Annotated in this window: 56 protein-coding genes (1 of these 56 running past the window's edge); 29 read left to right on the plus strand and 27 right to left on the minus strand. The window is 64.6% G+C overall.

The features are described 5' to 3' along the window. The first annotated feature begins 159 nt into the window (after positions 1–159). Entirely contained in the window at positions 160–465 is a 306-nt protein-coding gene (locus tag CLM60_RS08220) for a hypothetical protein (protein WP_095587995.1), read from the plus strand. A 49-nt stretch (positions 466–514) separates the two neighbouring features. Here the strand turns inward: CLM60_RS08220 and CLM60_RS08225 are convergent, their stop codons facing one another. From CLM60_RS08225 to CLM60_RS08235, 3 genes are all read right to left on the minus strand, one after another. Then, a complete protein-coding gene (locus CLM60_RS08225; protein WP_095588698.1) occupies positions 515–2,908 on the minus strand; it encodes a hypothetical protein in 2,394 nt (797 codons plus the stop codon). Positions 2,909–3,002: 94 nt separating this feature from the next. After that, the gene (locus CLM60_RS08230) at positions 3,003–3,707 is read right to left on the minus strand and encodes a winged helix-turn-helix domain-containing protein (protein ID WP_095588699.1); all 705 of its coding nucleotides are present in this window, start codon (positions 3,705–3,707) and stop codon (positions 3,003–3,005) included. Next, complete coding sequence (locus tag CLM60_RS08235; RefSeq protein WP_095588754.1) at positions 3,679–3,975, minus strand: hypothetical protein; 297 nt, start codon at positions 3,973–3,975, stop codon at positions 3,679–3,681. Before CLM60_RS08235 ends, CLM60_RS08230 begins: the two co-directional genes overlap by 29 nt. A 167-nt stretch (positions 3,976–4,142) precedes the next feature. Here CLM60_RS08235 and CLM60_RS08240 point away from each other — a divergent pair, with 167 nt between their 5' ends. From CLM60_RS08240 to CLM60_RS08250, 3 genes are all read left to right on the plus strand, one after another. Next, complete coding sequence (locus CLM60_RS08240) at positions 4,143–4,670, plus strand: hypothetical protein (protein ID WP_095588700.1); 528 nt, start codon at positions 4,143–4,145, stop codon at positions 4,668–4,670. Between the two features lie 117 nt (positions 4,671–4,787). After that, the gene (locus tag CLM60_RS08245) at positions 4,788–5,423 is read left to right on the plus strand and encodes a ribonuclease HII (RefSeq protein WP_095588701.1); all 636 of its coding nucleotides are present in this window, start codon (positions 4,788–4,790) and stop codon (positions 5,421–5,423) included. A 91-nt stretch (positions 5,424–5,514) separates the two neighbouring features. After that, complete coding sequence (locus CLM60_RS08250) at positions 5,515–6,615, plus strand: site-specific DNA-methyltransferase (protein ID WP_095588702.1); 1,101 nt, start codon at positions 5,515–5,517, stop codon at positions 6,613–6,615. Between the two features lie 93 nt (positions 6,616–6,708). On the opposite strand, the gene CLM60_RS08255 is transcribed toward CLM60_RS08250, so the two are convergent. The 3 genes from CLM60_RS08255 to mutY all read right to left on the minus strand — a co-directional run bounded on the left by CLM60_RS08255 (position 6,709) and on the right by mutY (position 9,187). Further along, the gene (locus CLM60_RS08255; RefSeq protein ID WP_095588703.1) at positions 6,709–6,897 is read right to left on the minus strand and encodes a hypothetical protein; all 189 of its coding nucleotides are present in this window, start codon (positions 6,895–6,897) and stop codon (positions 6,709–6,711) included. 68 nt (positions 6,898–6,965) lie between these two features. Next, on the minus strand, positions 6,966–8,096 hold the full coding sequence (locus tag CLM60_RS08260; protein WP_095588704.1) for an alkane 1-monooxygenase: 1,131 nt from the start codon (positions 8,094–8,096) through the stop codon (positions 6,966–6,968). Between the two features lie 32 nt (positions 8,097–8,128). Next, a complete protein-coding gene (gene mutY / locus CLM60_RS08265) occupies positions 8,129–9,187 on the minus strand; it encodes an A/G-specific adenine glycosylase (RefSeq protein ID WP_095588705.1) in 1,059 nt (352 codons plus the stop codon). A 96-nt stretch (positions 9,188–9,283) separates the two neighbouring features. Between mutY and CLM60_RS08270 the strand changes: the two genes are divergently transcribed. After that, on the plus strand, positions 9,284–9,817 hold the full coding sequence (locus CLM60_RS08270; RefSeq protein ID WP_095588706.1) for a DUF721 domain-containing protein: 534 nt from the start codon (positions 9,284–9,286) through the stop codon (positions 9,815–9,817). After that, positions 9,817–10,470: a DsbA family protein gene (locus CLM60_RS08275; protein WP_425427218.1), complete on the plus strand. Its 654-nt coding sequence runs from the start codon at positions 9,817–9,819 to the stop codon at positions 10,468–10,470. The genes CLM60_RS08270 and CLM60_RS08275 overlap by 1 nt, the downstream gene beginning before the upstream one ends. On the opposite strand, the gene lpxK is transcribed toward CLM60_RS08275, so the two are convergent. The 6 genes from lpxK to CLM60_RS08305 all read right to left on the minus strand — a co-directional run bounded on the left by lpxK (position 10,471) and on the right by CLM60_RS08305 (position 16,728). Continuing rightward, a complete protein-coding gene (gene lpxK / locus CLM60_RS08280) occupies positions 10,471–11,469 on the minus strand; it encodes a tetraacyldisaccharide 4'-kinase (protein WP_095588708.1) in 999 nt (332 codons plus the stop codon). It abuts the gene before it with no gap. After that, the gene (locus CLM60_RS08285) at positions 11,469–12,701 is read right to left on the minus strand and encodes a 3-deoxy-D-manno-octulosonic acid transferase (RefSeq protein ID WP_095588709.1); all 1,233 of its coding nucleotides are present in this window, start codon (positions 12,699–12,701) and stop codon (positions 11,469–11,471) included. Before CLM60_RS08285 ends, lpxK begins: the two co-directional genes overlap by 1 nt. 9 nt (positions 12,702–12,710) lie before the next feature. After that, complete coding sequence (locus tag CLM60_RS08290; RefSeq protein WP_095588710.1) at positions 12,711–12,956, minus strand: DUF4170 domain-containing protein; 246 nt, start codon at positions 12,954–12,956, stop codon at positions 12,711–12,713. 78 nt (positions 12,957–13,034) lie between these two features. Further along, positions 13,035–13,808: an inositol monophosphatase family protein gene (locus CLM60_RS08295; RefSeq protein ID WP_095588711.1), complete on the minus strand. Its 774-nt coding sequence runs from the start codon at positions 13,806–13,808 to the stop codon at positions 13,035–13,037. After that, positions 13,795–15,141 (minus strand): TldD/PmbA family protein, encoded by a 1,347-nt coding sequence (locus tag CLM60_RS08300; protein WP_095588712.1) that lies wholly within the window; start codon positions 15,139–15,141, stop codon positions 13,795–13,797. The genes CLM60_RS08295 and CLM60_RS08300 overlap by 14 nt, the downstream gene beginning before the upstream one ends. An 87-nt stretch (positions 15,142–15,228) precedes the next feature. Further along, positions 15,229–16,728, minus strand: coding sequence for a DUF2125 domain-containing protein (locus tag CLM60_RS08305; protein ID WP_095588713.1), 1,500 nt, complete (start codon positions 16,726–16,728; stop codon positions 15,229–15,231). Between the two features lie 133 nt (positions 16,729–16,861). Here CLM60_RS08305 and CLM60_RS08310 point away from each other — a divergent pair, with 133 nt between their 5' ends. Continuing rightward, a complete protein-coding gene (locus CLM60_RS08310) occupies positions 16,862–17,614 on the plus strand; it encodes an SDR family oxidoreductase (RefSeq protein WP_095588714.1) in 753 nt (250 codons plus the stop codon). Beyond that, the gene (locus tag CLM60_RS08315) at positions 17,611–18,231 is read left to right on the plus strand and encodes an enoyl-CoA hydratase/isomerase family protein (protein ID WP_095588715.1); all 621 of its coding nucleotides are present in this window, start codon (positions 17,611–17,613) and stop codon (positions 18,229–18,231) included. The genes CLM60_RS08310 and CLM60_RS08315 overlap by 4 nt, the downstream gene beginning before the upstream one ends. On the opposite strand, the gene CLM60_RS08320 is transcribed toward CLM60_RS08315, so the two are convergent. Continuing rightward, entirely contained in the window at positions 18,226–18,534 is a 309-nt protein-coding gene (locus CLM60_RS08320; protein ID WP_095588716.1) for an HNH endonuclease, read from the minus strand. The genes CLM60_RS08315 and CLM60_RS08320 overlap by 6 nt on opposite strands. A gap of 75 nt (positions 18,535–18,609) precedes the next feature. Between CLM60_RS08320 and CLM60_RS08325 the strand changes: the two genes are divergently transcribed. The 3 genes from CLM60_RS08325 to CLM60_RS08335 all read left to right on the plus strand — a co-directional run bounded on the left by CLM60_RS08325 (position 18,610) and on the right by CLM60_RS08335 (position 21,923). Then, entirely contained in the window at positions 18,610–19,932 is a 1,323-nt protein-coding gene (locus CLM60_RS08325; RefSeq protein ID WP_095588717.1) for a mechanosensitive ion channel family protein, read from the plus strand. Further along, entirely contained in the window at positions 19,929–21,116 is a 1,188-nt protein-coding gene (locus CLM60_RS08330; RefSeq protein WP_095588718.1) for a TIGR03862 family flavoprotein, read from the plus strand. The genes CLM60_RS08325 and CLM60_RS08330 overlap by 4 nt, the downstream gene beginning before the upstream one ends. Before the next feature lie 111 nt (positions 21,117–21,227). Next, a complete protein-coding gene (locus CLM60_RS08335; RefSeq protein ID WP_095588719.1) occupies positions 21,228–21,923 on the plus strand; it encodes a DUF3800 domain-containing protein in 696 nt (231 codons plus the stop codon). A 177-nt stretch (positions 21,924–22,100) separates the two neighbouring features. On the opposite strand, the gene holA is transcribed toward CLM60_RS08335, so the two are convergent. The 4 genes from holA to CLM60_RS08355 form a co-directional block, all read right to left on the minus strand. Beyond that, a complete protein-coding gene (holA, locus tag CLM60_RS08340; RefSeq protein WP_095588720.1) occupies positions 22,101–23,123 on the minus strand; it encodes a DNA polymerase III subunit delta in 1,023 nt (340 codons plus the stop codon). After that, entirely contained in the window at positions 23,120–23,614 is a 495-nt protein-coding gene (gene lptE, locus CLM60_RS08345) for an LPS assembly lipoprotein LptE (protein ID WP_095588721.1), read from the minus strand. Before lptE ends, holA begins: the two co-directional genes overlap by 4 nt. After that, complete coding sequence (leuS, locus tag CLM60_RS08350) at positions 23,601–26,129, minus strand: leucine--tRNA ligase (protein WP_095588722.1); 2,529 nt, start codon at positions 26,127–26,129, stop codon at positions 23,601–23,603. Before leuS ends, lptE begins: the two co-directional genes overlap by 14 nt. Positions 26,130–26,215: 86 nt before the next feature. Continuing rightward, positions 26,216–26,752: a DUF3576 domain-containing protein gene (locus CLM60_RS08355; protein ID WP_095588723.1), complete on the minus strand. Its 537-nt coding sequence runs from the start codon at positions 26,750–26,752 to the stop codon at positions 26,216–26,218. 246 nt (positions 26,753–26,998) lie between these two features. On the opposite strand from CLM60_RS08355, the gene CLM60_RS08360 reads away from it, so the two are divergent. From CLM60_RS08360 to CLM60_RS08370, 3 genes are all read left to right on the plus strand, one after another. Next, on the plus strand, positions 26,999–27,994 hold the full coding sequence (locus tag CLM60_RS08360; RefSeq protein ID WP_095588724.1) for a porin: 996 nt from the start codon (positions 26,999–27,001) through the stop codon (positions 27,992–27,994). Positions 27,995–28,129: 135 nt separating this feature from the next. Then, entirely contained in the window at positions 28,130–30,289 is a 2,160-nt protein-coding gene (locus tag CLM60_RS08365) for a tetratricopeptide repeat-containing sulfotransferase family protein (protein ID WP_176473828.1), read from the plus strand. Next, positions 30,289–30,948 carry a YggS family pyridoxal phosphate-dependent enzyme gene (locus tag CLM60_RS08370; protein WP_095588726.1) on the plus strand — a complete coding sequence of 220 codons (660 nt, stop codon included), beginning with the start codon at positions 30,289–30,291 and terminating at the stop codon, positions 30,946–30,948. The genes CLM60_RS08365 and CLM60_RS08370 overlap by 1 nt, the downstream gene beginning before the upstream one ends. A gap of 182 nt (positions 30,949–31,130) precedes the next feature. Here CLM60_RS08370 and CLM60_RS08375 read toward each other — a convergent pair whose 3' ends face one another. Both CLM60_RS08375 and ribA read right to left on the minus strand, forming a co-directional pair. After that, positions 31,131–31,625 (minus strand): L,D-transpeptidase family protein, encoded by a 495-nt coding sequence (locus tag CLM60_RS08375; RefSeq protein WP_176473829.1) that lies wholly within the window; start codon positions 31,623–31,625, stop codon positions 31,131–31,133. Next, on the minus strand, positions 31,622–32,713 hold the full coding sequence (ribA, locus tag CLM60_RS08380; protein ID WP_095588727.1) for a GTP cyclohydrolase II: 1,092 nt from the start codon (positions 32,711–32,713) through the stop codon (positions 31,622–31,624). Before ribA ends, CLM60_RS08375 begins: the two co-directional genes overlap by 4 nt. Positions 32,714–32,874: 161 nt before the next feature. Here ribA and CLM60_RS08385 point away from each other — a divergent pair, with 161 nt between their 5' ends. From CLM60_RS08385 to CLM60_RS08395, 3 genes are all read left to right on the plus strand, one after another. After that, positions 32,875–33,561 carry a response regulator transcription factor gene (locus CLM60_RS08385; protein ID WP_095588728.1) on the plus strand — a complete coding sequence of 229 codons (687 nt, stop codon included), beginning with the start codon at positions 32,875–32,877 and terminating at the stop codon, positions 33,559–33,561. A 124-nt stretch (positions 33,562–33,685) separates the two neighbouring features. Continuing rightward, positions 33,686–34,633, plus strand: coding sequence for a hypothetical protein (locus CLM60_RS08390; RefSeq protein WP_095588729.1), 948 nt, complete (start codon positions 33,686–33,688; stop codon positions 34,631–34,633). 72 nt (positions 34,634–34,705) lie between these two features. Continuing rightward, positions 34,706–35,494, plus strand: a complete 789-nt coding sequence (locus CLM60_RS08395) for an exodeoxyribonuclease III (RefSeq protein WP_095588730.1) — start codon at positions 34,706–34,708, stop codon at positions 35,492–35,494. A gap of 113 nt (positions 35,495–35,607) precedes the next feature. Here CLM60_RS08395 and CLM60_RS08400 read toward each other — a convergent pair whose 3' ends face one another. Further along, a complete protein-coding gene (locus CLM60_RS08400) occupies positions 35,608–36,141 on the minus strand; it encodes a DUF6653 family protein (RefSeq protein ID WP_095588731.1) in 534 nt (177 codons plus the stop codon). 89 nt (positions 36,142–36,230) lie between these two features. On the opposite strand from CLM60_RS08400, the gene trxA reads away from it, so the two are divergent. Genes trxA through CLM60_RS08415 form a run of 3 tightly spaced genes read left to right on the plus strand, consistent with a single transcriptional unit; the run spans position 36,231 to position 37,990 of the window. After that, positions 36,231–37,139, plus strand: coding sequence for a thioredoxin (gene trxA / locus CLM60_RS08405; protein WP_095588756.1), 909 nt, complete (start codon positions 36,231–36,233; stop codon positions 37,137–37,139). A gap of 27 nt (positions 37,140–37,166) precedes the next feature. Continuing rightward, entirely contained in the window at positions 37,167–37,811 is a 645-nt protein-coding gene (locus tag CLM60_RS08410) for an LON peptidase substrate-binding domain-containing protein (RefSeq protein ID WP_095588732.1), read from the plus strand. Then, the gene (locus CLM60_RS08415; RefSeq protein WP_095588733.1) at positions 37,808–37,990 is read left to right on the plus strand and encodes a Trm112 family protein; all 183 of its coding nucleotides are present in this window, start codon (positions 37,808–37,810) and stop codon (positions 37,988–37,990) included. Before CLM60_RS08410 ends, CLM60_RS08415 begins: the two co-directional genes overlap by 4 nt. On the opposite strand, the gene CLM60_RS08420 is transcribed toward CLM60_RS08415, so the two are convergent. Further along, on the minus strand, positions 37,987–39,213 hold the full coding sequence (locus tag CLM60_RS08420; protein ID WP_095588734.1) for an FAD-dependent monooxygenase: 1,227 nt from the start codon (positions 39,211–39,213) through the stop codon (positions 37,987–37,989). The two genes, CLM60_RS08415 and CLM60_RS08420, sit on opposite strands and share 4 nt — an antisense overlap. 85 nt (positions 39,214–39,298) lie before the next feature. On the opposite strand from CLM60_RS08420, the gene CLM60_RS08425 reads away from it, so the two are divergent. The 4 genes from CLM60_RS08425 to CLM60_RS08440 all read left to right on the plus strand — a co-directional run bounded on the left by CLM60_RS08425 (position 39,299) and on the right by CLM60_RS08440 (position 45,578). Further along, complete coding sequence (locus CLM60_RS08425) at positions 39,299–40,630, plus strand: amidase (RefSeq protein WP_095588735.1); 1,332 nt, start codon at positions 39,299–39,301, stop codon at positions 40,628–40,630. Between the two features lie 130 nt (positions 40,631–40,760). Then, positions 40,761–41,942, plus strand: coding sequence for an aminotransferase class I/II-fold pyridoxal phosphate-dependent enzyme (locus CLM60_RS08430; RefSeq protein ID WP_095588736.1), 1,182 nt, complete (start codon positions 40,761–40,763; stop codon positions 41,940–41,942). Positions 41,943–41,955: 13 nt separating this feature from the next. Then, positions 41,956–44,859, plus strand: a complete 2,904-nt coding sequence (locus CLM60_RS08435) for a DNA translocase FtsK (protein ID WP_095588737.1) — start codon at positions 41,956–41,958, stop codon at positions 44,857–44,859. A 110-nt stretch (positions 44,860–44,969) separates the two neighbouring features. Further along, the gene (locus CLM60_RS08440; protein WP_095588738.1) at positions 44,970–45,578 is read left to right on the plus strand and encodes a LolA family protein; all 609 of its coding nucleotides are present in this window, start codon (positions 44,970–44,972) and stop codon (positions 45,576–45,578) included. Between the two features lie 6 nt (positions 45,579–45,584). Here CLM60_RS08440 and CLM60_RS08445 read toward each other — a convergent pair whose 3' ends face one another. After that, positions 45,585–46,166 (minus strand): transglycosylase SLT domain-containing protein, encoded by a 582-nt coding sequence (locus tag CLM60_RS08445; protein WP_095588739.1) that lies wholly within the window; start codon positions 46,164–46,166, stop codon positions 45,585–45,587. 277 nt (positions 46,167–46,443) lie between these two features. Here CLM60_RS08445 and hspQ point away from each other — a divergent pair, with 277 nt between their 5' ends. Then, complete coding sequence (gene hspQ, locus CLM60_RS08450; RefSeq protein ID WP_036555938.1) at positions 46,444–46,770, plus strand: heat shock protein HspQ; 327 nt, start codon at positions 46,444–46,446, stop codon at positions 46,768–46,770. Between the two features lie 3 nt (positions 46,771–46,773). Here hspQ and CLM60_RS08455 read toward each other — a convergent pair whose 3' ends face one another. From CLM60_RS08455 to CLM60_RS08465, 3 genes are all read right to left on the minus strand, one after another. Next, positions 46,774–48,354 (minus strand): gamma-glutamyltransferase family protein, encoded by a 1,581-nt coding sequence (locus tag CLM60_RS08455; protein WP_095588740.1) that lies wholly within the window; start codon positions 48,352–48,354, stop codon positions 46,774–46,776. A gap of 207 nt (positions 48,355–48,561) precedes the next feature. Continuing rightward, positions 48,562–49,029 (minus strand): ATP-binding protein, encoded by a 468-nt coding sequence (locus CLM60_RS08460; protein WP_176473830.1) that lies wholly within the window; start codon positions 49,027–49,029, stop codon positions 48,562–48,564. 21 nt (positions 49,030–49,050) lie between these two features. Then, positions 49,051–49,395 carry an STAS domain-containing protein gene (locus CLM60_RS08465; protein WP_095588742.1) on the minus strand — a complete coding sequence of 115 codons (345 nt, stop codon included), beginning with the start codon at positions 49,393–49,395 and terminating at the stop codon, positions 49,051–49,053. A 71-nt stretch (positions 49,396–49,466) separates the two neighbouring features. Here CLM60_RS08465 and CLM60_RS08470 point away from each other — a divergent pair, with 71 nt between their 5' ends. Genes CLM60_RS08470 through CLM60_RS08480 form a run of 3 tightly spaced genes read left to right on the plus strand, consistent with a single transcriptional unit; the run spans position 49,467 to position 50,983 of the window. Beyond that, positions 49,467–49,925, plus strand: a complete 459-nt coding sequence (locus tag CLM60_RS08470) for a GAF domain-containing protein (RefSeq protein ID WP_245848307.1) — start codon at positions 49,467–49,469, stop codon at positions 49,923–49,925. A gap of 1 nt (position 49,926) precedes the next feature. Next, on the plus strand, positions 49,927–50,298 hold the full coding sequence (locus CLM60_RS08475; protein ID WP_095588743.1) for a GFA family protein: 372 nt from the start codon (positions 49,927–49,929) through the stop codon (positions 50,296–50,298). A gap of 37 nt (positions 50,299–50,335) precedes the next feature. Continuing rightward, positions 50,336–50,983, plus strand: coding sequence for a pseudouridine synthase (locus CLM60_RS08480; RefSeq protein WP_095588744.1), 648 nt, complete (start codon positions 50,336–50,338; stop codon positions 50,981–50,983). A gap of 73 nt (positions 50,984–51,056) precedes the next feature. On the opposite strand, the gene CLM60_RS08485 is transcribed toward CLM60_RS08480, so the two are convergent. Beyond that, positions 51,057–52,502: an aldehyde dehydrogenase family protein gene (locus CLM60_RS08485; protein ID WP_095588758.1), complete on the minus strand. Its 1,446-nt coding sequence runs from the start codon at positions 52,500–52,502 to the stop codon at positions 51,057–51,059. A 133-nt stretch (positions 52,503–52,635) separates the two neighbouring features. Here CLM60_RS08485 and CLM60_RS08490 point away from each other — a divergent pair, with 133 nt between their 5' ends. Next, complete coding sequence (locus CLM60_RS08490; protein ID WP_095588745.1) at positions 52,636–53,289, plus strand: peroxiredoxin; 654 nt, start codon at positions 52,636–52,638, stop codon at positions 53,287–53,289. Positions 53,290–53,363: 74 nt separating this feature from the next. Here the strand turns inward: CLM60_RS08490 and pnp are convergent, their stop codons facing one another. Further along, positions 53,364–54,857 carry the 3' portion of a polyribonucleotide nucleotidyltransferase gene (pnp, locus tag CLM60_RS08495; protein ID WP_095588746.1) on the minus strand. 636 nt of this gene lie beyond the right edge of the window, so only the last 1,494 of its 2,130 coding nucleotides appear in the window; its start codon lies beyond the right edge, outside the window; its stop codon occupies positions 53,364–53,366.

Genomic DNA, 54,857 nt, shown 5'->3' on the forward strand with positions numbered 1-54,857 from the left:
AAGCCCGCACATCGACCCCCGCACATATGCACAGACATTTCAAACATCTCACGCTTCTGTGCATTGTAGTGAGCGATTTGCGCCCCCAGATCGGTGTCATCGGCAGCAGGCCCGCTGCCAACAAACTGAAAAGACACCGACCCTGAAAGGAACTTGAAAATGAAAACCCTCGCACTGACCACCGCCCTGATCGCTGGCCTGACCGCTCCGGCCTTTGCCAACAACTTCAGCATCGTCGACGCCGACCGCGACGGTCAGGACCGTCTGGTCTATGACCTGCCGGAAAACAATGTTGCGCTGTCGACGGCGAACTCGCTGAACCCCGTTGCCAGTGCCATCGCCGCTGACATCGTGGCCAATGGCGACGAGTTCGAACGCTCGACCGGCCGCGGCGTGACGCCGACCGTTTACGTGACGGATGGCGAGTACAACCCCGAAGACTTCCGCTCGGGCTCGAACTCGTAAGCTCTGACAAGACCTGAAACGAAACGGGGGCCCTGATCGGCCCCCGTTTTCAATTAGAAGCTTCGGGATCCGCAGCCCCGACATTCAGCGAAACCGGTTGTTTCGCCGCGATCAGGCTGGTGCCGCCCGGCACCGATTTCTGCAAGGTTGGCAGGACCAGCGTAAACGCCAGCGCCGCCGCCGCCGCCTTGAGGCTCAGCCCGCTGCGGAAATGATACAGCACCAGCAGCGCACCGATCGGCAGGTTCTGCAAAAGCACCAGCACCGTCAGCGCATAGGTGATCATCTTTTGCTTTGGCGCGGGTTTGGCTTTTGCTTCGGCCTGTGACTTGGCCGCTCCTTTGCCCTTCAGCACGCCGCCAAGCTTTTCTTCCAGCTTGCCCCATCCCGGGGTCAGCGCATCGGCATCCGGTAAGGGGGCCTCGGTCTTCTGGCTGACCCGCTGAAACAGCGCATCCAGATCGGCCTTGGTCTCTGCGCGGCTGGCCTGTGGTGTGCCATCGGCGCTGGGCGGCTTCACGTTCATGGCGGCCTCGCCCATCGTGGCGGGGAAGGGCGAGCGCGTGGCCCGCGTGCCGTCGATCACCATGTCGGGCACCGCAGTGCCCCCTTCGACCCGGCTCAGGCGGATAGCGCCGAACGGGTGTTTCTCGGACGGGGGCAGCAGCGCGACACGGGCGCAATCACCGGCGTCATGGCCCACAAGGTCGCCGTCTTCGGGCAGCGTGTTTTCGCGATAGCAATGCGCCACCAGATCGGTGGCCAGTTTCAGGTTCTTCTTGGCCCCGGCGGCGTTGGGCGCCATCAGCACCTCGCGCCCCAGGAAATGCGCGGCGCCGTCCAGCTGGAACCCGGCCAAGAGCTTGCCGTTGGCGTCCTTGCCCGTGCCCTGGAACCGGGGCTTCAGATACAGGTCCAGCGGCAGATCGACATAGCCATACATCAGGCCGAAACTGCCTTCCATCAGCTTGTCGGACTGGCCCCAGTGGAACACGTCGATGACACTGTTCTTGGCCAGGAACTCCATCGCGCCCCGCGCCAGCAGCAGCCGGGTTTCGAAATCGTCGACGGATTCGCTGTTCATGCCGATGCGCGTCAGGAAATCGTTGGTCTGCGCGGTTTCGTCCATGGGCACCGCGCCCTTTACCACGCTCACCAGGAAATGGCCGTAATGCTGTTCGACCGCCTGGCGCAGGTCGCTGCCCGAAAGCTTTCGGTGCGACATGTCGCGGGCGTTTTCGAACCGGGCCTTGTCCAGCGGGCGGTTGGCCATCTGGATGGTGATGTGCAGATCGGCACCGCCCGGCGGGGTGATCAGCACGAAGCCCTCATCGATATTGGCCGGGTGAAACACGATGCCCCGCGCCGCGCCCAGGATGTTCATCACCTGGGTGAAGGCATCGATCTGGAACGGGGCCTGTTTGCCGAAGCTTTCCGCGCTGTAAAGCGCGGCGATCTCCAGCGCCTTGGGGCGGCCTTCGGCGGTGCAAAGCCCGCTTTGGTCGGGCGTGCTTGCGGCGGGATGCGCCGCTGACGGGTCGGCCTTGCGCACCGTGGCCAGCGGATCGTCGGGCACGGGCGGTGCGGAAATCGGCGTGATGGTGGCGGCGATCTGACCGTTGGGAAAACCGTTGCCCCCGGGCAGATGGCGCAGCTGAACCTGATAGGCCCCCGCCACCGGGATCGTGGCCCCGTCGCGCAGGCTGTTTTCACCGCGCAGGAACTGATCCAGCAGGCAATCGATGACCGCCGCCGCCTTGTTGAAGGGTTCGGTCGTTTCCTGCACCACGATGGGCTTGCCCAGAAACAGCTCTGTCCCATTCACGACCGAGCCCAGAAAGCGGTTGCCCTGCGCGTCGGTGCCGCTGGAAAACAGCCCGTGATGGGTGACCAGGGGGGTCGGGAAATCGGCATGCGCGGTATTGTCGATCAGCTCGGGCAGGAACAGGTTGTTGGACTGGCACCAATGCACCAGCGTCGGCCGGGCCAGCTGAAAGACCTCGATCATGGCGCGGTGCAGCACCTTGATCTTGGTGACCAGATCGGCGGGCTTGACCTCCTCGGTGGCGCCCAGCTTCTCCTCGAAGGCGCGCATCTCGGGCGTCTTGTGGATCGGGCCGTCGCCGACGGTGATAAAGATGTTCGAGGTATGCCGCCCGACCAGCCCCGCATAATCGACATTCTGCGCCTGGACAAAGGGCGAGGCCAGCGCATCGGCAAAACCCGCAGGCGCCAGCCGGTCGGTGTTCAGCGAAATCAGGATATGCATGTCCGGATGGGTGAACATCGCGAAGCGTTCGCCGGCGGCCTTGGTCGGGTTGAAAACCATGCCCAGCTCGGCCACGCGGGCGTTGATCCGGGCCAGCAGCTTGGCAAAGACGATCGGCGGATAACGGTTTTCGTAAAGAAGGGCAGCTTCGACGTTCAGCGGGCGATCATACATCTCTGATTCCGGAAACAATGGCGACGCTGAGCAAGATTATGCCGATATGTGGCAAAAATTGGAGCGCTCTGGTCCCATTCTGTGGAACGCTGCGTCAAATCATCTTTATGACGTCCTTGTCGATTGCCAGAAGATAGCCCTGACGCGCGACATTCTTCACCAGAAGCTCGCTGACCATCTGGTTGCCCAGGCTGTCGCGCAGCCGCTTGATTCGCGTGGCGCCTGCGGCCTCGTCGCAATCGGCCGCGTCCCGGCCCGAGATCACCGCCTCGATCTGGGCGCCGCTCAGCATCTCGTCATCCATCCGCGCCTCGGCCAGGACCGACAGGGTCTCAATCGCGGCGGGCGTCAGCTTGAATTCCATGTTGTTCAACAAAACCGTATTCTCGCCCCGGCTGATCAGAAGCGAGCCCACCTGAATGCCCGTGCGCTCGATCTCGCCCATGCGGCGGTTCAGGCCGATGATCGTGACCAAAAACACCAGCGCCGCCACCAGCAGCGCGGTGGAAAACACCAGCAGCACGAAGATCACCCCGCGATAGGAACTGAGCACGCCGGAAAACGCGGTGCCGGATTCGGCCAGGATCTCCAGCAGCTTGATCTCGGCATTCGCGGTCAGGTCGTCGTTTTCGACAAAGATCCGCTCGACCCGCGCGTTGAACGCGTTCGCGTCCGGCAGGTTCACGAACAGCAAGATCGCCGCCACCAGCAGGATCAGCACAATCGCGGCAATGCCCAGCGGTACGATGCGGGTCGCAAGCCGCGCGGGATCAGTAACGAAGGTAGAACGCTCCGGCACTCTCTTTCCTTTCCGCCAAACCGTCATTGCCGAAGGTCGACATGACATTCAACAGCTTCCAGCCATCGCCGCGAATGCGCTTGGTGATCTCGGCGGCGGCTGTCTTGCGGCTGTCGCAGGCGGCCGCCGGAAGCTCGATCACACCATAATGCAAACGCAGGGGCTTATCCTTCTTCGCCTTGTAATCGGCGAAACAGGCGGCCGCTGCGGGGCCGGCGGTTCCAAGCCCGATGATCAGGCCAAGGGAAAGTAAAAGGGTCCGTTTCATGGCGCCGACAATGGCCCCGCTGACGCCGATATTCAATAACAAGCCGACATTTCCGCCGGTTATCGGATAACCGGGGGGCGTTATTGCCTGTCGTTTCCGGCCCCGGCCAGTCTGTCGATACAAACCCGTCGCGGCCTGCCCGTGATGCCACACGAAGGAAACGACAGATGACCAAGACATTCACGGCCCTGTGCCTGTCCGCCGCGATCACCTTGGGCGGTTTTACCGCGAAACCGGCCTATGCCGCCGACGGGCAGGGGGTGGCGACCGCCGTTCTGGGCGCGCTGGCGCTTTATGCCATCGCGCGCGAGCTGGACGATGACGACGACAAGAACAAAAAGAAGAAAAAGACCGCGTCGAATTCGCATTACCACCACGGTTATACCCACAGTCACACCCACAGCCATAATGGCGCGCATGGTCACAGCCACAAGAAGCCGCAGCCGCACAAATACTATCCGCCCCGGCAACGGTATCGCGACGGCCTGGCGCTGCCGGCGCAATGCGTGCGCGACAACCCCTATCGCAACGGGCCCAGCCGCTTTGTCACGCGGCGGTGCCTGAACGCCAAGGACTATACCCGTCAGCTGCCCAACCAGTGCGCCTTTACCTATCAGGGCCGCAACCAGAAGCTGCGCGCCTATGGCACGCGCTGCCTGCAGCAAAAAGGGTACCGGCTCGAGGCCCGGCGCTGAGGCGCCGGTGAGCAGGGGCGTCCGGTAACGGGGACGCCCTTGGGGGCGGAGGGTTGCGAGGTCCCTCCGCCCCTTTTTGCTTGCCAATCGCGGCGCGTGCGGGTTTCAGTTCGCGCCATGACGACAGCACCCGATTACAGCCTGGAAACCGCCGCACAGGCGCGTGGCCATCACCGCATCATCGGCGTGGACGAGGTCGGGCGCGGCCCCTGGGCTGGCCCCGTGACCGCCGCCGCCGTCTGGCTGGACCCGAACCAGATCCCCGCAGGGCTGAACGATTCCAAGAAGTTGAGCGCGGCGCGGCGCGATGCCCTGGCCGATCTGTTGCAGGGCTGCGCCGTGGTGTCGGTCGCCCATGCCACGGTGGCCGAGATCGACGCGCTGAACATCCTGCGCGCCAGCCACCTGGCCATGTGCCGCGCGGTGGCCGGGCTGCCGTTCACCCCCGATCTGGCGCTGGTCGATGGCAACCGTTTGCCCGCCGATCTGCCCTGTGCGGGCGAATGCGTGGTCAAGGGCGATGCGCGGTCGCTGTCCATCGCGGCGGCCTCGATCGTGGCCAAGGTGGCGCGCGATCGCATCATGGTGGATTTGGCGCAACAGCACCCCGGCTATGGCTGGGAAGCCAACGCCGGCTATGGGACAAAACTGCATCAGTCCGGTTTGCGAGATTTTGGCGTGACCCCACACCATAGGCGTTCGTTCAAGCCCATCCACAAGATATTGTATCAAGGGAAAACTGTAAGCGACTGATTCAAAAAAGAAATTGACGGCGAATCGCCTTTGACTCATCTTTGATCCAACAACCACGACGCCAAAAAATCGGCGCGGGACAGAGGCAGAGATGAAAACCAAGACGAAAGCGCGTGAAGCCGCAGAGCTTCCGTTGAATCAGATTGTGGCCGGCGATTGCGTGGAGGTGATGAACAGCCTTCCCGAAGGGTCCGTTGACCTGATCTTCGCCGATCCGCCCTATAACCTGCAGCTCAAGGGCGAATTGCACCGCCCCGATAACAGCCGCGTGGATGCCGTGGACGATGACTGGGACCAGTTTTCCAGCTTCGCCGCCTATGACAAGTTCACCCGCGCCTGGCTGAAGGCCGCGCACCGGATCCTGAAGCCTAATGGCGCGATCTGGGTCATCGGATCCTATCACAATGTGTTCCGCATGGGGGCCGAGCTTCAGAACCAGGGCTACTGGATCCTGAACGACGTGGTCTGGCGCAAATCGAACCCGATGCCGAATTTCCGCGGCAAGCGGCTGACCAACGCGCATGAAACCCTGATCTGGGCGTCCAAGCAGGAAGCCAGCAAATACACATTTAACTACGAGGCGCTGAAGGCGCTGAACGAAGGCGTGCAGATGCGCAGCGACTGGGTGCTGCCGATCTGTACCGGGCATGAGCGGCTGAAGGATGAAAAGGGCGACAAGGCCCATCCGACGCAAAAGCCCGAGGCGCTGCTGCACCGCGTGCTGGTCGCCACGACCAACCCCGGCGATGTGGTGCTGGACCCGTTCTTTGGCACCGGCACCACCGGTGCGGTGGCCAAGATGCTGGGCCGCGAATTCATCGGGATCGAGCGCGAGGAAAACTATCGCAAGGTCGCCCGCAAGCGCATCGCCAATGTCCGCAAATACGACCGCGAGGCGCTGATGGTCAGCACCTCGAAACGGGCCGAACCGCGCGTGCCCTTCGGCCAGCTGGTCGAACGCGGGCTGCTGCGCCCGGGCGAAGAACTGACCAGCCCGCGCGGCAAGGTCGCCAAGGTGCGTGCCGATGGCACGCTGGTGGCTTCCGACGCGCGCGGCTCGATCCACCAGGTGGGTGCCGCTTTGGAAGGCGCGCCCAGCTGCAATGGCTGGACCTATTGGCACTTCAAGCGCGATGGCAAGACCGTGCCCATCGACCTGCTGCGTCAACAGATCCGGTCGGAAATGACCTGAGTTTCTACGGTGTACCGCCGGTGCCTGTGGCCAGATGCCACGGCATCACCTTGCCCCGCCCCCTCCAGGCGGGGCTTTTTTTATCTGCCGGACTCAGCCGTCCTTGCGGCGTTCGATGTCCAGGAACCGCTTCATCCGGGTTTGCGTCTCGGCGTGATGCGGGCGCTGTTGCAGCGTCTTGGTCTGGGGATGCGGCAGATCCTCGGCCTCGATCCGCACATATTGCTCGACCTTGGTCGACGCTTTGCGATCCCGGGTTCTGTCGATGATGTGTTTGGTCATGATGGCCTCCCTTCGGGTTGGAGGACCTTCATAACACATTTTTCGCCGTTCCGCCTTGATCTGCGTCGTCATGCCCCGCGCGGCGGCGGATTGGTGCCCTGTTTATAGGGCGTCCAGTCGGTGATCTGCGGATAGAATTCGCGCCGCCATTCCCGCACGCGCGGGTTCATCCGGCGACGCCACAGCGGCGGCACCATCGCCAGCATCGTCATCAGCGGATAGCCATGCGGCAGTTGTGGCGCCTCGTCCGGGGCATAGGTCTGTAGCAGCGGAAACCGCCGGTCGGGTTTATAGTGGTGATCGGAATGGCGTTGCAGATTGATCAGCAGCCAGTTCGACGCCCGATGCGCCGCGTTCCAGGAATGGCGCGGCTTGACGTGTTCGTATTTGCCGTCGCCCAGGTGTTCCCGCGTCAGGCCGTAATGTTCGATGTAATTGACCAGCTCCAGCTGCCAGACCGCGACGAAAGCCTGCCACAGGAACAGCGCCAGCCCCAGCCAGCCGCCCAGCAGCGTGGCCAGCGCCAGCATCGCCACTTGCAACAGCGCATAGCGCCAGAACGGGTTGGCGCGGTCCCACCACGGCCGCCCCTTGCGCGCCAGCAACGCCCTTTCCGCCTGGAACGCGGACACCGGGCATTCCCGCAGCACGCGCGGAAAGAAGCGGTGAAACCCCTCGTTATAGCGCGCGGTGACCGGGTCGCGCGGGGTGCCGACATGCAGGTGATGCACCCGCAGGTGTTCGGACCGGAAATGGCTGTAGAGCACCGTCGCCAGCAGCAGATCGCCCAGCCACCGTTCCAGCCGGTTCTTCTGGTGCATCAGCTCGTGGCTGTAATTGATGCCGATCGTACCCGACATCACCCCCACGCCGAAGAACAGCGCCACCTTTTCCCAGCCCGACAGGTGATCGGTGACGCTGACCCAGCGGATCAGCCCGAAGATCACGCAGAACTGGATCGGGAACCAGACCAGGGTGATCAGCCGGTACCAGAACAGCTCGGCCTCGGGCGTCGCGGGATCGGCGTTTTGCAGGTTCAGCCCGGTCAGCGCGTCCAGCAGCGAAAACAGCCCCCAGGTATAGACCGGCAGCGCCAGCAGCCACCAACCGCCTTGCGCCGCCGCCGCGATGGCCAGCGGCACCGTGCCCAGCGACAGCCAGAAGGGCAGGGCGTGCAGGGGTTGGATGATGCGGCTCATGCTGTGGGTCCCGTGGTCATGCGCAATCTGTCCTAGGGGTCGGGCAGCGCCTGGGACGATTGTACCAATTGGTACGCCTTGCGCATCACCGTGGGAAGGTCCGCGGCGCGAAACTGACGCAACGGCGCCCAGAACAGGCCATCGGGGGCCGGGGTGTCGGCCACCTGTGCGACATGCACCGACAGGCGCAGGTGAAAATGGGTGAAGGTGTGGCGCACCTCTTCGGGCAGGGGGGTCCAGTTGGCGCCCAATGGCGGCTGCGCGGGCGGCGCGTCGGTCCGCCAGTCGGTGCCGGGCCAGCCCAGCATCCCACCCAGCAGCCCCTTTTCGGGCCGACGCTCCAGCAGCCAGGCGCCATCGCCCCGCTGCGCCAGATAGATCGCGCCGAAGCGGATGGGTTTCGGCGCCTTTGGCTCTTTGCGGGGCAGGTCGGCGGCGATGCCCTGCGCCCGAGCGGCGCAATCCGTTATCAGCGGGCAGATGCCACAGGCCGGATTACGCGGCGTACAGATCGTGGCGCCCAGATCCATCACCGCCTGGGCATAGTCGCCGGGCCGTTCCGCCGGCGTCAGCGCGGCCGCCAGTTCGGTCAGGATCGGCTTGGCACGTGGCAGCGGCGTTTCCTCGGCATGGAAGCGCGCCATCACCCGCTCCACATTGCCGTCGACCACCGTGGCGGGCCGATCAAACGCAATGGCGGAAATCGCGGCGGCGGTATAGGGGCCGATCCCCGGCAGGGCCAGCAGCGCGTCGTGATCGGTGGGAAAGACCCCGCCGTGATCCTGTGCCACCACGCGGGCGCATTTCAGCAGGTTGCGCGCCCGGGCGTAATATCCCAGCCCCGCCCAGGCGGCCATCACGTCGGGATCATGCGCAGCGGCCAGCGCATCGACACTGGGCCAAAGCGTGGTGAACTTGGTGAAATAGTCCATGACCGCGGCCACGGTCGTCTGTTGCAGCATGATTTCCGACAGCCACACCCGGTAAGGGTCGGGCGCGACACCCGCGCGCCGATCCGCCGGTCCCACCCGCCAGGGCAGGTCGCGGGCATGGGCATCGTACCAGGTCAAAAGAAGGTCGCTTGGCGTCATCTCACACAATCTTTATGGCCCGATCTGCGTTTGGGGACTGGTTGCATCGCCCCCAAGCCCCTAAAATAGAGAGAAGGCGAAGAATTGACAGGCAGAATGGGCCAAACTCAGAAACCAGCGGTGCCGGGGCGTCGCAAGCGTGGGTTCGAAAGAACCGCGAGCCTGCTGTCGTCGCAGATCCGCAGCGCCGGTGAAAGCCGGGGTTTTGCCGTCAGCCGCCTGTTGACCCACTGGGACGAGGTCGTGGGCGCGGAGATCGCCGGTTCGGTGCGCCCGGTCAAGGTGGGCTATGGCCACAAGGGGTTCGGCGCCACGCTGACCGTTCTGGTTCCCGGTGCGCTGGCCCCGATGATCGAGATGCAGAAAAAGACGATCCTGGACAAGGTGAACGCCTGTTACGGCTATGCCGCGATCTCGCGCATCCACCTGACCCAGACCGCGCCCACCGGCTTTGCCGAACCGCAGGCCGCATTCGAACCAGCCCCTGCGGATCGCCCCAAATCGCCCCAGATCCAGAAGGCCGTGGCCGACATGTCGCGCGGTGTGACCGATGAGGGGCTGCGCGCCGCGCTGGAAAAGCTGGGCCAGAACGTACTGACAAAAACAGAATCTCAAGGAAGGCAGAGATGATCCGCAGAGAATTCCTGGCGCTGGGCGCCACCGCAACCATGGCGCTGGGCGCCTATGTCCTGTTGCCGCGCCGGATGACGGCGCCGCTCAGCGATGCGATCCTGCCCCCGGCCCATGCCGAAGGCGATATCGAGATCCCGGAAATGGTGCTGGGCGATGCCGATGCGCCGGTGACGATCGTGGAATATGCCTCGTTCACCTGCCCGCATTGCGCGACCTTCCACACCAACACGTTCAAGAAGCTGCGCAGTGACTATATCGACACCGGCAAGGTGAAGTTCATCTTCCGCGAGGTCTATTTCGACCGTTTCGGCCTGTGGGCCGGGATGGTGGCCCGCTGCGGTGGCGAACAGCGCTATTTCGGCATGACCGACCTGATCTTCAGCAAGCAGGACGAATGGGCCAAGGGACAGCCGGGCGATATCGTCGCGGGTCTGAAGAAGATCGGGTTGAGCGGCGGCCTGACCGGCGAACAGATCGACGCCTGCCTGCAGGACGCCGAGATGGCCCAGGCCCTGGTCGCCTGGTACGAAAAGAACGCCGAGGCCGACAATGTCCGCGCCACCCCGTCCTTCATCATCGATGGCGAACCCTATTCCAACATGGGCTACGAAGAATTCGCCAAGATCCTGGACGAGAAGCTGGCCGGGTAATCACCCCGCCGTCAGAATACGGTCCAGCGCCCGGTTCAGGGCGCTGGCATCCCCCAGCACCAGCCGCACCGGCAATGTCAGCACCTTGGCCCGGAATTCATCGGGCAGGCGCACGGCGTCCTTTTCGGTGGTGACAAGCTGGGCGTTCAGCGCGCGCGCCTCGGTCTCCAGCCGTTTCATCAATGCGGCGGTCAGCGGCTGGTGGTCGCTCAGCGCCTCGGCCCGTTTCAGATCGGCGCCCAGGTCGGTCAGCGTGGCAAAGAACTTCTCGGGGTGGCCGATCCCGGCAAAGGCCAGCGCGGGCAGCCCGGCCCAGGGCATCCCGGTGGCCAGCGGCTGCAATCGGCCACGGATCTGCGGCACCGTGACCTGATCGGCCCATGTCCGGTCGAACTGTGCCTGCGCCTTGTCGGGGCCAATGCGGATCAGCAGATCGGCGCGGGCCATGCCCGCCGCGACGGGTTCGCGCAAGGGCCCGGCGGGCAGGCAGCGGCCATTGCCGAAACCGCGCACCGCATCGACCACCACCAGCGACAGGTCCTTGGCGACGGCTGGGTTCTGAAACCCGTCATCCAGCACGATCACATCGGCGCCAGCGGCTTCGGCCTGTTGCGCGCCCGCCGCCCGGTCGCGCGCGACCCATGTGGGGGCAAAGGCCGCCAGCAGCAGCGGTTCATCCCCCACATCCGCCGCGCCATGGCGTTTCGGGTCGACCTGCACCGGGCCGGTCAGCGCGCCGCCGAAACCGCGCGTGACCACATGCGCCGACAGGCCACGGTCGCGCAACATCTCCAGCAGCAGGATGGCGGTGGGCGTCTTGCCCGTACCGCCCGCGTTCAGGTTGCCGACGCAAATGACCGGGCAGCCGGGGCGATAGGGCGCGCCGCGTGCCAGCCGCCGCCGCGTGCCACGGGCGTAAAGCGCCCCCAGTGGCGCCAGCAGCCGGGGGCGCAGGCCGGGCCGGTCGGCGGGCGCGTACCAGAAATCCGGCGCCCGCATCAGCCCGCCCCCCGGTCTTCGGCGGCGCGGTACAGGCGCTCGGCCACGATCTCGGTCGCGTCGACCCCGGCGGTCGAGGCCTCCCACGCGTTGCGGGCATAGATTGCGGCGGTATCCGGTGAGAGCATTTCCGACAGCGCCACGGCCAGATCCGCGGGGCGCCGAACCGCGCGGGCCGCCCGGGCATCGTCCAGAAACTGAAACCGGCTTTCATGCGGGCGGGTGTTCGGGCCGTGCAGGATCGCCGATCCCAGTGCCGCCGGGGCCAGCGGGTCCTGCGGATCGCCCGCACCGAACGTGTGGCCAATCAGACAGACCGGGGCCAGCCGGTACCACAGGCCCAGCTCGTCCGGTCGGTCCGCGACATAGATCTGCATGTCCGGGTCGGGGATGTCGCCCGCCGACCGCAACCCGGTGGAAAATTCGTGCTGCGCCAGCCGCGCCGCCAGGTCCGGTCCGCGCGCCGGATCGTCCGGGGCCAGGAACATCAGCACCCGATGCGAATGCCGGGCCGCCGCGCGATGGGCGTCCAGCGCGATATCCTCTTCATCCGGCCCCAGCCCGGCCGCCAGCCAGGCCGGTCGCCCCGCCAGCGCGCGGGCAAACCGCTCGCGCTCGGCCTCGTTGCAGGGCAGCACGACGGTGCCTTGCGACAATTGCCCGGTCAGGGTCAGACGATCTTCGGTCAGGCCCTGCCGACGATAGAGATCGGCCCATTTCGCGGATTGCGCAAAGACATGGCTGACCCGCCGCAGCAACGCCCGCGCCGCCAGCCCGCGCAGGGCCGGCCCCTGCAGGCCGTTTTCGATGTTCCCATCCCCGATCAGGAACACGGGGATCTTGCGGGCGTGGGCCTCTTCGATGTGGTTGGGCAGCACGCCGCTGGCAAAGAACAGGCAGGCATCGGGTTTCCAGTGCTCGGCAAAGCCGCGCAGCGCTGCCGTGCTTTCGGCCGGGGTGGGCGCGGTCAGGATCAGCGCCCCCGGCTCGCCCGGCAGGATCAGCGCCCCCGGGCTGGTCTTGGTCACCAGAAACACCTGGTCCAGATCGTATTCGATCAGGTGGCGCAGGATCTCCAGCACGACCGGCTCGGCCTCGGGCGTGGGACAATGCAGCCAGATCAGCTTGCCCGGCGGCCGGGGCATGTCGGTGGCGCCCTGCCCCTGCCCGGTGGGCAGATTGCTGAGCCGGGCGCTGACATTATGCAGCCACAGGGACGGAGACCGCGCCATGGGTGTGGATCAGCCGTCCAGCTCTTCGGTCGGGCCGACCTCGGATTCCTCGTCCCGCAGGCGGTGCAGATGGGCGATGAAATAGCGCATATGGGCGTTGTCGACGGTGCGCTGGGCCTGTTCCTTCCACGCGTCATAGGCGCTGGCATAGTTCGGGAAAATGCCGACGACATGGATGTCATCGACATTCTTGAACACGGTCTTGGTCGGATCGACAAGCTCGCCGCCAAAGACGAGATGCAGCCGCTGGGTCATGGTTCACTCCGCTGGGATCGGTCGTTGCGGTCGCAGACTAGTCGATGCCGCAGACGCGATAAAGGGGCGACCGGCGGCTCAGGCCAGCCGCGCCGCAAACTCTTTGTGCAGGGTCGGGTTGGCCGCGATCACCCCCTGGGCCTGTGGCCGCAGCGCGTTGAACGACAGCGCGTCGTCCAGCCGGTCGGTGACGGTGCCCCCGGCCTCCTGGATGATCAGCGTACCGGCGGCCAGGTCCCATTCCCAGCTGTTGCGGATGGTGACCAGCGCATCGAACCGCCCCTCGGCGATCAGGCACAGCCGATAGGCCAGCGACGGGCGCAGGTGGCGATCCACCTTGGGCGGGGTGCCGATCCAGTTGCGGCTGTCCATCACTGGCGCCGCCGCCAGCAACGAGGCGCCCTCGCACACCGGCTGCTGCGACACCTGAAGCGCCGCACCGTTCAGCGCCGCGCCGCCGCCGCGCGTGGCGGTGTAAAGCTTGTCGGGTATCGGCAGAAGCACCGCAGCCGCCGTCACCACGCCATTTTCGGCAACCGCCAGCGAATGCGCAAAACTGCGGTCGTTGTTCAAAAACGCCCGCGTGCCGTCCAGCGGATCGACGATGAACACCCTGTCGGCATTCAGCCGGGCCGGGTCGTCCTCGCTTTCCTCGGACAGCCAGCCATAGCCGGGCCGCGCCGCCATCAGGTGGCTGCGCAGAGCGGCGTCGATTTCCAGATCGGCCTCGGACACCGGGCCCTGATGGCCGGGCTTGTTCCAGGATCGCGGTTTCTGCTGCCAGTGGCGCTTGGCGATCTCGCCCGCTTCGCGCGCGGCCTCGACCAGCAGGGTCAGGTCATTCTCCGGCAATGGTCAGACCTTCGATCAGGACAGAGGGCACGATCCGCGACAGATGCATCCGCGCGTCATTTGCGGGCTGAAGCGTTTTCAGCATCTGGTGCAGATTGCCCGCAAGCGTGCATTCGTTCACCGCATGGGTGATCTGGCCGTTTTCCACCCAGAACCCGGACGCCCCGCGCGAGTAATCGCCGGTGGTCGGGTTGATCGAGCTGCCGATCAGCGACGTGACCAGCAACCCGGTGCCCATATCGGCGATCAGCTCGTCACGGCTGCGGCTGCCCTGGGTCAGGGCCATGTTGCCCGAGCGCGGGCTGGGCGGGGCGCTGGGGCTGCGGGCGGCGTTGGCGTTGCTGGTGGTGCCCAGCTGCCGGGCCGTCGCCAGGTCCAGCACCCAGCTTTGCAGCACCCCGTCGGTGATCAGGTCAAAGGCGCGGGTCGGCAGCCCTTCGGCATCGAAGGGGCGCGAGCCGGAAATGCGCGGGCGCAGCGGATCACAGGTCAGCGACAGCCCCTTGGGCAGGATCTGTTCGCCCATGCTGTCGCGCAGCCACGACGATCCGCGCGCGACGGATGTGCCGTTGATCGCCACCAGGATATGCCCGATCAGGGAGGACGAGATCCGCTCGTCGAACAGCACCGGGAATTGTCCGGTGCGCGGCTTGCGCGGGTTCATCCGTTCCAGCGTGCGTTCGGCGGCCCGCTGGCCGATTTCCGCGGCACTGGGCAGGTCGGCCTGAAACACGCGCGACTGGCTGTCATAGTCGCGCTCCATCCCGGTGCCTTCGCCGGCGATGGCGACACAGGAAATCGCCCGGTCGGTGCGGGCATAGCCGCCGCTGAACCCGTTGCTGGCGGCCAGGTGAATCTGTTGCTGCCCGTACCCGGCGCTGGCGGCCTGTACCTGGGTGATGCCGGGGGTGTTCAGCGCCGCGGCCTCGGTGGCGCGGGCGTCTTCCTGCAACGCCTCGGCGCTGGGTTCGGGTGCGGGATCGGCCAGTTCCAGCGCCGCCAGATCCCAGTCGCAGGCCAGCATGTCGGGATCGGCCAGCCCGATAAAGGGGTCCTCGGGCGCCTCGCGCGCCATTGCGATGGCCCGCATGGCCATGTCGCGCATCGTATCCTCGCGCGTGTCCGAGGCCGACACACAGGCCTGTTTCTGTCCCAGCAGGACGCGCAAACCGATCTCGACCCCTTCGGACCGCTCGGCGGCTTCCAGCGCGCCCTTGCGCACGTCGATCGACACCGATGTGCCCTGCGCCGCGATGGCATCGGCCGCGTCGGCCCCTGCCTCCAGCGCAATCTCGATCAGGGTTTCGGTAAGCTCTTTTGGTGTTCTTGCCATTCTGCCTGTCCGCTGCCGCGATCATTTCGACCTAATCGCTGCGCAAGCCGGGTGCAAGCGCCGCCTGCACCCGGACCTGTTCCGCAATCAGAACGGCAGCGGCAGCCCGTTGGCAGAGACCGTGCCATCCTTGGTCACCGAGATTTCGGAAACCAGCGTATCGGGCGCGTCGCCGGGGCGCGCGACCATGCCCAGCATCATCTGTGCGCCCATGGCCTGTTCGGGCTGCAACAGACCCAGTTGGGTCAGCTTGCCCATCAGCGTCTGCGCGCCGACCAGTTTCAGGTTCATCGTGCCTTCGGGCTTGGGCATGGCATCCGTGGTGCCGCTGTTGTCGAAGGTGAAATCGCCCGACCCGGTCAGTTCGGCCCCCATCAGGCTGAGCAGCAGATCGTTCACCGTCAGCGCGTGAAGCTCGCCCGGCTTGGCCTCGCCCATGCGGGCGGCGGCTTCGGGATCGAACACGTCGACCAGCCACTTGGCCTTGCCGCTCAGGTCGATGGTCAGGTTCGCCGGATCACGCGGCAGCGCGCCCGCCGGGTCGAACATCGACCAGATCTGCTCGCTGGCGCTCAGCCCCTGCACCGTTGTCACCAGGCCGAAATCCTCGGGCTCTTCGCTTTTGCCGATCGGCATCAGCAGCTCGAACCCCATCTGGTCGGCGGCGGTCGTGACCTCGGGGAACGGGATGTTCGAGCCGCTGACCGCCATGGTCATCCCGGTCTGCGACCCGGTATAGCGCAGGCTTTCGCCCATCTCGACATCCAGCAGCCCGCTTTCCGAGCCGCCCTTGAACTGCATGGTCGAGCCGCCTTCGATCACCGTCATCTCATATTGCGCCGGGCCGACCTCGTAGCGCGTCAGCGCCTTCAGCCCCGACGACATCATCGCGCTCAGATCGGTGGCGTCCAGCGTCTTGGGCAGGTCGTAATCAAAGGTCAGCTTCACGTCATGGGCCATGGTCGACCAGTCGGTGCCGTTGCCCGAACTGCCCTCGGCCATCTTCATGGTCGATGCGGCCGAGGCCGCCGTCATGTCACCCGTCAGCTTGCCGATCTCGCCCGCGACCATCTGATACTGACCGACCACATCGGCCAGGCTCACGTCGATCTGCATGTCGATGTCGGTATCCTCGGCCTGGAAATCGGCAATCGACATCCCGATCATGTCGGCGGCAAAGTCGTAATTGGTGTCCTCGGGCGTGCCGCTGGCGATGATCTGCGCGCCGGTTTGCCGCGCCATCATCGTCATGCTGACGGCCTCGCCTGCCTTGGGCGTCATTTCGACGGTCACCGGATAGCTTTCCGGCAGGCCGATCGCGACCGTGCCGTCACCGCGTTCGGTAAAGGTCAGCTGGTCCAGCGTGCCGGTCACCGTGCTGTCGTCAAGCGTCATCGTCATCCGCACATCGCTGACCGTCAGCACGTCGCCATCCATGCTTTCGGTGCCGGTCACCTGCTGGCCAAAGGATTCGCCGAATGTCTTCCAGTCCTGCCAGATCTGCCGGGCGGTCAAATCCGCAAGCGCCGGGCTGGCGACCAGCAACGCGCCAAGCGCAACGCCGGAAAGTTTCTGAAAACGGGTCATGAGAAATCGTCCTTCCACTATTCGTTCGGCGGCACCTTCGTGCGTGCGCCGGGTGGGGTCAAGTCAGCTTTGCGGTGGCACGCCAAGATGTGAGCGGCTAGGAATGTTGCAACAGCCGCAAAGGGGGTGCCGCATGTCGCTTCAGGGAAAAACAGTCATGATCACCGGCGCCAGCCGGGGCATTGGCGCGGAAACCGCGCGCGTCTTTGCCGATGCGGGGGCCAATGTCGCGCTTCTGGCCCGCTCGCGCGCGGCGATTGCCGATCTGGCGGATGAATTGGGCGACCGCGCGCTGGCCATCCCCTGCGATGTCAGCCGCTACCGGGATCTGGACGCCGCCGTCAACGCCACCGTCGATGCCTTTGGCGGGCTGGATGTGCTGATCGGCAATGCGGGCGTGATCGAACCCGTCGCGCGGCTGGAAACCTCTGACCCCGAGGCTTGGGGCCATGTCATCGATATCAACCTCAAGGGCGTCTATTACGGCATGCGCGCGGCGCTTCCGGTGATGACGGCCAATGGCGGCGGCACGATCATCACCATCAGCTCGGGCGCCGCCCATAACGCGTTGGAGGGGTGGAGCCATTATTGCGCGTCCAAGGCCGGGGCAGCGATGATGACCCGCGCGCTGGATCTGGAAAACCGCGGTCAGGGCATCCGCGCCATGGGCTTGTCGCCCGGCACCGTCGCCACCCAGATGCAGAAGGAGATCAAGGCCAGCGGCGTGAACGCGGTCAGCCAGCTTGACTGGTCCGATCACATCCCGCCCGACTGGCCCGCCAAGGCGCTGTTGTGGATGTGTTCGGCCGATGCCGATGAGTTTCTGGGCCAGGAAATCTCGTTGCGCGACCCGGCGATCCGCGCCCGTGTGGGGGTGGGCGCATGATCGATCTCGACCGCGACGGTCGTCTTTGGACCATCACCCTGAACCGGCCGGACAAGGCCAATTCCGTCACCAAGCAGATGCTGGAACAGATCGACGCGTATGTGGCCGAGGCCGCCGAAAGCGATGTCGCCGTGCTGATCCTGACCGGCGTGGGCAAGGTCTTCAGCGCCGGAGCGGATCTGGACGAGGCGCGGGCCGGTCTGGCCACCGATCCGGTCTGGGAACGGCTGTCGGGTCGGATCGCGGCGCTGGATTGCCTGACCATCGCGGCGCTGAACGGCACGCTGGCGGGCGGGGCGATGGGCATGGCGCTGGCCTGTGACATCCGGCTTGCCGTGCCGGGGGCCAAGTTCTTTTACCCGGTGATGAAGCTGGGCTTTCTGCCGCAACCGTCCGACCCGGGCCGCATGGCCGCGCTGATCGGACCCGCGCGCACCAAGCTGGTGCTGCTGGGCGGACAGAAGCTGCTGACCGACGAGGCGCTGCAATTCGGGCTGGTCGACCGCGTGGTCGACCCCGACGCGCTGATCCCCCATGCGCGCGAACTTTGCGCCGATTGCCTGGCCGGCAAGCCCGATGTGCTGCGCGGGATCAAGACGCTCTGCCGCCCGTCATGACCGCCGCCGGGGCCCGCGCCGCGCGCCGGGGGTTTTCGAATGGAAATCGGGCGGGCGTTTCTGCACCCAGGCGATGAACTTCGCCAGCCGCGGATGCGCCTGCAACGCGGCGATGGTCGCATGGTCGCGCGCCAGTTCGGTTTCCGTCAGCGTCGCGTGGATTTCATTGTGACAGATCTGGTGCAACAGCACCGTCGGCCCGCCCTTGCCGCCGCGCAGCTTGGGGGTCAGGTGGTGCAGGCTTTGCCGGGCATGGGCCGGGATCGGCCGCCCGCACAGGGCGCAGATGGGATCGTCTGACATGGCCCGATCTTGCCATTTCTCTGGCCCGGTGCCACTGGTAACATCCACGGCGTGTTCAGTTGGGGATGGTGCAACATGTTTTCGGAAAACCCGCATCCGATGGTGGAAAAGGCGCTGGAGCTGCTCCAGCAGGGCCAGCAGATCGCGCTGCAATGGGTGACCAGCCCGGCGGCCTGGTCGCAATTCGTCCTGCTGATCCTGGCCTATGTCATTGCGGTCTTCGTCACCCGCAAGCTGCGCAAGCGTCTGCGCGTGTTGCTGACCCCGCCCGAGGATAGTCAGAGCATCCTGTCCCGCGTGCGCCGCTTCCTGGCGCTGTTCCTGCCGCTGTTGCTGCCGGTGCTGGCCTTTGCGCTGGCCTCGGTCGGCGAACAGGTGACGCGCTCGGCCTTTGGCTCGGGGGCGGTGATCGGCTTCGGCAAACGGGTGTTCCTGTTCCTGGCGGCCCGTGCGCTGGCGCGCGATATCCTGACCGACCCGTTCCTGCGCCTGCTGGGCCGTTTCGTGCTGGTGCCGGTCGCGGGGCTTTATGCGCTGGGCCTGATCGGCCCGGTCGCGGCCAAGCTCGAGGCGACGATCGTCCCCTTGGGCAACCTGTCGTTCAACCTGCTGTGGCTGTTGCAGTTCATCGTCGTGGCGGGGGTGATCTTCTGGCTGGGGCGCTGGTCGAACGACCAATCCTCGACCTTCATCAAGCGGCAGGAGGAGATGCGCCCCGCCACCCGCCAACTGGCCGAGAAATCCGCCGAGATCGCGATTTTCGGCGTCGCGTTCCTGGTGCTGATGAACATCATGGGCGTGTCGCTGAATTCGCTCGCGGTGCTGACCGGCGCGCTGGGCGTGGGCATCGGCTTTGGCCTGCAAAAGATCGCGTCGAACTTCATCTCAGGCGTGATCCTGCTGCTCGAAGGGCAGGCAACGGTGGGCGACTATGTCGAGCTGGACGGGGGAGAGGCCGGGACCATCGTCAAGATGACCGCCCGCGCCGCGATCCTGGAAACCTATGACGGGCGCTGGATCGTCGTCCCGAACGAGGATTTCATCACCACCCGCGTCGTGAACTATTCCGACAGCGGCAGCGCCAACCGGTACGAGGCGCCGTTTTCCGTCAGCTACAACACCGATATCAACAAGGTGCCCGCGATCATCGAACAGGCCGTCGCCGACCTGGATTTCGTGCTGGACGACCCCGATGGCCCAGATTGCGAGCTGCGCGGGTTCGGTGACAGCGGCGTGGATTTCGCGGTGGAATTCTGGGTCAACGGCATCGATGACGGCAAGAACAAGTTCACGCCGCGCGTGCTGTTCGCGATCTGGAACGCGTTGAAGGATAACGGGATCGAGATCCCCTATCCGCACCGTGTCGTGGAATTCAAGAACCCACCGCCGCAGGCATGACCGACGCGCTGATCATCGGGGCGGGTCCGGCCGGGTTGATGGCGGCCCAGGCTTTGGCGGAGGCCGGGCGACAGGTCGTGATCGTCGACCGCATGCCCTCGGCCGGGCGCAAGTTCCTGATGGCGGGCAAATCCGGGCTGAACCTGACCAAGGCCGAACCCTTTGCGGAATTCCTGTCGGCCTATGGCGCGGCGGCGGGCGATCTGGAGCCGATGCTGCGGGCGTTCGGCCCCGATCAGGTGCAGGACTGGGCGCGCGGGCTGGGGCAGGAGCTGTTCACCGGCTCGTCGGGCCGGGTGTTTCCCAAGGTGATGAAGGCCTCGCCGCTGTTGCGGGCCTGGATGGGGCGGCTTGCGGCCAAGGGCGTGCGCCTGCAAACCCGCTGGACCTGGACCGGCTGGCAGGGGGATGCGACCACGTTCGACACCCCCGATGGCCCGGTGCAGATGACCCCCGCCGTCACGGTGCTGGCCTTGGGCGGGGCCAGCTGGGCGCGGCTGGGATCGGACGGGCATTGGGCCGGGATCTTGCAAGGCGCCGGTGTCACCCCCGCCCCGTTCCGCCCCGCCAATGTCGGGCTGCGCGTCGACTGGTCCCCGCATATGGCGCGGCATTTCGGCAGCCCGGTCAAGGGCACGGTGCTGCAGGCCGGGGATACGCGGGTGCGGGCGGAATACGTGATCTCGCGCCGCGGGCTCGAGGGTGGTGGGATTTACGCCGTCTCGGCCGCCGTGCGGGACGGCGCGCCGCTGCTGATCGACCTGCTGCCCGATTGGCCAGCGGACCGTGTGGCCGAGCGGCTGGCCCGGCCCCAGGGCAAGGCCAGCCTGACCAACCACCTGCGCAAGGTGCTGAAACTCGACCCCGCGCGCCTGGCCCTGCTGATGGAGTTCCGCCCCGCAGGCCGCCTCATCGCTGAGGTCATCAAAGCCCTGCCCATCCGCCACACCGGCCCCCGGCCACTGGACGAGGCCATTTCAACCGCCGGCGGCATCCCCTTCGCCGCGCTGGACGAAGGCCTGATGCTGCGCGCCCGTCCCGGTGTGTTCTGCGCGGGCGAAATGCTGGATTGGGAGGCGCCGACAGGGGGCTATCTGCTGACCGCGTGCCTGGCGACGGGGCTTTGGGCTGGGCGGGGTGCGCTAAATTTAGGTAAATTTGAGAGTTGGCTTGAGCCTCAGTGATTGTTGGGTCGATGTGCATTGTTGGAAACTTCAAGTTCGCCCCTTCCCATTGCCCTTTTCGATGCCTAGGATTCTTAGGGGAGAAACGGTTGAGACTGAAACAATTTATAGATGATTGACGGGTTGCCCTTGGCTAGACTGCCTTCGCTGTACATTTTTCTTGATGAAGGTGGAAACTTCGACTTTTCTAAGGGTGGGTCAAGATATTTCACCCTTACATGTGTCAGCTTGTACAGGCCTTTCAGACTTCATACTGACCTAGACACTTATAAGTATGATCTGATCGAACACCGAATAGTACCTCGCATTGACATGCAGTACTTTCATTGTGCGGACGACAACAGACATGTCCGAAGCAGGGTATTTTCCTTGCTTGCAAATTCAGTGCCGCATAGTTCCGTTGACTCTGTTGTGGTCGAGAAGAGTAAAACCGGACCAGCTTTACAGCCGCCAGAGAAATTTTACCCTAATATGTTGGGATACTTGCTGCGATATGCCGTGAACAAGGCTTCACTTGGCGCTGGCGAGGTCGTCGTAATAACAGACAGTATACCCGTCGCGAAAAAGCGCAGAGCTATCGAAAAGGCGGTGAAGACTGTACTCGCTGAAATGCTTCCAGAAGCGGTTCCGTACAGGGTGATGCACCACTCCTCGCGAGCCCACTATGGGTTGCAAATTGCGGACTATTTCAATTGGGCAATCTACCGGAAATGGGAGCACGGTGACGACATCTCTCATAGGATTATTGCGTCACAGATACGAAGTGAGTTCGATATCTTCAGAAGCGGGGTTCGACACTACTACTGAGAAAATTGACCCCTCCGACTACCGTTAGGAGAACCCCTTGGGTTCTTATCATCGGAGGGGAACCTTTGCGACGATATATACGCGAGAAACTATAAAAATCAAGTTAGGAAGAGCGTGTCAAAGATGCGATTTATGTCCGTGCCCTACGGCCCAACTCTCCAAACAACCAATCTCCCCCTACCTTGCCCCCAACATCGCCAGCCGGATCAGCGCGCGTTCGACTTGTGGCATGGCGGGCGCGCGGCTGGTGGAGCGGAGTTGCAGGTCGGTTTCCGTCAGCAGCGACAGCGCTTGTTCCAGCTTGAAGACCCCCCATTTCTGCGCTTGCCGCACCATGCGGTCACGGCGCGGGCCGAATACTGGGGGGCGGACGCGGGCGATGCCGGAGGAGGCGCCGCCGGGGTCGCTGGCGGCGGCATAAAGCGTGCGGAAATGCCGGGTGGCCCCGATGCACAGCCCCACGGGCTGCACGCCCTGGGCGGCCAGCTTCTGCATCACCGGGCCGATCTCGGACGTGCGGGATTCGGCCACGATATTCAGGATGTCGTCGATATCGGCCTCGGTCGAGGTTGGTGCGCAGGCGGCCAGATCCTCGGGGCTGACGGGGGTGTCGTCGCCGATCTTGTAAAGCCCCAGCTTTTCCATCGTCTGGCGGAAATCGCCTGGGTCCAGGTCCCGCGCCAGCGCCAGCAGGCCGGTCATCGCATCGTTCGAGACCGCACCCACGCCCGCGCGTTTCAGCGTATCCTCGATTTCCTCGCGGCTGGGCGGGTCGTCATAGATCCCGACGGCATAGGCATTCGGGTGCCCCTCGAACGCCTTGCGCAGGGTGGACCGCGCGTTCAGCTGTTTGGCGGTGACGACAAGCTGCGCGTCGCCGTCCTGCCAATCGGCGAGCGCCGTCTTGATCGGGTCGGCCAGCGCATCGGTGGCGTCTTCGACGAAACAGACACGGGGGCCGGGAAAGAAGCTTTGGGCGCGCAGCCCGTCCATCACCTGCGCCGGATCGCTGCGCAGGCCGGGGGCGCTGATCCGGGTCAGGCGCATCTCTTCCTCGCCCTTGGGGCCGATCAGCGCGGCGATCAGTTCCTGCCGTTTCAGCGCCACGCGCATCGCGTCCGCGCCATGGATCAGGATGCCGGTGCGGTGCGGCTCGGGCTTGGCGAAATAGCGCGCGGCGTCCCGGGCCGACAGTTTCATGGTGCCGTGCGCCCGGTTTCGGCGATCAGCCGGGTCACGATCTGATCGGCCAGGATGGTCATCAGCCGATCCTGCGCATCGCGTTCGGCGGTCAGGGTGGCCACCGTGTTGCTGGTCGCCGAATAGCTGGCGAAGCTTTCGACCGTGCCGCTGGCGGCCAACCGTCCGGTGGTCACGTCACGCAGCGTATAGGTGATTTCGCCCGACAGGTTGTAGCGGGTGATTTCCTGGCGTGAGGTGATGGCAAGCGCCCGCCTGCTGGTCGTGATCTGATAGCCCAAACGATAGCGCGGGGTCGCGGTCCGGCCCAGGCGTTCCTCCAGCCGGCTGACCAGCAGGAAATCCAGCCGGTTCGCGGGCTCGGCCGCGGTGACCTGACCGCGCAGCGCGGTTGCGGCGCCGCCGGTGCCATAGGCCGGGGCAAAGCCGCAGCCCGCCAGCGGCAGCAGCCCAAGCGCGATCAGAAAGGAACGGCGGTCAGATGACGACATTGATGATACGGCCCGGCACCACGATCAGCTTTTTCGGGGCACCGCCCTGCAGCGCCTTTTGGACAGCATGATCGGCCAGAGCCAGTTTTTCAATCTCTTCCTTGGGCATGTCCTTGGCCACCGCGATTTCCGATTTCCGCTTGCCGTTGATCTGGATCGGCATGGTGACCGTATCCTCGACCAGCAGCGCGGGATCGGCTTTGGGCCAGGGCGCCTGTGCGACCAGGCCTTCGCCGCCCAGCATGGCCCAGATATCCTCGGCCAGGTGCGGGGTCATTGGCGCCATCAGCTGGGCCATGACCCGCAGCGCCGGGCGCTTCGCGCCAGCGGGCGCCTTGGATTTCTGGATCGCGTTGGCAAAGGCGTAAAGCTTGGCGACCGAGGTATTGAAGCCAAAGCTTTCGATGCCCATCGTCACGTCGTGAATGGCCTTGTGCGTGGCGCGCAGCAGGTCGGTGTCCTCGCCCGCGTCATCGGCGCCCGCCGCCTCGTTGGCCATGCGCCAGACCCGGCTCAGATGCTTGAATGCGGCGTCCGCGCCGGCGGCGGTCCATTCCACGTCACGCTCGGGCGGGCTGTCGGACAGCATGAACCAGCGCGCGGTATCGGCGCCGTAGTTTTCGATGATGTTCAGCGGATCGACGACGTTCTTCTTCGACTTCGACATCTTGGCCGAGGGGATGACCTCGACCGCCGTGCCGTCGGCCAGTTTGCCGTCGGTCACGTCCTCGGGCAGGTGATAGACCGGGCGGCCATTGCCGTCGCGGGTCTGATAGATCTCGTGCGTGACCATCCCTTGGGTGAACAGCGCATCGAACGGCTCTTTCGCGCTGTCGGGCAGGTGGCCGCAGATCGCCATGGCGCGGGCAAAGAACCGCGAATACAGCAGGTGCAGGATCGCGTGTTCGATGCCGCCGATATACTGGTCGACATTCATCCAGTATTTCGCGTCGTCCATGTTGGTGGGCGTTTCGGCGCGCGGCGCGGTGAAACGCGCGTAATACCACGAGCTGTCGACGAACGTGTCCATCGTGTCGGTCTCGCGCAGGGCATCGGCGCCGCAGACCGGACAGGCACAGTTGCGCCAGGTCGGGTGCCGGTCCAGCGGGTTGCCGGGCTGGTCGAAGCTGACATCGCGCGGCAATTCGACCGGCAGGTTTTCCTTTTTCTCGGGCACCACGCCGCAGGTCTGGCAATGCACCACCGGGATCGGGCAGCCCCAGTAGCGCTGGCGGCTCAGGCCCCAGTCACGCAGGCGGAATTTGGTGACACCGGTGCCCCAGCCCTCGGCCTCGGCCTTGTCGATGGTGGTGTCGATCGCGACCTCGCCGGTGGCCTCGTCCAGCCCGGCGAAATGGTTGATCCAGCGGACCTTTTCGGTCTTGGGCGGGACAAAGGCGGTGTCGGTCACCGGTTGTGGATCGTCCAGCGACTCGAAGGTCGCGACCACGGGCAGATCGTATTTCCGGCAGAAATCCAGGTCGCGCTGGTCATGCGCCGGGCAGCCGAAAATCGCGCCGGTGCCGTAATCCATCAGGATGAAGTTCGCGATCCAGACCGGCAGCTCCCAGTCGGGGTTCAGCGGGTGCTTGACGCGAATGCCGGTGTCGTATCCCAGCTTTTCGGCCTTTTCGATGGCTTCCTCGGTCGTGCCGCCCTTGCGCGCCTCGACCAGGAACGCCTTGACCGCGTCCGAATCCGTTTCCAGCCCCTTGGCGATGGGGTGATCGGGCGAGATACCGACAAAGGACGCGCCCATCAGCGTATCGGGCCGGGTGGTATAGACGCTGATCGGATCGCCGCCACCCACGCGGTCGAAGCTGAATTCCAGCCCGCGCGATTTGCCGATCCAGTTGCGCTGCATCAGCTTGACCTTCTCGGGCCAGTTGTCCAGCCCGTCCAGCGCCTCGAGCAACTCTTCGGAAAAATCGCTGATCTTGAAGAACCACTGCGTCAGCTCGCGCCGTTCCACCAGCGCACCGGATCGCCAGCCGCGCCCGTCCTCGACCTGTTCATTGGCCAGGACGGTCATGTCGACCGGGTCCCAGTTCACCACCGCGTTCTTGCGATAGACCAGCCCCTTGTCCAGAAAGTCGATGAACATCGCCTGTTGCTGGCCGTAATATTCCGGGTCGCAGGTGGCGAATTCGCGCGACCAGTCAATCGACAGGCCCAGCGGTTTCATCTGGTCGCGCATCACCGCGATATTGTCATAGGTCCAGGTGGCCGGGTGGCCGCCGCGTTCCATCGCGGCGTTTTCGGCGGGCATCCCGAACGCGTCCCAGCCCATCGGGTGCAGAACGCTGAACCCGCACGATCCCTTGTACCGCGCGATCACGTCGCCCATCGTATAGTTGCGCACATGCCCCATATGGATGCGCCCCGACGGATAGGGGAACATCTCCAGCACATAGTATTTGGGCTTTGCCGGATCGCGCGTGGCGGCAAAGATGCCGGCCTGGTCCCAGGCGGCCTGCCATTTCTGTTCGATCTCGCGGGGCTCATAGCGGGACATGATCGGGGTCCTTGTCAGTCAAACGCCGGGCACGATGGCCCGGCGCGGTGATAGTCGCCGCAGGGCGGCACGTCCAGAGGGGTTCGTCAGAGACCCGCGTCGCGAATCCGAAGCTGCCGCGCTCGGGTCAGGATCGCATCCTCGACCGCGCGGACTGTATCGACATCGACCGCACCGCTGCGCGTGGCCAGCGCCACCTTGAGCGAGCGCGCATCCAGCGCCGGGTCGGTCACGTGGATCGTCGCGCGATAGGCGCGCCCGCCACCCGGCGGGGTGCCATAGCCCGTCACGATCAGGCCCGAGAACGGATCCACCTGTTGCACCGGCAGAAAATTCAAAACCTCGAGCGAGGCGTTCCACAGATAGCGGTTCACCTCGAGCGTGGTGTTGGGATCGTCATTGTTCGAGAAGAGGTCGAAGAAGGACGAGCCGCTGCGCCCGCGCTCTTCGGCCTGGGCGACGGCGCCGGGCGTGTTCTGACTTTGCTGGGAAATCGCCTCGGCACGCTGGGGGTCGACCACCGTCGGCTGTTTCGAGCGACCAAAGAGGCCACCGCCGCAACCGCTCAGGCTTGTAACGGCCACCGCCAGAATGACACCGCGAACGACGCTCGAGAAACGCATGTATACTGCCCCCTTTTTGGCTTTCCGATCTCTAGCCGAGGGTCCGGGCAAGGACAAGGATTTTCCCCCAAGGCCGATCAGCCGGGGCGCGCAGGGGGCGGTGTGGCAAAGCTGCATCATTTATGCGCACAGTCCATTCGGCAATTTGGCGTTTCTTGCATTTGGCCGGTCAACCAGCCACACAGCAGCATACTCAGTTCGGAACAGCCGTGCTGAGGTGCATCTTTTAATGAATGAGGGAAAACCATGAAAAAGGTTCTCTTTGCGACAACTGCACTGGTGGCTTCGGCCAGCATCGCAGCTGCAGAAGCAGAATTCGGCCTGAGCGCCGAAATGGGTGTCACCGGTGGCGACCGCTACGGTGAAGACAACGACGACCTGTCGTTCCACAACGATTTCACCATCAGCTTTGATGGCTCGAGCGAAACCGACAACGGCATCACCTTCGGTCTGCACGTCGAAATCGAAGAGTCGAACGGCGCCCGCGCAATCAACGGCAGCGGCTTCAGCTTCTCGGCTCTGGAAAGCACCACCGCGACGACCGCAACCGAGTTCGAAGCGGACGACGTTCAAGGCGCGACCTTCGACAACGAGTCGGTCTACATCAGCGGCGCCTTCGGCACCCTGACCCTGGGTGAAATCGACGGCGCCTTCGACAAGTCGCTGACCGAGATCGCTCTGGCAGCTGGCTCGATCGCCGACGACGAAACCGAGCACGCCGGCTTCAACGGCAACTCGGGCCTGGACGGTTCGGAAGACAATCAGATCCTGCGCTACGACTATTCGTTCGACACCTTCGGCTTCTCGATCTCGGCCGAGCAGGATGACGACGGCGCAGAAAGCGACGACATCTACGGCGTCGGCGCAACCTTCGGCCTGGAACTGGCTGGCCTGGATCTGAACTTCGGCCTGGGTTACCAGACCAACGGTGACGACGAAGTGATCGGTCTGTCGATCCACAGCGCGTTCGACAACGGCTTCGAAGCTGTGATCAACTACTCGACGCTGGACCTCGACGAAGGTGCTGACGAAGACTACATCGGTGTCGGCATCGGCTACACCATGGACGCTCTGTCGTTCGGCCTGAACTACGGTGAGTTCGACGTTGACGGCGGCGACGACCGTGATGGCTTCGGCTTGGCCGTGAACTACGACCTGGGCGGCGGTGCCGTTGTTCAGTTCGGTTACGGCGACGGCGAAGACCTCGAGTCGTACTCGCTGGGTATCGCAATGTCCTTCTAATTCAGAAGAACATTCTGCATAGGGAAGAGCGGGCCATCGTGCCCGCTCTTTTCCTTTTTCGGGGCCGCATCCATTCGACAATTTGCGGGGCGCATGCTAGCCAAGCGGTGCACGACCGCTGAAGAAAGCCCAAAGATGCTCCCCCTAAGTCATGACCGCCTCAGAACGCTCTATCGCGAAGCCGCGAAACTGCAATCCGCAGGCCAGCTGGACGAGGCCGAGAAACGCTATCGTCTGATCCTGCAAACCGCGCCCAGAAATGCGGAAGTGCAGTTCGAAATGGCCAAGATCGAGGTGCGGCGACAGGATTACGACCGGGCGCTGACCCATCTGGAAATCGCGCGGTCGTCAAAGCCCAAGGAAATGGCGATCTGGCGGCAGATGGCCGAGATCTTTGGGGTGCAGAAAGACGCCGCCAAAAGCAAACAGTTCCTGAAAGAGCTGCGCGCCGCAGGATTGCCCGCCGCATTCTATCAAGAACTGGAAAAGAAGCTGAACCCGACGGGCCGCGCCGCGTCGCGCGTGTCGGTGGGTGCGGCCGATCCCAAGGCCATTCAGGCGGCAATCAAATCCCTGCAGGCCGGCAAACCGGACGAGGCCGAGGCGCGCGTGCGCAAACTCTTGGAGCAACACGCCGATCTGCCGGTGCTGCATAATATTCTGGGCAGCGCACTTGGCGCGCAGGGCCGTCTGCCAGAGGCCCGTCCGGCATTCGAAAAGGCCCTGAAGCTGCAACCCGATTACACAGAGGCGCGGTTTTTATATGGGCGGCTTCTGTTGCAGCTGGGCGAACACGATGCGGCGGAACAGCACCTGCGCCGTGTGCTCAAGGAAATGCCCAATCATGTGCACGCTTTGGGCAATCTCGGCCTGGCGCTTTGCCGCAAGGGCGAGGCAGAGGCCGGTATCGTCGCCCTGCGCCGGTCGCTGGAAAAGGACCCCAAACAGCCCGAGGTTCGGCTGGTGCTGGGCACGACCCTGACGAACAGCCAGCAAGCCGATGAGGCGGTCGCGGTCCTGGAAGAGGCGCTGAACCAGGGCGACACGCGCGGGATCGTCCATATCCGCCTGGCGCAGGCCTATGTGAACGCGGGCCGGCTGGACGATGCAAAACGCCAGTTCGAAATCGCCGAGGGCAAGGAGGATGGCAAGCCGGTCGCGCTCTCGGCCCATGCGATGCATCTGCAAAGCCTTGGGGATTTCGCGCAGGCCGAACGGAAGTTTCGCGAAGCCATCGCGCTGGACCCCCGTCGCGGGGAAACCTATCGCACCTTTGGCGCAAGCTATCGTTTCAAGCCCGACGACCCGCTGATGGCGCAGATGGAGACGTTGTTTCAGGATCCCGAACTCAACGATACGTCGCGCATGCATCTGGGCTTCGCCCTGGCCCGCGCGATGGAGCAGAACAAGGAATACAACCGCGTCTTCACCTATCTCAGGCCCGCCAATGACCTGATGGCCGCGCGCTACCCCTATGATATCCAGGCCCGCGCCAAGACCATCCGGAAATTGCAGGCCGCGTTTGCCGATACCGATTTCACCACCTTTCAGGTGGACGACACGACCGATTATGCGCCAATCTTCGTCACCGGCATGCCGCGCTCGGGCACGACGCTGGTCGAACAGATCCTGTCCAGCCATTCGACCGTGACCGGCGCGGGCGAGGTTGCCTATGCCGTGGGCATGATGTCCGGCGCGATGCTATGCGAGGATGGCGAGACCTATAAGCCGTTCAACACCCTGCCCGCCGATCTGGTGCGCGGCTTCGGCCAGAAGATCGAGGCGCATCTCAGGGCGCTGGCCCCCGACACCCCGCGTGTCACCGACAAATCCATCCAGACCTATATGCTGATGGGCGCGATCAAGGTGGCCATGCCCAAGGCGCGCTTTGTGCTGGTCCGGCGCGACCCGCGCGATCTGCTGTTCTCGATCTACAAGAACTTCTTCCGCGAGGGCACCCACACCTATGCCTATGACCAGCGGATGCTGGGCCTGCATTACCGGCAATTCCTGGATATGGTCGCATTCTGGCGCCAGAAGATGCCGGGCGGCTTCCACGAGATCCAGTACGAGGAGCTGATCGCCAACCCCGAGGACCAGGCGCGCAAGCTGCTGGCGGCCTGTGACCTGGAATGGGAGGATCAGTGCCTGTCGTTCCATGAAAACAAGCGCGAGGTGCGGACCCTGAGCCTGCATCAGGTGCGCCAGCCGATCTATACGTCCTCGATGCAGGCATGGAAGCGGTACGAGGATGACCTGGCCGAACTGACCGAGGCGCTGGGGGATGCGGTCTGATGGGGCTGCAGGACATTCGCGATCGTATCGCCCGGGCCGAGGCTGACGCGGGTCGCGCGCCGGGCTCGGTGACGCTGATCGCGGTATCGAAGGTGCAACCGCTGGACCGGGTCGAGGCCGTGCTGGAACAGGGTCACCGCGTCTTCGGCGAAAACCGCGTGCAAGAGGCGCAAGGCAAGTGGCCCGATTTCAAGGAACGCTTCGCCGGGGTCGAGCTGCACCTGATCGGACCGCTGCAAAGCAACAAGGTGCGCCCGGCGCTGGAGCTGTTCGATGCGATCCATTCCGTGGACCGCGTGAAACTGGCCCGCCGCATCGCCGATATCGCGCAAGAAATCGGCCGCGCGCCGCAGATCTTCCTGCAGGTCAACACCGGGGAAGAGCCCCAAAAGGCCGGCGTGCTGCCAGCGGATGCCGACGATTTCGTCGCCGAATGCCGGGCCATGAATCTGAACCTGCGCGGCCTGATGTGCATCCCGCCGGCGGGGGAGGAGCCCAGCCTGCACTTCGCCCTTCTCGCCAAGATCGCAGAGCGCAACGGGCTGACGGGCCTGTCGATGGGTATGAGCAGCGATTTCGAACGCGCCATCGCGCTGGGGGCCACCCATGTCCGCGTCGGCTCGGCCATTTTCGGGGAACGCCAGGCGCCGACCGGGTAAGGGGGCCAGCCCCCGCCGCCCGTTCCGGGCGACTCCCCCGGAGTATTTTTTAGAACAATGAAAGAGAAAGCTGTTTTCATTGTTCCCCAAATACTCCCGCCGGAGGCGGCGCGCGCAGCGCGCCCGGCCCAACCGGATGCGGGGCCCGTCAGGGCACCAAATCCGGGCGGGAGGGGCCCCGGTCAGCGCACGATCAGTCGGCTGTTCACGTGGATGCGGCGGGCGATCCACTGCAGATCCGCAGCTGCGAAGGCGATGCAGCCTTCGGTCGGATGGCCGGGTTTGCGCCAGCGGTGCAGGAAGATGGCCGAACCCTTGCCGGGTTGCGCGCGGGGCCAGTTCCAGTCGGTCACCAGCACCAGGTCATAAAGCCGATCCGCGCGGCGCAGCCGTTCGTGGCTGTGGCCATAGGGCGCGCGGACGTGGTGGTTGTAATAGGCGTCGCCCGGGTCGTCGGACCACAGATCGCGGTGCCCGATGGGTGTGGCCCAGTCCGTGGGCGGGACCAGTCGGTCCGGGCGATAGAACATGCCCACGATGCGATGCACCCCGCGCGGCGTGGCGCCGTCGCCTTCGCGCTTGTCAGACCGGATACCGCCGCGCCCGATGGAACAGGGGATCAGCCGCCCGTGAAACCGCAACCCGCGCGGGGTCAGGACCAGATCGTCTGGCGTCACAGAAGGTGCCCCGATTTCGCGGCCTTGGTCGCGAGGTACCCTGCGTTCTGCGGGGTCTGGCCGACCTTCAGCGGCACGCGCTCGGCCACGGCCACGCCGGTGGCCTGCATCATGTCGACCTTGCGCGGGTTGTTGGTCATCAGCCGCACCGTGCCGACGCCCAGCTCTTTCAGGATCGCGGCGCCGATGCGGAAATCGCGCTCGTCATCCTCGAACCCCAGGCGATGGTTGGCCTCGACCGTATCGAACCCCTGATCCTGCAGGCTATAGGCGCGCATTTTGTTGGCCAGGCCGATGCCGCGCCCCTCCTGATTGAGGTACAGCAGGATGCCCGCGCCCTCGGTCCCCATCTGCGCAAGGGCCGCGTGCAGCTGCGGGCCGCAATCGCATTTCAGCGACCCCAGCACATCGCCGGTGAAACAGGCCGAATGCAGCCGCGCCAGGACGGGTTTCGCCCGGTCGGGGCGGCCGATCTCGACCGCGTAATGTTCGACCCCGCCATCTTCGGGGCGGAAAATGTGCAGCCGTCCGGCTTCGGACACGGTCAGGGGCAGGCGGGCGTGGATGACCTCGGCCAGCGGGCTGGTCTCGGCCAGAAGCGGGGCGGTGGCCGCGGCGTCCAGCCGGTTCAGGTCGTGCCGCGCGGCAAAGCCCGCGCCATCGTCAAGCGGACAGGTCAGCACGGCGGGCAGCACATGAGCCTCTTTCGCCAGGGCCAGCGCCAGCCGGTGCAGGTCGGCGGGGCCGTCGCGCAGGCATTTCAGCGGGCCCTTCATCGGGTGGATCAGGTCGTCGGCGGGATCGGCCAGCGCCCGGACCCAGCCAAGCCCGGCATTGGCCGGGACCTGCACCCGCGCCAGATCGCCGTCATAGACCCGCGCCTTCAGCGTCTCGGCCCGCCGCGCGGTCAGCGCTAGCACCATGTCGCCGGGCAGGGCGCGCACCGCCTCAAGCCGCTTGGCGTCCATGGTTTCGGCCGCCAGGACCAGCAGCGCCCGGTCGCCATCGCACAGCACAACCCCCACCCCCATGCGCAGATCGGCACGGGCGCGGGCCAGGCGTTCGACCAATGTCGGCAACAAACTCATTGCGGCTCCAGCGTCGGTTTCTGCCTTCATCTAATCGTTCTTGCAGGAATATGAAACATTGCGCGGGTTTTCGACACGCTTGCGTGAAGTGCTTGTCGCAAAACTTGCTCTGTCGTGATGGAACACACAGGTTAGGCGCACGCAAACGATGGAGGGACAGCATGGCCAACCTGAAGAAGATCCTGCTTGTCGACGATGACGAAGACCTGCGCGAGGCGCTGAGCGAACAGTTGGTCATGACCGAGGAATTCGACGTGTTCGAGGCCGGCAACGGCGCCGAGGCGACGGAGAAGGCCAAGGAAGCGATCTATGATCTGGTGATCCTGGACGTGGGCCTGCCCGATATAGACGGGCGCGAGCTGTGCCGGCTGATGCGCAAGCAGGGTGTGAAATGCCCGATCCTGATGCTGACCGGCCATGACAGCGACGCCGACACGATCCTTGGCCTGGATGCCGGTGCCAATGATTATGTCACCAAGCCGTTCCGCTTTCCGGTGCTGCTGGCCCGGATCCGCGCCCAGCTGCGCCAGCACGAGCAATCCGAAGACGCCGTGTTCCAGCTGGGGCCGTACACGTTCAAACCGGCGATGAAGATGCTGGTCGACGATGACGACCGCAAGATCCGCCTGACCGAGAAAGAGACCAACATCCTGAAATACCTCTATCGCGCGACCGAAGGCGTTGTGCCGCGCGACGTGCTTTTGCACGAGGTTTGGGGCTATAATGCCGGGGTGACCACGCACACGCTGGAAACGCATATCTATCGGCTGCGCCAGAAAATTGAACCAGATCCGTCCAATGCGCGCCTTCTTGTGACCGAATCGGGCGGCTACAGACTGGTTGCATGACAAGTTCCCTTCCAGGTCGGGGTAATGACCTGATCCTCCCTGTTGGACTGGCCCGGGCTTGCCCCGGGCCGTTTTTTTGCCGTCGCCATCTTGTGGGGTGGCAAAGCGGTGCTAGGGTTCCGTCATGCATTTGATTTCCGTTTTAACATTGATCCTTTTTCTGACCCCTGCGGCCATTGCGCAGCCGATGCAGCCCGACCGCTGGAACGGGGTCGTGCCCGAAGGCGCGGCGGGGTTTTCGGCGGCGCTTTACTTCAACCCGGTGGATGGGGTCGCGCTGAACCTGAATTGCGCCGGGCGTGGGCGGGGATTGGGCGTCTTTGTCCAGGCGATGAGCCATCCGTCCGGTCAGGGCGCGCCGGGCTGGCAGACGTTTCTGCGGATCAACGGGCAGGACTGGCCGGTGGGGCCCGGCACGCCATCGGGCAATGTCGACCTTCAGGCGCCGTGGCAGGGGCAGCAGGCGCTGTTGCAGCAGATCGCCGCCGGTGCGCCGATAGAGCTTTACGCCCTGCGCACCGATGGCAGCGGGACGCCCGAACTGCTGGGCGAGATCCCGGGTAAGGCGGCCGATCCGGGCTATGCCCATGTGGCCGCCGATTGCGGTGGTGGTCCGCCGGTAAAGGGTGCGGTCGAAACCCGCGACGATTTCATGAACGCGCCGATTGCGGGCAGCTGGCAATTGCGCGAACGGGGCGAGAATTACGCCGCGCCGATTGCCGTGGCGTGGACGCTGAAGCCCAATGGCCGCGAATCCGGCGGGGCGCTGGGGCTGTTCTGCGACGGGGCGGGGCAACCGGCGGCTTATATCTTCGGCTATGCCGCGCCGCGCCCGGACGAGATGATCACGGTGACCTTGCAGGTGGGCGCTGAACGGTTCGATTTCACCGCCGCGCCGCATTCCACCGATCATGTCTTCCGGGTCTCGCGCCGGTTCGTCGACGCGATCCGCACCCAGCCGCGGATCGACCTGACGGCCAGCCACGGTGCGGCGCTGCATGTCGACCTTGCCGGGGCCGAGGCCGCCCTCGCGCATGCCTATGCCAACTGCGCGCCGCCCGCGGATTTCTGAAGGGCGCGGCATCTGGCAACCCGCCCGGTGCCGTGCTACCGATCAGCAGACCCGCGCGACAGGAGCCCCCCGATGCCCTTTACCCTTGCCACCTGGAACATCAACTCGGTGCGTTTGCGCGAACCGATCGTCTGCAAGCTGATGCAGGAAGAGGCGCCCGATGTGCTTTGCCTGCAGGAATGCAAAAGCCCGGTCGACAAGATCCCGGTCGAGGCCTTTCGCGCCCTGGGCTACACCCACATGGTTGCGCGCGGGCAAAAGGGCTATAACGGCGTGGCGATCCTGTCGAAGCTGCCACTGGTCGAGGCTGGCGATCAGGATTTCGCCGGGCTCGGCCATGCCCGCCACATCGCCGCGCGGCTAGAAAACGGTGTCACGATCCACAATTTCTATGTGCCCGCAGGGGGCGACGTGCCCGATCGCGATGTGAACGAGAAATTCGGCCATAAGCTGGATTATCTGACCGACATGCGCGACTGGTTCCACGCCGACCGGCCCGAGAAATCCATTCTTGTGGGCGATTTGAACATCGCCCCGCGCGAAGACGATGTCTGGAGCCACAAGCAACTGCTCAAGGTCGTCAGCCACACCCCGGTCGAGGTCGCGCACCTGGCCGAAACCCAGGATGCCGGCAACTGGGTCGACATCACGCGCAAGGATATCCCCGACGGCCAGCTTTACAGCTGGTGGTCCTATCGCGCGCGGGACTGGGATGCGGCGGACAAGGGGCGGCGGCTGGATCACGTCTGGGCCACCCCCGATATCGCGAATGCCGGACATTCCAGCCGGGTCCTGCGCGATGCGCGCGGCTGGGAAAAACCCAGCGACCACGCCCCCGTCTTCGCCACCTTCGATCTTTGACGGCCGGGCCGGGGGCCAGCCCCCGGACCCCCGGAGTATTTTTGGAGCAATGAAGCAGAGCGCATGCGCTTTTCATTGTTCTCCAAATACTCCCGCCGGAGGCGCGGCGCGACCTAGCCGCCTGTGTCGTGATCGGAAGATGGGCGCAGCCAGGACGCATAGACCGGGCTGGCCGCGCGCATGTCGTCGTAAAGAAACACCATCCGGTCGACGAGCCATGTTTTCGCCCCGACGATCAGCGCGGCCCCGAACAGTACCCAGCCGGGGTCGAACGCATAAAGCCCCCAGGCCAGCGGCAAGATTCCAAGCGCCGATACAGCCGACAGAAGTCGTCCCCAGATGACATAGTGTTCCGGGATCGGGATCTTGTCCTTGTTCAGATAGATCCGTTCCCCGAACGTGCCTTTGGAGGCCCAGTTGTCCGTGTGCAGCGGGCGCGCGAAAAGCCGCGGGTTGAGCCAGATCCATCCCAGGGCAAGTGCGACCGGTATCAGCGCCCACCATCCCAGCCAGGCCCGCGACCAGATGGCCAGCACCAGAAGCGGCAGGGTCGAGAACCGGGAATAGACGCTCAGCGGGTTGGCATGGCGTTCCCAGCTTTCGTCGGACATGGACATCAGGCGCTCGGCCTGGGCGAAAAGGCTCATGCAAATGGAATTGGGGGTGGCGCGGGGGCGTTGCAAGAGCGCCGCGCAAGGTCCATATAGAGCGCGACACAGTTTTCATGGGGGTGAGCATGCTTGAACTCGGCGGACAGGGCGCGGCGCCTGCGGGCGATCTGATCAAGGATGTGACCGAAGCGACATTCATGGCCGACGTGATCGAGGCCAGCCAGGAGGTCCCCGTTATCGTGGATTTCTGGGCCACGTGGTGTGGCCCGTGCAAGACGCTGGGCCCGATGCTGGAACAGGCGGTGACCGAGGCCGGCGGCAAGGTGCGCATGGCCAAGGTCGATGTCGACCAGAACCAGCAGATCGCGGCGCAGTTGCGCATTCAGTCGATCCCGACCGTCTATGCCTTTTATCAGGGGCAGCCGGTCGATGGGTTCCAGGGCGCCGTGCCGGGGTCCGAGCTGAAGGCGTTCGTCGATCGCGTGGCCGCGCTGGCCGGTGATGATGGCGGGCTGGACGATGCGGTCGAGGCCGCCGAGGCGATGCTGGCCGAGGGGGCCGTGGCCGATGCCGCGCAGACCTTTGCCGCGATTTTGGGCGAGGACCCAGCCAATGCCGCCGCCTATGGCGGGCTGGTGCGGGCGCATCTGGCGCTGGACGAGGTCGAGCGCGCGGGCGAATTGCTTGCCGCCGCCCCGGCCGAAATCGCGACCGCCCCCGAGGTCGAGGCCGCGCGTGCCCAGTTGGAACTGGCCCGTCAGGCCGCCGATGCCGGCCCCGTGGCCGAGCTGCGCGCGGCGGTCGATGCCAACCCCGATGACCTGCAGGCGCGGTTCGACCTGGCACAGGCGCTGCACGCATCTGGCGCGGTGGAAGAGGCGGTGGACGAGCTGCTGGAGCTTTTCCGTCGGGACCGCGAGTGGAATGACGGTGCGGCCAAGACGCAGCTTTTCACCATTTTCGACGCGTTGAAGCCCGAGGACCCGATTGTTCTGAAGGGGCGCCGCAAACTGTCGTCGATGATATTTGCCTGACGCCCTGCGGGTGCTAGATTCCGCTTCATGATCTCCGCTGCCGATCTGCCGGAAACGATACCGCTGTTCCCCTTGCCGGGGGCGCTGCTGTTGCCGCGCGCGCGTTTGCCGCTGCATATCTTCGAGCCGCGCTATCTGGCGATGCTGGATGACGCGCTGAAAACCTCGCACCGCCTGATCGGCATGATCCAGCCACGCGAGGTGCCGGGGCAGGGCGCGTGCAAACTGCACCACATCGGCTGCGCCGGGCGCGTTTCGGCGTTTTCCGAGACCGAGGATGGCCGGTACATGATCACGCTCAGCGGGATTTCGCGGTTTCGGATGCGGCGCGAGGTGCCCGGGTTCAGCCCCTATATCAAGGCCGATATCGGCTGGAAGGGGTTCGAGCACGACCTGGATCACGGGGAATCCGATCCCGATTTCGACCGCGACGGGTTCATGTCGGTGCTGGCGCGGTATTTCCACCAGCTGGATCTGTCCACCGACTGGGACAGTCTGAAGGGCGCCGATGACGAATTGCTGATCAACTCGCTGTCGATGCTGTGCCCGTTCGAGCATGAGGACAAGCAGGCGCTGCTGGAAGCACCGACATTGGGCAACCGGCGCGAGACGCTGGTCACGCTGATCGAATTCGCCCTGCGCGGCGGCAACAACGAAGAGGTCATGCAATGAGCGACTCCACCAAGGCCGACCGCAAGATGCTTGAGGCGCTGGTGTGCCCCGTCACGCAGGCCGCGTTGACCTATGACGCGGAAAAGCAGGAGCTGGTGTCAAAGGCCGCGCATCTGGCCTTCCCAATCCGTAACGGCATTCCGATCATGTTGGTCGACGAGGCGCGCGAGCTCGATTAAAGCGCCCGGCCGCTCATCAGGCGTGGCAGGTCGCCGTTCAGCCCCGCGGCCTCGCGGATGAAGCGGCGGCGCAGGGCGGGCATGGCATTGACTGCCCCCATCCCCAGATCGCGAATGCCGCGCAGCAGCGGGTTGTCGTTTGAAAACAGCCGGTTGAACCCGTCCGTCGCGACCGCCAGCGTGGCCGTATCCCACCGCCGCCAGCTTTGATAGCGCGCCAGCACGTCCGCAGCGCCGATATCCTCGCCCCGCCGCGCTGCATCGACCAGAACCTCGGCCAGTGCCCCCACATCGCGCAGGCCCAGGTTCAGACCCTGTCCGGCAATCGGGTGCACGCCGTGTGCGGCATCGCCCACCAGCGCCAGCCGCGAACCGACGAAGCTGTTGGCCAGCGTCAGGTTCAGCGGATAGGTGAAGCGTTTGCCCGACAGCGTGATCTTGCCCAGGAAATCACCGAAACGTGGGCGCAGGGCGTTCAGATAGCCGTCATCGTCCAGCGCCTGAATTTGCGCGGCGGTGTCGTTCCGCTCGCTCCAGACAATCGACGACCGGTTGCCCGGCAGCGGCAGGATTGCCAGCGGACCGGGGGGCATGAAGAACTGATGCGCGATGCCATTATGCGGCTTTTCGTGCTCAACCGCGCAGACCAGCGCGGTCTGGCCGTAATCCCAGCCGGTGCGCTTGATGCCCGCGCGTTCCGCCGTGCCGCTGCGGCGCCCGTCACAGCCGATCAGGACGCGGGCACGGACCACGCCGCCCGAGGCCAGCGTGACTGTCACACCGCCCGGCCGCAAATCCTGTGCCACCACGGTTTCGCCGGAAAGCTGGGTGATGGCATCCATGCCGTCCATCGCGGTCAGAAACGCCTGCCGCAGGAACCGGTCTTCGAGCATATAGCCCATCGGGCCTTCTTCGATCTCGGCATGGTCGAATTCCAGAACGAAGGGCGATGGCCCTTCGCCCGCGCGCCCGTCGGTGACCTTGACCTCTAGTATCGGCTGGCTGTGATCCGCGACCTGCGGCCAGATGCCGATGCCCGACAGCAACCGCTGCGAGGCCAGCGCCAGCGCATAGCCGCGCCCGTCGAAGTCGTCGCCCTGGCGTGTGTCGCGCGGCAGGGCGTCGATCACCGTCGCCTGCAACCCGGCCTGGGCCAGCGCCAGCGCCAATGCGGGCCCGTTCAGCCCGCCCCCCACGATCACGACATCTGAATCAAATTCCATGGCCCTCAATATGAGGTCTCGCGCGGGATTGTCCATGCGCTGCACTGCCGCTACCGTTCGGTCCAAACGGCAACGGGGATGTGCGATGCAGAAAGACTGGCGGGAACTCAGCGCGGCGGATCTGGGCCGCGGCATCGGGGCGGGCAAGATCGATCCGGTCGATCTGACGGATGCGTTTCTGGACGCGATCGACGCGCACCCGTTCGGCCCGCGCATCTATGCCCGCACCACCCCCGAGCGGGCAAGGGCCGAGGCACTGGCCGCGCGCGATCGCGCCCGCAACGGCGTGCGCCGCGGCCTGTTGGACGGGGTGCCGGTGTCGTGGAAGGATCTGTTCGACAGCGCCGGAACGGCGACCGAGGCCGGATCTGCCCTGCTTTCGGGCCGCGTGCCCGCGCAGGACGCCGAGGTTCTGAAAGCGGCGACGCTGGGCGGCACCGTCTGCCTGGGCAAGACGCATATGTCGGAACTGGCCTTTTCCGGGCTGGGGCTGAACCCGGTGACGGCAACGCCGCCCTGTGTGAACAACACCGATGCGGTGTCTGGGGGCTCGTCCTCGGGCGCGTCGGCGTCGGTGGCGTTCGGGCTGGCGCCTGCGGCCATCGGGTCGGACACCGGCGGGTCGGTGCGCATTCCGGCCGCGTGGAACGATCTGGTGGGGCTGAAAACCACGTCCGGTCGCGTATCCTTGCGCGGGGTCGTGCCGCTGTGCGAACGGTTCGACACGGTCGGGCCGCTTTGCCGCACGGTCGAGGATGCCGCGCTGCTGCTGGCGGTGATCGAGGGGCAAACGCCCGCCGATCTGCGTGGCGCCGGGGCCGAGGGGCTGCGGCTGGCCATTCTGGACAGCGTGGCTTTTGACGATATCCGCGACGCGCCCCGGGCCGCGTTCAACAGCGCGGTGGAACGGCTGCGCGCGGCGGGCGCGCGGGTCGATCACATCAAGGTGCCGCAAGTGGCCGAGGCGCTGGAGATGTCGGGGATCCTGTACACGGCCGAGGCCTATGGCACCTGGAAAGAGGTGATCGAGGCCGCCCCCGACAAGATGTTCCCCGAAATCCTGGAACGCTTCCGGTCCGGCGCGGGCTATACCGGCGCGGATTACGTGGCCGCTTGGCACCGATTGGAAAACCTGCGCCGCGCCTATCTGGCGGCGACGGCGGGTTATGACGCGGTGATCGTGCCGTCCAGCCCGATCCTGCCGCCCGATGCCGACAGGCTGATGTCGGACCATGCCTATTACGTGGCCGAGAACCTGTTGGCGCTGCGAAACACGCGGATCGGCAACCTGATGGGGCTGGCGGCGCTGACCCTGCCCACGGGCGTTCCATCGGCGGGTATCATGCTGATGACCCCGCCGGGAACCGAGGAAAACCTGCTGCGGATCGGTGCGGGGGTCGAAGGCGCGCTGGCCTAAATGCCACAATTCGGTGCGCCAAGGGTCGGAAATCGCCCCCTTTTTCTGGACCCCTGAGACCCGAGCCGGTATCTTGGCCGCATACGGGGCGATACGACCCCGAACCTTTGAGGCAGATACATAGGGTCCCATGACCTTTCCCGAGCGGTTTTCGAACCTGCCAGAATACGCGTTTCCGCGTCTGCGGAGCCTTCTCGACGTGCATGCGCCGGGCGGCGAGGTCGTGCATATGACCATCGGCGAGCCCAAACATGCCTTTCCGGGATGGGTGCGCGATGTATTGGCCGACAATATCGACGGTTTCGGCAAGTATCCCCCGAACGAGGGCTGCCCCGAGCTGCGCAACGCCATCGCCGATTGGGTCAAGCGCCGCTATGACGTGACGCTGGATGCCGACACGCAGATCATGGCGCTGAACGGCACGCGCGAGGGGCTGTTTAACGCGGCCATCGCGCTTTGTCCCGAAACCAAGAACGGCAAACGGCCCGTCATCCTGACGCCGAACCCGTTCTATCAGGTCTATGCCGTGGCCGCGCTGGCCGTGGCCGCCGAGCCGCATTTCGTGAATGCCGAGGCCGCGACCGGCTTTCTGCCGGATTATACAGCGCTGCCCGCCGATGTGCTGGACCGGGTCGCCATCGCCTATATCTGTTCGCCCGCGAACCCGCAGGGCGCGGTGGCCGATGATGCCTATTGGCGCGACCTGATCGCCCTGGCCGAGAAACACGATTTCCGCATCTTCGCGGATGAATGCTATTCCGAGATCTACCGCGACACGCCCCCCACCGGCGCCTTGCAGGTGGCGCGCGACATGGGCGCCGATCCCGAGCGGGTGGTGATTTTCCATTCGCTGTCGAAACGGTCGAACCTGCCGGGGCTGCGGTCGGGTTTTGTCGCCGGTGGGCCGGAATGCATCGCGCGGATCAAGCAGTTGCGCGCCTATGCCGGGGCGCCGCTGCCGCTGCCGCTGCAACAGGTCGCGGCGCGTGTCTGGGCGGACGAGGCGCATGTGGTCGAAAACCGCGCGCTTTACGCTGAGAAATTCGCGATTGCCGACGAAGTACTGGGCGACGTCCCGGGATACCAGCCGCCGCAGGCCGGGTTTTTCCTGTGGCTGCCGGTCGCGGATGGCGAACAGGCAGCGTTGCAGGCGTGGCGTGAAACCGGAGTGCGGGTGCTGCCGGGGGCCTATCTGGCCCGCGACACGGCCGCCGGAAACCCGGGCAAGTCATTTATCCGGGTCGCGATGGTGGCCCCAAAACAAGAGATGCAGCGCGGGCTGATCAAGCTTCGCGACTGCTTATACAAGTGAGGATGGGACAGGTATGGCATCGTATCCGATGAAACAGCGCGATCCGCTTTTCGATTCCAACATGCAGGCGGCAATCGAACGGCGCAGCCGCGAGCTGATCGGTCTGGGTCTGATTGCGGCGGGCATTCTGGTCGCGATGATGCTTGGCTCCTATACGCCCGACGATCCCAGCTGGCTGTCGGCCACCGACCAGCCGGCGCAGAACCTGCTGGGGCGGTTCGGGGCTTCCATCGCCTCGCCCCTGTTCGTGATCGTGGGTTGGGGCGCCTGGGGCGTTGCCGTGGGCTTTCTGGTCTGGGGTGCGCGATTCGTCCTGCATCGCGGGGCCGAGCGTGTCTTTGCCCGCGCCGTTTTCGTGCCCATCGCCATCGCGCTTGTGTCGATCTATGCCACCGTCCACACCACGCCCGCCGATTGGCCGCACAGCTTTGGCATGAGCGGCCTGTTCGGCGAAACCGTGATGGGCGCGGTGCTGAACATCCTGCCGGTCAAGGCGACATTCGGGCTGAAGGTCATTGCCGCAATCGTGGCCTTTGCCGCCGCTGGCATGTCGCTTTATGCGCTGGGCTTCGACGGGGCCGAGCTGCGCCGGATCGGGCGGTTCCTGCTGCTGGGGATGATCGTGGCCTATGACGGGCTGATGCGGCTGTTGGGGCAGGGCGCGACCGGCGCCGTGCAGGGGGCGCAGGCGCTGCATGCCCGCGCCCGGGCCCGCCGCGCCGCCAATGCGCGCGCGCAGGAATACGCGCCCGAACCGCGCGTGCACCGCGCCGCCGAACCCGATTACAGCATGGACGCGGCCCCGGTGATCGAGGAGTCGTTCGACGAAAAACCCGGCCTGATGGCTCGCATGCCCTCGCTGATCCGGCGCAAGCAGGCATCGCTGGAGCCAGAGCTGATCGAGCATCATCTGCCCGACGATCTGGCCGATGCCCCGGGTCCCAATGACGAACGCATCCGCGCCCGCATCGCCGAGGTGATCAATAACCGCGCCCGGCAGAAGCCGACCCTGAACGCCATGCGCAGCGAACCGCCGCTGATGCGCAGCCGTATGGCCGAGCCGCCGCTGCACGCCCCGGTGCCGCAGGTCCACGCCACCGCGCCGATGGCCCCTTCCGTCACCGTGCCGCCCGCGCCAGAGACGGATTTCGATATGGATATGGCGGCGGCCTATGACGCGCAGCCGGGTTATGACGATTACGATGACCATGCGCCGCTCGACACCGATGACACGCATATGGCCGATCCGATGATGGACGAGGCGCCCCAGCAAGCGCCGATGCCCGTGCCGCGTCAGGAATTGTCGCGCCGCGTGGTCCAGCACCCGGTCAAGAAGCCAGTGCAGCCGTCGCGCCGCGCCCAGGCCGAGGCGCAGCCCGCCCTGCAATTCGAGGAAAGCAGCACCGATTACGAGCTGCCGCCGCTGTCGCTGCTGACCAATCCCACCACCATCGAACGGCATGTGCTGTCGGACGAGGCGCTGGAGGAAAACGCGCGGATGCTGGAAAACGTGCTGGACGATTACGGCGTCAAGGGCGAGATCGTCAGTGTCCGCCCCGGCCCCGTGGTCACCATGTACGAACTGGAACCGGCACCGGGCCTGAAGGCCAGCCGTGTGATCGGCCTGGCCGACGATATCGCGCGGTCGATGTCGGCCCTGTCGGCGCGGGTCAGCACCGTGCCGGGCCGCAGCGTGATCGGGATCGAGCTGCCCAATGCCAATCGCGAAAAGGTCGTCCTGCGCGAGATCCTGGCCAGCCGCGACTATGGCGATGGCAACCACCGCCTGCCGCTGGCGCTGGGCAAGGATATCGGCGGGGATTCGATGGTCGCCAACCTGGCCAAGATGCCCCACCTGCTGATCGCGGGGACCACCGGTTCGGGTAAATCCGTGGCGATCAACACCATGATCCTGTCGCTGCTTTACAAGCTGACACCGGATGATTGCCGCCTGATCATGATCGACCCCAAGATGCTGGAACTGTCGGTCTATGACGGTATTCCGCACCTGCTGAGCCCGGTTGTGACCGACCCCAAGAAGGCGGTCGTCGCGCTGAAATGGGTCGTGGGCGAGATGGAAGAGCGCTATCGCAAGATGTCCAAGATGGGCGTGCGCAACATCGAAGGCTACAACGGCCGTGTCGCCGATGCCCAGGCGCGGGGCGAGATGTTCAGCCGCACCGTCCAGACGGGCTTTGACGACGAAACCGGCGATCCGATCTTCGAGACCGAGGAATTCGCGCCTGAAAAGATGCCCTTCATCGTGGTCATCGTCGACGAGATGGCCGACCTGATGATGGTTGCCGGCAAAGAGATCGAGGCCTGCATTCAGCGTCTGGCACAGATGGCGCGGGCCTCGGGCATCCACCTGATCATGGCCACGCAGCGCCCGTCGGTCGACGTGATCACCGGCACGATCAAGGCCAACTTCCCCACAAGGATTTCGTTCCAGGTGACGTCCAAGGTCGACAGCCGCACGATCCTGGGCGAAATGGGGGCCGAGCAGCTTCTGGGCATGGGCGACATGCTGTACATGGCCGGTGGCGGCAAGATCACCCGCTGTCATGGCCCCTTTGTCAGCGACGAAGAGGTCGAAGAGATCGTCAATCACCTGAAATCCTTCGGCCCGCCCGATTACAAGAGCGGCGTGGTCGATGGCCCCGACGAGGAAAAGGAAAGCGATATCGACGCGGTCCTGGGCCTGGGTGGGAACACCAATGGCGAGGATGCGCTTTACGATCAGGCCGTGGCCATCGTGATCAAGGATCGCAAATGCTCGACCTCGTATATCCAGCGCAAACTGGCCATCGGCTATAACAAGGCCGCGCGCCTGGTCGAGCAGATGGAGGAAGAAGGCGTCGTTTCCAGCGCCAACCACGTGGGCAAGCGCGAGATCCTGGTCCCCGAACAGGCCTGATCCCGTCGACAGGACATAGCGGGCGCGTGATATTGCCTATCACGCGCCCGCTTCCCATTTCTGAGCCGATGCGGGATGCATTCCCGCCCGGAAATGACTAGGTAGAGCTTATGAAAATGCTTCGTTTCGCCCTCGCCCCGGTTCTGGCCATCGCCATGACGGTGCCCGCCGCCGCGGAAAAGCTGTCGCTGTCGCAGCTGTCCTCGTATCTCAACAGCTTTTCGACGGCACAGGGGGAATTCACCCAGGTTAACGCCGATGGCACGCTGTCCACCGGCACGCTTTACATCAAACGCCCGGGCCGTGTGCGGTTCGAATACGCCCCGCCCAACGCCGCGCTTGTGATGGCGGGCGGCGGCCAGGTGGCGGTGTTCGACCCGAAATCGAACCAGCCGCCCGAGCAATACTCGCTGAAACGCACGCCGCTGAACCTGATCCTGGCGGAGAACGTCAATCTGGGCCGGGCCAAGATGGTCGTGGGTCATACCAGCGACGGCAAGACCACCACCGTGGTCGCGCAGGACCCCGAGAACCCTGAATACGGCTCGATCGCGCTGGTCTTTTCCGACAGCCCCGTGGCGCTGCGCCAATGGGTCATCACCGACGATACCGGGTCGAAGACCACGGTCGTGCTGGGCGATCTGAAAACCGGTGTTCAGATCGGCGCCAGCAAGTTCAACATCGTTCAGGAAACCCGCAAGCGGGTCGGCGGGAACTGATCCCGCCTAGCGCCGGCAATAGGCCAGCTGCGACCGGTATGTCTGGGACCGGCTGGCCACCTCGCCCGAGACCCTGAGCAGCCAGGATTTGCTGTTATAGCTGCCCCGCGCGTAACCGGCATGCCCCTCGTGATAGGCCAGGTACTGGTTGCGCGCATCATGCAGCGGAATGCCGTTCTTGGACCGGCTCTGGTTCATGTACCAGCCCATGAAATCCGTGGCGTCGTCGATATCGTCCCGCTTGGCGCGACGGTTGCCGGTGCTGCTGCGGTATTCGTCCCAGGTCGCATCCAGCGCTTGGGCATAGCCGAAGGCCGAACTTTGCCGCCCCATCGGGATGACCCCCAGCGCATAGCGCAGCGGGGTGCGCGCATCGCCGATGAATTTGCTTTCCTGATAGATCGTCGCCATCTGCACATGCACCGGCACGCCCCAGCGACGCTCGGTCCGTTGCATCGCCCGCAGGTATTGCGGTCGCTGGCTGACAATGCTGCACGCATTGTCCAGGTTACGCGGTGCGCTATCCGATCCACCGCCGCCGCACCCTGCCAAGACCAGCAGGGTCAAAACGCGAAGAAGTCTGCTCATCTGCCTCGCCCGATTTTCGTTTTTAATTGCGGGGATCATACGCGAAAACGCCCGGACGGGAAATCACATTTCGAACGAACAAGTTCGATTGGCGAAGCGTTCCGAAATTGGTTACAATGGACCCAACAAACCGGCATTGACGGCTGGTGAGGGTTGCAAAACAGGCAGAATCACTGTCATGGGCACGGTCACAGACTGTTTCCGGCATTTTCCACACGGTCTGATGGACAGATCCTGCCTCGAAAGAGTAAAAGGTCCCCGGTAGGGGTAAAAAGTAATGCTGAAGACTCAAGCAAAATATCACTTGGGCCAGGTTGTGCGCCATCGCAAGCATCCGTTTCGGGGCGTTGTCTTCGACGTTGATGCGATCTTTTCCAATACCGAGGAATGGTATGCGGCGATCCCCGAGGACAGCCGCCCGTCCCGTGACCAGCCGTTCTATCACCTGCTGGCGGAAAACGACCAAAGCTATTACGTGGCCTATGTGTCCGAACAGAACCTGATCCCGGACGAAACCGGCGAACCGGTCGATCACCCGGATCTGGACGATCTGTTCGGCGAATTCGAAGACGGCCACTATCCGCTTCAGTTTCAGCTGAACTAGGCGTCAGTACCCCAACGCACAGCCATCCTTGCGCGGATCGGACGCGCCGATCAGAACGCCCGCGTCGTGGTCGATCGCGATGGCCTGCGCGCCGCCGATCGCGGTTTCGGGCGTGGCCACCTTGTGCCCCAGATCCGAAAGCCCGGCCCGCACCGCATCGCCATAGCCGCGTTCGACATTCAGCACCCCGGCATCGGCAAAGCAGCGCGGCGCGTCGATCGCCGTCTGCGCGTCCATGTCGTAATCCACCAGGTTGGTTAGGAACCGCGCGTGCCCGTTGGGCTGATACGCGCCGCCCATGACACCGAATGGCATCGTGACGCGCCCGTCGCGTTTCAGCATACCGGGAATGATCGTGTGCATCGGCCGCTTGCCGCCGCCGGCCTCGTTCGGGTGGCCCTGTTCCAGCGTGAACCCCGCGCCGCGGTTCTGGAAATTGATCCCGTATTTCTCGGACGCCAGCCCCGAACCGAAGCTGTGAAAGATCGAATAGATCAGCGAAACCGCCATCCGGTCGCGGTCGACCACGGTGATATAGATCGTGTCGCGGTGCACCGCCTCGGAAAGCGGGGCGGCGGCGGCCATCGCGCGGTTGGGGTCGATCAGCCCGGCCAGTTTCGTGGCCGTATCGGGCGACAGCATATGCGCCAGCCGGGTGGTGTAATCGGCATCCGCCAGCAGCCGGTTGCGCGTGTCATAGGCCAGCTTGGCGGCCTCGGCCTCGATATGTGCGCGTTCGGTTCCCAGCGGATCCATCCCCGGCAGGTCGAAGCACGCCAGGATATTGGCCATCAGGATCGCGGTCGCGCCTTGGCCATTGGGCGGATGCTCGACCAGATCGACGCCCTTGTAATTGCCGCTGATCGGGTCGGTGTAATCGCAGGCGGTGTTGGCGAAATCGTCCAGGCTGTGCGTGCCGCCCAGGGCGCGCAGGCTGTCGACCATATCCTGTGCGACCGCGCCGGCATAGAACCCCGCGCGCCCCTGTTGCGCGATCTGGCGCAGGACCTCGGCCTGGCCCGGCGCGCGAAAGATCTGGCCCGGTTCGGGCGCCTGCCCGTTCAACAGGTACAGATCGCGCGCCCAGCCCTGCAGCCGGTCACGGGCGATCCGCCAGTCGAAGGCCACGCGCGGGGCGACCGGCACGCCGGTTTCCGCGTAATGGATCGCGGGCGCCAGGATGCGCTCCAGCCCGATCTGCCCCCAATCGTCGGACAGGCGGCAGAAAGCGTCGATCGCGCCGGGAATGGTGACCGAATTGACATCGCCCAGCGGGATCGTGGACAGGCCGCTGGCGCGTAGCGCGTCGGCCGACATTCCGGCAGGTGCCCGCCCCGACCCGTTCAGCGCGATGATGTCATCGCGGCCCCCGGGCGACAAAAGCACGAAGCAATCCCCGCCGATCCCGGTCATCTGCGGCTCGCAGATCCCCAGAAGCACCGCACCGGCAATCGCGGCATCGACGGCATTTCCGCCATCTTCCAGGATCCGGATGGCGGTTTTCGCCGCCAGCGGATGCGATGTGGCGCAGATCCCGTTCTGTGCATATACAGCCGAGCGTCCGGGCACTTGAAAATCGCGCATGATCTGTCCTCTCCCCAGGGTGTTCCGACCCTAGAAAGCGACGCGGGATTTGCCAATGTGGTTTTTGGGATTTTGTCCTCGACGCCGCGCGCTGGGTGGGGGCTGTTGGCGCGGCGCCGAGGGAAGCCATATAGCAGCTACAGTTTTTTGCTAGAGGCGCATTCGGGCGCGACTGAGGACTCAATAAGACCGTTTTGTGGCGGGATTTCAGGCCATTTGGACCATGGACAGCCGGAATTTCAGAATATTGTCGCCAGATTCGCGCCGATAGTTCAGGTCCTGTGCCAGATCATCGATGATTTTCCAGCCAAACCCCCCTTCGGGCAGGGTTTCGGGCGCGGGGCACTGGCGGGGGCGATCGGCCGTCGGAACGATCTGGTCGGGCATCGGGCGCCCCTGATCGCGCAGCTCCACCTGCAGATCCTGATCCGTGTGCCGCAGGACCAGCCCGATCTGTCCGCTGCCCACGGTGTCATAGGCGTGTTCGACGATATTGTTCAGCGCCTCGGCCAGCACGATCTGCGAGGTCGACTGAAACTCGCCACTGACCGGAATTTTCTGCAATGCATCGCTGATCTTGCGCAGCGCATCGCGGACGGCAAAGGGATCGTTGGGGATGATCAGTTTCAGCAACAAGGTGCCGTGATCGGCGCCCAAACGCGTCGAGGATGGCATTTGGCGGCTCCTCATCTGGTGTCAGGCCGCATCCGCATCCGCGCCAAGCGCTGCGGTCATGTCCGGATGGATGGTGAATACGCTGTCCATCCGGGTCAGGTGAAAGACCTTGGCCACCGTGGGGGTCAGCGCGGCCAGTTCCAGCTTTCGCTCGGGCCCCAGATATTTCATCGACGCCACCACCGCGCCCAGCCCGCTGCTGTCCAGGAAATCGACCCGTCCCATATCGGCGATGACCCGGCCTGGGGCGTCATTCATCAACGCGCGCATCTGATCCTTGAACTGGATGGCCACAGCCGCATCGATCCGGCTCTCCATCACCCGGATGACAAAGGCATTTCCGATTGTTTCTGCGTCCAATTGCATGCAATGCTCCCTTCGGGTTGGGGCAACGCTAGCCCGCAATCGTTACCAAGACGTTTCCAGAGGGGCATTTCTTGCCACGCCGCGCCGACTATTCCGCCCTGTCCAGAACCATCGCCGCCCTGACCGAGGGCGAGGATGACACCGTCGCCCTGATGGCCACGCTGGCCTGCGAAATTCACCACGCCGACGACCGTTTCGACTGGACGGGCTTTTATCGTGCCGTCGCGCCAGATCTGCTGAAGATCGGCCCCTATCAGGGCGGGCATGGCTGCCTGACCATCCCGTTTTCGCGCGGTGTCTGCGGTGCGGCCGCCCGCACGCGGCAGGTGCAGCTTGTCGATGATGTCGATGCCTTTCCGGGCCATATCGCCTGCGCCAGTTCCACGCGGTCCGAAATCGTCCTGCCGGTGATCGGCGCGGATGGCGCGCTGCTGGGCGTTCTGGATATCGACAGCGACCGGCCAGCCGCGTTCACCCAGGCCGACAGCGACGGATTGTCGGCCATCCTGACACAGGTTTTCGGAGGGTAAGATGCTGAACGGAAGCTGCCTGTGCGGCGGGGTCACCTTCACGGTCTCGGGCCCCGTGCCCGGCCCGTCGGTCTGTCATTGCAGCCAGTGCCGCAAGCAATCGGGGCATCTGTGGTCCTCATCCCATGTACCGGACGCAGACCTGACCATCACCGGCGACAGCCTGCGCTGGTACAAATCCTCGGACCTGGCCGCGCGCGGCTTCTGCGGCACCTGCGGATCGTTCCTGTTCTGGCGCAAGGCGGGCGAGGGGCATACATCCTTCGCGATGGGCGCCATCGACGGGCCCAGCGGTGTGACACTGGCCAAGCACATCTTCACCGCCGACAAGGGCGATTATTACACCATCGACGACGGCCTGCCGCAGTCCTGACATTGCACAGCCGCGCCCCAGGGGTTAGCTGCGTGGCATGAGCGCTACCTATGACCCGCCGCAAACGCCGCTGAGCATCCTGCACGAGGATCACCACATCCTGATCGCCGACAAGCTGTCGGGCCTTTTGTCCGTGCCCGGGCGCGGCGAGCATCTGGCCGATTGCCTGCTGTCCCGCGTGCAAGAGGCGTTCCCAGACGCCCTGCTGGTCCACCGGCTGGACCGCGACACGTCGGGCGTGATGGTCTTTGCCCTGACCCCGCAGGCGCAGAAATCTCTTGGCCAACAGTTCGAGGCCCGCAAGGTCCGCAAGACCTATGTCGCCCGCGTCTGGGGCGAGATGGCCGAGAAATCGGGGACCATCGATCTGCCGCTGATCGTCGACTGGCCCAACCGTCCATTGCAGATGGTCGACCGTGAAAACGGCAAGCCCGCGATCACCGATTGGAAGCTGCAGCGCAACGAAAACGGCACCGCGCGCGTCCGCCTTTACCCGCGCACCGGGCGCAGCCACCAGCTGCGCGTGCATATGCGTGAAATCGGCTACCCGATTCTGGGCGATCCGTTCTATGCGACCGGGCCCGCCCGCGAGGCACCCCGCCTGATGCTGCATGCCGAAAGCCTGCGCTTCAACCACCCCGATGGCGGGCGCGGCGTGACCTTTACCAGCAAATGCCCGTTCTAGTCCTTCTTCTTGGGTAAAATATCCTCGGGGGTTCGGGGGCAGACAGCCCCCGACCGACGCGGCCGCGCGCGGCTCAGCCCTGTTCCGGGTCCCAGCCGCTGACCGCCTTGACCTCCAGGAAATCCTCCAGCCCCCAGGTGCCGCCCTCGCGCCCGTTGCCCGATTGCTTGACCCCGCCAAACGGGCTGCCCGCGGCGCGGGACTGGCCGTTCATCTCGACCATGCCGGACCGCAACTGCCGCGCCACGCGGTTGCGGCGGGCACCGTCCTGCGACTGGACATAGTTGGTCAGGCCATAGGGCGTGTCATTGGCGATGGCGATCGCCTCTTCCTCGGTGTCAAAAGGCAGGATCGACAGCACCGGGCCAAAGATTTCCTGCTGGGCGATGGTCATGTCGTTCGATACATCGGCAAAGACCGTGGGTCGCACGTAATAGCCGCGATTGACCCCCTCGGGCCGGCCCAAGCCCCCCGCGACCAGCCGCGCGCCGTCATCCATGCCGGCCTGGATCAGGTCCTGGATCTTGTCGAACTGGGCCTGGCTGACCACCGGACCGATATGGCGCCCGCTTTCATGGGCCGATCCCACGGCCATCGCTTCGGCCACACCGGCGGCGATCTCGACCGCCGCGTCATAGCGCCCGCGCTGCACCAGCATCCGGGTGGGCGCGTTGCATGACTGGCCGGTATTGTTGAAGCAATGCAGCGCGCCGCGTTTGACCGCCTTGTCATCCGCATCGTCGAAGATGATGTTGGCGCCCTTGCCGCCCAGCTCCAGATGGACGCGTTTCAGCGTATCGGCGGCATTCTTGGAAATCGCGATGCCCGCCCGGGTCGAGCCGGTGAAGGACACCATGTCCACATCCGCGTGCCCGGACAGCTGCGTGCCCACGCCCGCCCCGTCGCCATTGACCAGGTTGAAGACGCCCGGCGGGGTGCCTGCGGCCTCCATGATCTCGGCAAAGACCAGCGACGACAGCGGCGCGATCTCGGACGGTTTCAGCACCATCGTGCAGCCCGTCGCAATCGCCGGAATGACCTTCAGCGTGACCTGGTTCATCGGCCAGTTCCACGGCGTGATCATCCCCACCACACCGACCGGATCCAGCAGGATCCGGTCATTGGGCGCGTGATCGCCCAGCGGGCGGTCGAATTCGAAATCCTTCAGCGCGGTCAGGAAGTTCTGGATGTGCCAGATGCCCGCGCCGACCTGCTGGCTGCGGGCCATGTCGATGGGTGCGCCCATTTCCAGGCTCATCGCCTGGGCCAGATCCTCGGCCCGCTTGCCGTATTCCTCGGCAATCCGTTCGACCAGCGCCATGCGCTCGGCCTTGGGCACCTGCGACCAGGTGGCAAAGGCGCGCTTCGCGGCGGCCACGGCGGCATCGGTGTCGGCCTGCCCACCCAGCGAGATCACCGCGCAGACATCCTCGGTCGACGGGTTTAGCACATTGAAATCATTGGGTTTTGCGGCGTCTACCCAGACACCGTCGATATAGAATTGACGCTTTTCGATCATTCCGGCCTCCATTGGATTTTGCGACACCTTGTCACCCACCGGTCAGAGTCGCAACTAGGGGGATGAACCGCAGCGATTTAGATTTTATCTAGGGGTCAGAGTTTCAACCTTCTGAACCGAAAAGGGCTTCTTCATGGGACTGCGCATCAACGACACCGTACCGAATTTCACCGCCAAGACCGATCAGGGCGAGATCACCTTTCACGACTGGATCGGCGACAACTGGGCGATCCTGTTTTCGCACCCCAAGGATTTCACGCCCGTCTGCACGACCGAATTCGGCGCCGTGGCACAGCTGGCGACCGAATGGGAAAAGCGCGGCACCAAGGTGATCGGCCTGTCGGTCGACAGCGCCGATGAGCACGTGAAATGGAAATCCGATATCGAGGGCTTCTCGGGCGCGACCGCGGGTTTCCCGATCATCGCGGACGAGGATCTGGCGGTCTCGAAAGCCTTCGACATGCTCCCGGCCGAGGCTTACCTGCCCGATGGTCGCACCGCCGCCGACAGCGCCTCGGTCCGGTCGGTGTTCATCATCGCGCCGAACAAGAAGGTGCAGCTGATCATGACCTATCCGATGTCGGTCGGCCGCAACTTCGCCGAGGTGCTGCGCGCCCTGGACGCTTTGCAGGCCACCTATGAAACCCCCATCGCGACGCCCGCGAACTGGACCACCGGCCAGGACGTGATCATCGCGCTGTCGCTGGACGATGCCGCGGCCAAGGACAAGTTCGGCGAATTTGACGCCAAGCTGCCCTATCTGCGCACGACCAAGGCACCGGCCTAAGCCACACGCCAAGACAAAGCAAAAGGCCCCGGAATTCCGGGGCCTTTCGTATTTCTGACAAAGGGTTGGGCCGATTATTCGGCCTCTTCCTTCTTGGCCTCTTCGCCGGTTTCCTGATCGACGACCTTCATCGACAGGCGCACCTTGCCGCGATCGTCGAAGCCCAGCAGCTTGACCCAGACCTCCTGGCCTTCTTTCAGCACATCGCTGGGATGGTTCAGGCGGCGGTTTTCGATCTGGCTGACATGCACGAGGCCGTCGCGCTTGCCGAAGAAGTTCACGAAGGCGCCGAAATCGACGATCTTGACCACGGTGCCCTTGTAAACCTTGCCTTCTTCCGGCTCGGCCACGATCGAATAGATCATGTCATGTGCCTTCTGGATGGCTTCGGCGTTGGGCGATGCGATCTTGATCACGCCGTCGTCGTTGATGTCGACCTTGGCGCCCGACACTTCGACGATCTCGCGGATGACCTTGCCGCCCGACCCGATCACTTCGCGGATCTTGTCGGTGGGCACGGTCATGGTTTCGATCCGCGGTGCGTGGACCGAGAATTCCGCGGTGCCCGAAAGCGCCTTGTTCATCTCGCCCAGGATGTGCATCCGGCCCTCTTTGGCTTGGGCCAGGGCTTTTTCCATGATCTCGGGCGTGATGCCCGCGACCTTGATGTCCATCTGCAACGAGGTGATGCCCTCTTCGGTGCCGGCCACCTTGAAGTCCATGTCGCCCAGGTGATCCTCGTCACCCAGAATGTCGGTCAGGATGCCATAGGAGCCGTCTTCTTCCAGCACCAGCCCCATGGCCACACCGGCCACGGCGGCCTTCAGCGGTACGCCTGCATCCATCATCGACAGCGAACCGCCGCAGACCGACGCCATCGACGACGAGCCGTTGGATTCGGTGATTTCCGACACCAGACGCAGGGTATAGGGGAAGTCGGTTGCCGCAGGCAGAACCGCCTGAAGCGCGCGCCATGCCAGCTTGCCGTGACCGATCTCGCGGCGGCCGGGGCTGCCCACGCGGCCCACTTCGCCGACCGAATAGGGCGGGAAGTTGTAATGCAGCATGAAGTTCGATTTGAAGTTGCCATGCAGCGCGTCGATGAACTGTTCGTCATCGCCGGTGCCCAGCGTGGTCACGACCAGACCCTGGGTCTCGCCACGGGTGAACAGCGCCGAACCATGCGTCCGCGGCAGCAGGCCGGTTTCGCAGACGATCGGGCGGACCTGATCCAGCGCACGGCCGTCGATGCGGCGGCCGTTCTTGACCACGTCACCGCGCAGAACGGAGGATTCCAGCTTCTTGATCGCCGACCCCAGGTTGGCGTCTTCCAGCTGCTCTTCGCTCAGGCCGGACTTGATGCCCTCTTTCGCGGCGGCCACGGCGGCCACGCGTTCCTGCTTGTCGGTGATGGCATAGGCGGCGCGCATCGCGTCCTCGCCCGCGGCCTTCACGACCTCGTACAGTTCCGAGTAATCCGGCGGGGTGAAGTCGAACGGCTCTTTCGCGGTCTCTTCGGCCAGGCTGATGATCAGGTCGATCACCGGCTGGATCTGCTCGTGCGCGAA

Origin of the sequence: Actibacterium ureilyticum, from assembly GCF_002285435.1 — a bacterium.
Classification (GTDB): Bacteria; Pseudomonadota; Alphaproteobacteria; order Rhodobacterales; family Rhodobacteraceae; genus Actibacterium_C; species Actibacterium_C ureilyticum.

What these genes read in the sequence shown, in the direction of transcription:
- CLM60_RS08220 (WP_095587995.1), top strand. Translation starts at nt 160, where the DNA reads ATGAAAACCCTCGCACTGACCACCGCCCTGATCGCTGGCCTGACCGCT.
- CLM60_RS08225 (WP_095588698.1), bottom strand. Translation starts at nt 2,908, where the DNA reads ATGTATGATCGCCCGCTGAACGTCGAAGCTGCCCTTCTTTACGAAAAC.
- CLM60_RS08235 (WP_095588754.1), bottom strand. Translation starts at nt 3,975, where the DNA reads ATGAAACGGACCCTTTTACTTTCCCTTGGCCTGATCATCGGGCTTGGA.
- CLM60_RS08240 (WP_095588700.1), top strand. Translation starts at nt 4,143, where the DNA reads ATGACCAAGACATTCACGGCCCTGTGCCTGTCCGCCGCGATCACCTTG.
- CLM60_RS08245 (WP_095588701.1), top strand. Translation starts at nt 4,788, where the DNA reads ATGACGACAGCACCCGATTACAGCCTGGAAACCGCCGCACAGGCGCGT.
- CLM60_RS08250 (WP_095588702.1), top strand. Translation starts at nt 5,515, where the DNA reads ATGAAAACCAAGACGAAAGCGCGTGAAGCCGCAGAGCTTCCGTTGAAT.
- CLM60_RS08255 (WP_095588703.1), bottom strand. Translation starts at nt 6,897, where the DNA reads ATGACCAAACACATCATCGACAGAACCCGGGATCGCAAAGCGTCGACC.
- CLM60_RS08260 (WP_095588704.1), bottom strand. Translation starts at nt 8,096, where the DNA reads ATGAGCCGCATCATCCAACCCCTGCACGCCCTGCCCTTCTGGCTGTCG.
- mutY (WP_095588705.1), bottom strand. Translation starts at nt 9,187, where the DNA reads ATGACGCCAAGCGACCTTCTTTTGACCTGGTACGATGCCCATGCCCGC.
- CLM60_RS08270 (WP_095588706.1), top strand. Translation starts at nt 9,284, where the DNA reads ATGGGCCAAACTCAGAAACCAGCGGTGCCGGGGCGTCGCAAGCGTGGG.
- lpxK (WP_095588708.1), bottom strand. Translation starts at nt 11,469, where the DNA reads ATGCGGGCGCCGGATTTCTGGTACGCGCCCGCCGACCGGCCCGGCCTG.
- CLM60_RS08285 (WP_095588709.1), bottom strand. Translation starts at nt 12,701, where the DNA reads ATGGCGCGGTCTCCGTCCCTGTGGCTGCATAATGTCAGCGCCCGGCTC.
- CLM60_RS08290 (WP_095588710.1), bottom strand. Translation starts at nt 12,956, where the DNA reads ATGACCCAGCGGCTGCATCTCGTCTTTGGCGGCGAGCTTGTCGATCCG.
- CLM60_RS08300 (WP_095588712.1), bottom strand. Translation starts at nt 15,141, where the DNA reads ATGGCAAGAACACCAAAAGAGCTTACCGAAACCCTGATCGAGATTGCG.
- CLM60_RS08305 (WP_095588713.1), bottom strand. Translation starts at nt 16,728, where the DNA reads ATGACCCGTTTTCAGAAACTTTCCGGCGTTGCGCTTGGCGCGTTGCTG.
- CLM60_RS08310 (WP_095588714.1), top strand. Translation starts at nt 16,862, where the DNA reads ATGTCGCTTCAGGGAAAAACAGTCATGATCACCGGCGCCAGCCGGGGC.
- CLM60_RS08315 (WP_095588715.1), top strand. Translation starts at nt 17,611, where the DNA reads ATGATCGATCTCGACCGCGACGGTCGTCTTTGGACCATCACCCTGAAC.
- CLM60_RS08320 (WP_095588716.1), bottom strand. Translation starts at nt 18,534, where the DNA reads ATGTCAGACGATCCCATCTGCGCCCTGTGCGGGCGGCCGATCCCGGCC.
- CLM60_RS08325 (WP_095588717.1), top strand. Translation starts at nt 18,610, where the DNA reads ATGTTTTCGGAAAACCCGCATCCGATGGTGGAAAAGGCGCTGGAGCTG.
- CLM60_RS08330 (WP_095588718.1), top strand. Translation starts at nt 19,929, where the DNA reads ATGACCGACGCGCTGATCATCGGGGCGGGTCCGGCCGGGTTGATGGCG.
- CLM60_RS08335 (WP_095588719.1), top strand. Translation starts at nt 21,228, where the DNA reads ATGATTGACGGGTTGCCCTTGGCTAGACTGCCTTCGCTGTACATTTTT.
- holA (WP_095588720.1), bottom strand. Translation starts at nt 23,123, where the DNA reads ATGAAACTGTCGGCCCGGGACGCCGCGCGCTATTTCGCCAAGCCCGAG.
- lptE (WP_095588721.1), bottom strand. Translation starts at nt 23,614, where the DNA reads ATGTCGTCATCTGACCGCCGTTCCTTTCTGATCGCGCTTGGGCTGCTG.
- leuS (WP_095588722.1), bottom strand. Translation starts at nt 26,129, where the DNA reads ATGTCCCGCTATGAGCCCCGCGAGATCGAACAGAAATGGCAGGCCGCC.
- CLM60_RS08355 (WP_095588723.1), bottom strand. Translation starts at nt 26,752, where the DNA reads ATGCGTTTCTCGAGCGTCGTTCGCGGTGTCATTCTGGCGGTGGCCGTT.
- CLM60_RS08360 (WP_095588724.1), top strand. Translation starts at nt 26,999, where the DNA reads ATGAAAAAGGTTCTCTTTGCGACAACTGCACTGGTGGCTTCGGCCAGC.
- CLM60_RS08365 (WP_176473828.1), top strand. Translation starts at nt 28,130, where the DNA reads ATGCTCCCCCTAAGTCATGACCGCCTCAGAACGCTCTATCGCGAAGCC.
- CLM60_RS08370 (WP_095588726.1), top strand. Translation starts at nt 30,289, where the DNA reads ATGGGGCTGCAGGACATTCGCGATCGTATCGCCCGGGCCGAGGCTGAC.
- ribA (WP_095588727.1), bottom strand. Translation starts at nt 32,713, where the DNA reads ATGAGTTTGTTGCCGACATTGGTCGAACGCCTGGCCCGCGCCCGTGCC.
- CLM60_RS08385 (WP_095588728.1), top strand. Translation starts at nt 32,875, where the DNA reads ATGGCCAACCTGAAGAAGATCCTGCTTGTCGACGATGACGAAGACCTG.
- CLM60_RS08390 (WP_095588729.1), top strand. Translation starts at nt 33,686, where the DNA reads ATGCATTTGATTTCCGTTTTAACATTGATCCTTTTTCTGACCCCTGCG.
- CLM60_RS08395 (WP_095588730.1), top strand. Translation starts at nt 34,706, where the DNA reads ATGCCCTTTACCCTTGCCACCTGGAACATCAACTCGGTGCGTTTGCGC.
- CLM60_RS08400 (WP_095588731.1), bottom strand. Translation starts at nt 36,141, where the DNA reads ATGAGCCTTTTCGCCCAGGCCGAGCGCCTGATGTCCATGTCCGACGAA.
- trxA (WP_095588756.1), top strand. Translation starts at nt 36,231, where the DNA reads ATGCTTGAACTCGGCGGACAGGGCGCGGCGCCTGCGGGCGATCTGATC.
- CLM60_RS08410 (WP_095588732.1), top strand. Translation starts at nt 37,167, where the DNA reads ATGATCTCCGCTGCCGATCTGCCGGAAACGATACCGCTGTTCCCCTTG.
- CLM60_RS08415 (WP_095588733.1), top strand. Translation starts at nt 37,808, where the DNA reads ATGAGCGACTCCACCAAGGCCGACCGCAAGATGCTTGAGGCGCTGGTG.
- CLM60_RS08420 (WP_095588734.1), bottom strand. Translation starts at nt 39,213, where the DNA reads ATGGAATTTGATTCAGATGTCGTGATCGTGGGGGGCGGGCTGAACGGG.
- CLM60_RS08425 (WP_095588735.1), top strand. Translation starts at nt 39,299, where the DNA reads ATGCAGAAAGACTGGCGGGAACTCAGCGCGGCGGATCTGGGCCGCGGC.
- CLM60_RS08430 (WP_095588736.1), top strand. Translation starts at nt 40,761, where the DNA reads ATGACCTTTCCCGAGCGGTTTTCGAACCTGCCAGAATACGCGTTTCCG.
- CLM60_RS08435 (WP_095588737.1), top strand. Translation starts at nt 41,956, where the DNA reads ATGGCATCGTATCCGATGAAACAGCGCGATCCGCTTTTCGATTCCAAC.
- CLM60_RS08440 (WP_095588738.1), top strand. Translation starts at nt 44,970, where the DNA reads ATGAAAATGCTTCGTTTCGCCCTCGCCCCGGTTCTGGCCATCGCCATG.
- CLM60_RS08445 (WP_095588739.1), bottom strand. Translation starts at nt 46,166, where the DNA reads ATGAGCAGACTTCTTCGCGTTTTGACCCTGCTGGTCTTGGCAGGGTGC.
- hspQ (WP_036555938.1), top strand. Translation starts at nt 46,444, where the DNA reads ATGCTGAAGACTCAAGCAAAATATCACTTGGGCCAGGTTGTGCGCCAT.
- CLM60_RS08455 (WP_095588740.1), bottom strand. Translation starts at nt 48,354, where the DNA reads ATGCGCGATTTTCAAGTGCCCGGACGCTCGGCTGTATATGCACAGAAC.
- CLM60_RS08460 (WP_176473830.1), bottom strand. Translation starts at nt 49,029, where the DNA reads ATGCCATCCTCGACGCGTTTGGGCGCCGATCACGGCACCTTGTTGCTG.
- CLM60_RS08465 (WP_095588742.1), bottom strand. Translation starts at nt 49,395, where the DNA reads ATGCAATTGGACGCAGAAACAATCGGAAATGCCTTTGTCATCCGGGTG.
- CLM60_RS08475 (WP_095588743.1), top strand. Translation starts at nt 49,927, where the DNA reads ATGCTGAACGGAAGCTGCCTGTGCGGCGGGGTCACCTTCACGGTCTCG.
- CLM60_RS08480 (WP_095588744.1), top strand. Translation starts at nt 50,336, where the DNA reads ATGAGCGCTACCTATGACCCGCCGCAAACGCCGCTGAGCATCCTGCAC.
- CLM60_RS08485 (WP_095588758.1), bottom strand. Translation starts at nt 52,502, where the DNA reads ATGATCGAAAAGCGTCAATTCTATATCGACGGTGTCTGGGTAGACGCC.
- CLM60_RS08490 (WP_095588745.1), top strand. Translation starts at nt 52,636, where the DNA reads ATGGGACTGCGCATCAACGACACCGTACCGAATTTCACCGCCAAGACC.